The sequence below is a fragment of the Rhodospirillales bacterium genome (genome assembly GCA_023898765.1).
Taxonomy (GTDB): Bacteria; Pseudomonadota; Alphaproteobacteria; order Micavibrionales; family Micavibrionaceae.
The window spans coordinates 628554-686224 of record CP060238.1 but is presented as its reverse complement, the minus strand read 5'-3'; the positions used below and the strand labels follow the sequence as shown (position 1 = coordinate 686224).

At 52.5% G+C, this 57671-nt stretch carries 47 protein-coding genes (2 of these 47 cut by a window edge); 18 read left to right on the top strand and 29 right to left on the bottom strand.

What is annotated here, in order from left to right; all coding sequences use genetic code 11:
* The 12 genes from tuf to rplK form a co-directional block, all read right to left on the bottom strand.
* Nucleotides 1-348 carry the 5' portion of an elongation factor Tu gene (gene tuf, locus H6853_03240; GenBank protein USO04298.1) on the bottom strand. 828 nt of this gene lie to the left of the window's left edge, so only the first 348 of its 1176 coding nucleotides appear in the window; it begins with the start codon at nucleotides 346-348; its stop codon lies off the left edge, out of view.
* A 37-nt stretch (nucleotides 349-385) separates the two neighbouring features.
* The gene (locus tag H6853_03235) at nucleotides 386-598 is read right to left on the bottom strand and encodes a hypothetical protein (GenBank protein USO04297.1); all 213 of its coding nucleotides are present in this window, start codon (nucleotides 596-598) and stop codon (nucleotides 386-388) included.
* 1 nt (nucleotide 599) lies between these two features.
* Nucleotides 600-2717, bottom strand: coding sequence for an elongation factor G (gene fusA, locus H6853_03230; protein USO04296.1), 2118 nt, complete (start codon nucleotides 2715-2717; stop codon nucleotides 600-602).
* Between the two features lie 42 nt (nucleotides 2718-2759).
* Complete coding sequence (gene rpsG, locus H6853_03225; GenBank protein ID USO04295.1) at nucleotides 2760-3296, bottom strand: 30S ribosomal protein S7; 537 nt, start codon at nucleotides 3294-3296, stop codon at nucleotides 2760-2762.
* 50 nt (nucleotides 3297-3346) lie between these two features.
* On the bottom strand, nucleotides 3347-3730 hold the full coding sequence (locus H6853_03220; GenBank protein USO04294.1) for a 30S ribosomal protein S12: 384 nt from the start codon (nucleotides 3728-3730) through the stop codon (nucleotides 3347-3349).
* A gap of 330 nt (nucleotides 3731-4060) precedes the next feature.
* A complete protein-coding gene (rpoC, locus tag H6853_03215; protein USO04293.1) occupies nucleotides 4061-8272 on the bottom strand; it encodes a DNA-directed RNA polymerase subunit beta' in 4212 nt (1403 codons plus the stop codon).
* A 198-nt stretch (nucleotides 8273-8470) separates the two neighbouring features.
* Nucleotides 8471-8803 carry a hypothetical protein gene (locus H6853_03210; protein USO04292.1) on the bottom strand — a complete coding sequence of 111 codons (333 nt, stop codon included), beginning with the start codon at nucleotides 8801-8803 and terminating at the stop codon, nucleotides 8471-8473.
* A gap of 138 nt (nucleotides 8804-8941) precedes the next feature.
* Nucleotides 8942-13216 carry a DNA-directed RNA polymerase subunit beta gene (gene rpoB / locus H6853_03205; protein USO04291.1) on the bottom strand — a complete coding sequence of 1425 codons (4275 nt, stop codon included), beginning with the start codon at nucleotides 13214-13216 and terminating at the stop codon, nucleotides 8942-8944.
* A gap of 223 nt (nucleotides 13217-13439) precedes the next feature.
* Nucleotides 13440-13820, bottom strand: coding sequence for a 50S ribosomal protein L7/L12 (gene rplL / locus H6853_03200; GenBank protein USO04290.1), 381 nt, complete (start codon nucleotides 13818-13820; stop codon nucleotides 13440-13442).
* A gap of 49 nt (nucleotides 13821-13869) precedes the next feature.
* A complete protein-coding gene (gene rplJ / locus H6853_03195) occupies nucleotides 13870-14382 on the bottom strand; it encodes a 50S ribosomal protein L10 (GenBank protein USO04586.1) in 513 nt (170 codons plus the stop codon).
* Between the two features lie 346 nt (nucleotides 14383-14728).
* On the bottom strand, nucleotides 14729-15445 hold the full coding sequence (gene rplA / locus H6853_03190) for a 50S ribosomal protein L1 (protein ID USO04289.1): 717 nt from the start codon (nucleotides 15443-15445) through the stop codon (nucleotides 14729-14731).
* Between the two features lie 4 nt (nucleotides 15446-15449).
* Complete coding sequence (gene rplK, locus H6853_03185) at nucleotides 15450-15884, bottom strand: 50S ribosomal protein L11 (GenBank protein ID USO04288.1); 435 nt, start codon at nucleotides 15882-15884, stop codon at nucleotides 15450-15452.
* Nucleotides 15885-16336: 452 nt separating this feature from the next.
* Between rplK and H6853_03180 the strand changes: the two genes are divergently transcribed.
* Nucleotides 16337-16612: a hypothetical protein gene (locus tag H6853_03180; GenBank protein ID USO04287.1), complete on the top strand. Its 276-nt coding sequence runs from the start codon at nucleotides 16337-16339 to the stop codon at nucleotides 16610-16612.
* 57 nt (nucleotides 16613-16669) lie between these two features.
* Here the strand turns inward: H6853_03180 and nusG are convergent, their stop codons facing one another.
* From nusG to H6853_03150, 6 genes are all read right to left on the bottom strand, one after another.
* Nucleotides 16670-17200 (bottom strand): transcription termination/antitermination protein NusG, encoded by a 531-nt coding sequence (gene nusG, locus H6853_03175; GenBank protein USO04286.1) that lies wholly within the window; start codon nucleotides 17198-17200, stop codon nucleotides 16670-16672.
* Nucleotides 17201-17222: 22 nt separating this feature from the next.
* Entirely contained in the window at nucleotides 17223-17420 is a 198-nt protein-coding gene (gene secE / locus H6853_03170; GenBank protein ID USO04285.1) for a preprotein translocase subunit SecE, read from the bottom strand.
* 142 nt (nucleotides 17421-17562) lie between these two features.
* The gene (gene pdxA, locus H6853_03165; protein USO04284.1) at nucleotides 17563-18543 is read right to left on the bottom strand and encodes a 4-hydroxythreonine-4-phosphate dehydrogenase PdxA; all 981 of its coding nucleotides are present in this window, start codon (nucleotides 18541-18543) and stop codon (nucleotides 17563-17565) included.
* Nucleotides 18544-18552: 9 nt separating this feature from the next.
* Nucleotides 18553-19224, bottom strand: coding sequence for an energy transducer TonB (locus tag H6853_03160; protein ID USO04283.1), 672 nt, complete (start codon nucleotides 19222-19224; stop codon nucleotides 18553-18555).
* Nucleotides 19178-21268 carry a TonB-dependent copper receptor gene (locus H6853_03155; GenBank protein ID USO04282.1) on the bottom strand — a complete coding sequence of 697 codons (2091 nt, stop codon included), beginning with the start codon at nucleotides 21266-21268 and terminating at the stop codon, nucleotides 19178-19180. The genes H6853_03160 and H6853_03155 overlap by 47 nt, the downstream gene beginning before the upstream one ends.
* 50 nt (nucleotides 21269-21318) lie before the next feature.
* Nucleotides 21319-21720: a DUF2946 domain-containing protein gene (locus H6853_03150; protein USO04281.1), complete on the bottom strand. Its 402-nt coding sequence runs from the start codon at nucleotides 21718-21720 to the stop codon at nucleotides 21319-21321.
* Nucleotides 21721-21802: 82 nt separating this feature from the next.
* Here H6853_03150 and H6853_03145 point away from each other — a divergent pair, with 82 nt between their 5' ends.
* The 4 genes from H6853_03145 (at nucleotide 21803) to H6853_03130 (ending at nucleotide 26833) form a co-directional block, all read left to right on the top strand.
* Nucleotides 21803-22705, top strand: coding sequence for a prenyltransferase (locus H6853_03145; protein USO04280.1), 903 nt, complete (start codon nucleotides 21803-21805; stop codon nucleotides 22703-22705).
* 12 nt (nucleotides 22706-22717) lie between these two features.
* Entirely contained in the window at nucleotides 22718-23947 is a 1230-nt protein-coding gene (locus tag H6853_03140) for a sodium:proton antiporter (GenBank protein USO04279.1), read from the top strand.
* 168 nt (nucleotides 23948-24115) lie between these two features.
* Nucleotides 24116-26128: a ribonucleoside triphosphate reductase gene (locus H6853_03135; GenBank protein USO04278.1), complete on the top strand. Its 2013-nt coding sequence runs from the start codon at nucleotides 24116-24118 to the stop codon at nucleotides 26126-26128.
* Nucleotides 26129-26833, top strand: coding sequence for an anaerobic ribonucleoside-triphosphate reductase activating protein (locus H6853_03130; protein ID USO04277.1), 705 nt, complete (start codon nucleotides 26129-26131; stop codon nucleotides 26831-26833).
* Nucleotides 26834-26847: 14 nt separating this feature from the next.
* On the opposite strand, the gene H6853_03125 is transcribed toward H6853_03130, so the two are convergent.
* Nucleotides 26848-27309, bottom strand: coding sequence for a phosphomannose isomerase type II C-terminal cupin domain (locus tag H6853_03125; GenBank protein ID USO04276.1), 462 nt, complete (start codon nucleotides 27307-27309; stop codon nucleotides 26848-26850).
* Between the two features lie 186 nt (nucleotides 27310-27495).
* Here H6853_03125 and H6853_03120 point away from each other — a divergent pair, with 186 nt between their 5' ends.
* Nucleotides 27496-28581, top strand: a complete 1086-nt coding sequence (locus H6853_03120; GenBank protein USO04275.1) for a mannose-1-phosphate guanylyltransferase/mannose-6-phosphate isomerase — start codon at nucleotides 27496-27498, stop codon at nucleotides 28579-28581.
* Nucleotides 28582-28625: 44 nt separating this feature from the next.
* Here the strand turns inward: H6853_03120 and H6853_03115 are convergent, their stop codons facing one another.
* On the bottom strand, nucleotides 28626-31019 hold the full coding sequence (locus H6853_03115; GenBank protein USO04274.1) for a tetratricopeptide repeat protein: 2394 nt from the start codon (nucleotides 31017-31019) through the stop codon (nucleotides 28626-28628).
* 163 nt (nucleotides 31020-31182) lie between these two features.
* Here H6853_03115 and H6853_03110 point away from each other — a divergent pair, with 163 nt between their 5' ends.
* The 5 genes from H6853_03110 (at nucleotide 31183) to H6853_03090 (ending at nucleotide 36388) form a co-directional block, all read left to right on the top strand.
* Nucleotides 31183-31869, top strand: coding sequence for a hypothetical protein (locus tag H6853_03110; GenBank protein ID USO04273.1), 687 nt, complete (start codon nucleotides 31183-31185; stop codon nucleotides 31867-31869).
* A 179-nt stretch (nucleotides 31870-32048) separates the two neighbouring features.
* Entirely contained in the window at nucleotides 32049-32606 is a 558-nt protein-coding gene (locus H6853_03105) for a polysaccharide export protein (GenBank protein USO04272.1), read from the top strand.
* 4 nt (nucleotides 32607-32610) lie between these two features.
* Nucleotides 32611-33786, top strand: coding sequence for an outer membrane beta-barrel protein (locus H6853_03100; GenBank protein ID USO04271.1), 1176 nt, complete (start codon nucleotides 32611-32613; stop codon nucleotides 33784-33786).
* A 47-nt stretch (nucleotides 33787-33833) separates the two neighbouring features.
* Nucleotides 33834-35600, top strand: a complete 1767-nt coding sequence (locus H6853_03095; protein ID USO04270.1) for a hypothetical protein — start codon at nucleotides 33834-33836, stop codon at nucleotides 35598-35600.
* A gap of 29 nt (nucleotides 35601-35629) precedes the next feature.
* Complete coding sequence (locus tag H6853_03090) at nucleotides 35630-36388, top strand: CpsD/CapB family tyrosine-protein kinase (GenBank protein ID USO04269.1); 759 nt, start codon at nucleotides 35630-35632, stop codon at nucleotides 36386-36388.
* A 3-nt stretch (nucleotides 36389-36391) separates the two neighbouring features.
* Here H6853_03090 and H6853_03085 read toward each other — a convergent pair whose 3' ends face one another.
* The 8 genes from H6853_03085 to H6853_03050 all read right to left on the bottom strand — a co-directional run bounded on the left by H6853_03085 (nucleotide 36392) and on the right by H6853_03050 (nucleotide 44094).
* Nucleotides 36392-38110, bottom strand: coding sequence for a DNA repair protein RecN (locus H6853_03085; GenBank protein ID USO04268.1), 1719 nt, complete (start codon nucleotides 38108-38110; stop codon nucleotides 36392-36394).
* Nucleotides 38111-38214: 104 nt separating this feature from the next.
* A complete protein-coding gene (locus H6853_03080) occupies nucleotides 38215-38616 on the bottom strand; it encodes a CBS domain-containing protein (protein ID USO04267.1) in 402 nt (133 codons plus the stop codon).
* The gene (locus tag H6853_03075) at nucleotides 38613-38963 is read right to left on the bottom strand and encodes a P-II family nitrogen regulator (GenBank protein ID USO04266.1); all 351 of its coding nucleotides are present in this window, start codon (nucleotides 38961-38963) and stop codon (nucleotides 38613-38615) included. The genes H6853_03080 and H6853_03075 overlap by 4 nt, the downstream gene beginning before the upstream one ends.
* 27 nt (nucleotides 38964-38990) lie before the next feature.
* Complete coding sequence (locus H6853_03070; protein ID USO04265.1) at nucleotides 38991-39776, bottom strand: DUF1538 domain-containing protein; 786 nt, start codon at nucleotides 39774-39776, stop codon at nucleotides 38991-38993.
* The gene (locus tag H6853_03065) at nucleotides 39777-40490 is read right to left on the bottom strand and encodes a DUF1538 domain-containing protein (GenBank protein USO04264.1); all 714 of its coding nucleotides are present in this window, start codon (nucleotides 40488-40490) and stop codon (nucleotides 39777-39779) included. It abuts the gene before it with no gap.
* The gene (locus H6853_03060) at nucleotides 40471-42126 is read right to left on the bottom strand and encodes a U32 family peptidase C-terminal domain-containing protein (GenBank protein USO04263.1); all 1656 of its coding nucleotides are present in this window, start codon (nucleotides 42124-42126) and stop codon (nucleotides 40471-40473) included. Before H6853_03060 ends, H6853_03065 begins: the two co-directional genes overlap by 20 nt.
* A gap of 1 nt (nucleotide 42127) precedes the next feature.
* Entirely contained in the window at nucleotides 42128-42958 is an 831-nt protein-coding gene (locus H6853_03055; protein USO04262.1) for a class II glutamine amidotransferase, read from the bottom strand.
* A gap of 104 nt (nucleotides 42959-43062) precedes the next feature.
* Nucleotides 43063-44094, bottom strand: coding sequence for a YeiH family putative sulfate export transporter (locus tag H6853_03050; protein ID USO04261.1), 1032 nt, complete (start codon nucleotides 44092-44094; stop codon nucleotides 43063-43065).
* Between the two features lie 54 nt (nucleotides 44095-44148).
* Between H6853_03050 and H6853_03045 the strand changes: the two genes are divergently transcribed.
* Entirely contained in the window at nucleotides 44149-46770 is a 2622-nt protein-coding gene (locus H6853_03045; protein ID USO04260.1) for a cytochrome c biogenesis protein ResB, read from the top strand.
* Nucleotides 46760-47323 carry a TlpA family protein disulfide reductase gene (locus H6853_03040; GenBank protein USO04259.1) on the top strand — a complete coding sequence of 188 codons (564 nt, stop codon included), beginning with the start codon at nucleotides 46760-46762 and terminating at the stop codon, nucleotides 47321-47323. The genes H6853_03045 and H6853_03040 overlap by 11 nt, the downstream gene beginning before the upstream one ends.
* Nucleotides 47324-47330: 7 nt before the next feature.
* Here the strand turns inward: H6853_03040 and H6853_03035 are convergent, their stop codons facing one another.
* Nucleotides 47331-50441, bottom strand: a complete 3111-nt coding sequence (locus H6853_03035; protein ID USO04258.1) for a hypothetical protein — start codon at nucleotides 50439-50441, stop codon at nucleotides 47331-47333.
* A 322-nt stretch (nucleotides 50442-50763) separates the two neighbouring features.
* Between H6853_03035 and H6853_03030 the strand changes: the two genes are divergently transcribed.
* The 5 genes from H6853_03030 to H6853_03010 all read left to right on the top strand — a co-directional run.
* Nucleotides 50764-51333, top strand: a complete 570-nt coding sequence (locus H6853_03030) for a DUF4402 domain-containing protein (GenBank protein ID USO04257.1) — start codon at nucleotides 50764-50766, stop codon at nucleotides 51331-51333.
* 198 nt (nucleotides 51334-51531) lie between these two features.
* Nucleotides 51532-51900 carry a DUF4402 domain-containing protein gene (locus tag H6853_03025; protein USO04256.1) on the top strand — a complete coding sequence of 123 codons (369 nt, stop codon included), beginning with the start codon at nucleotides 51532-51534 and terminating at the stop codon, nucleotides 51898-51900.
* Between the two features lie 38 nt (nucleotides 51901-51938).
* Nucleotides 51939-52787 (top strand): molecular chaperone, encoded by an 849-nt coding sequence (locus H6853_03020; GenBank protein ID USO04255.1) that lies wholly within the window; start codon nucleotides 51939-51941, stop codon nucleotides 52785-52787.
* Nucleotides 52788-52973: 186 nt separating this feature from the next.
* Nucleotides 52974-53981 carry a hypothetical protein gene (locus tag H6853_03015; GenBank protein ID USO04254.1) on the top strand — a complete coding sequence of 336 codons (1008 nt, stop codon included), beginning with the start codon at nucleotides 52974-52976 and terminating at the stop codon, nucleotides 53979-53981.
* A 128-nt stretch (nucleotides 53982-54109) separates the two neighbouring features.
* Nucleotides 54110-57671, top strand: the 5' portion of a protein-coding gene (locus H6853_03010) for an NAD-glutamate dehydrogenase (protein ID USO04253.1). The gene runs 1295 nt beyond the window's last position; only the first 3562 of its 4857 coding nucleotides appear in the window; it begins with the start codon at nucleotides 54110-54112; its stop codon lies off the right edge, out of view.

The window sequence follows — 57671 nt, the reverse complement described above, 5'->3', positions numbered from 1 at the left end:
CAGGATGTGCTCGCGGGTTTGCGGCATCGGGCCGTCCGCGGCGTTCACAACCAGAATACCGCCGTCCATTTGCGCGGCGCCCGTAATCATGTTTTTCACGTAGTCCGCGTGTCCGGGGCAGTCCACATGCGCATAGTGACGTTTTTCCGTTTCGTATTCCACGTGCGCCGTCGAAATCGTAATACCGCGGGCTTTTTCTTCCGGCGCCTTGTCGATCGCGTCCACGCTCTCGCCCGCGCCGTAAAATTTTGCAATCGCCGCCGTCAGCGTCGTTTTTCCATGGTCAACGTGACCGATGGTTCCGATATTGCAGTGCGGTTTGTTCCGCTCAAACTTTTCCTTAGACATTTTTTCTTCTCCTTAGTTTATCTGGTTATCTAGTTACCTAAAATCTTAGCCCTACACCAGGCGCTTTTCTTAAACCTGCAATAGTTTGCATATCCAGTTTCCCAAAACTCGTTATATACGCCCCGCCGAAACCACAAGAAACTTGTGTCCAATGCTGTTTTGGCCGAACCGGATCATCATTCAAAAGACGCCCAACTGTTTCTGTGTCTTTAAAATAACTTGTCAAAATTTCTACAGGTTGCTCAGTCATACTACCCCGCCAGCTTCGCTTTGACTTCTTCCGCCACGGCATTGGGCACAGGTTCGTAATGATCGAACAGCATGGAGTAGTTCGCCCGTCCCTGCGACATGGAGCGCAGCGTATTGATATACCCGAACATATTGGCCAGCGGCACCATCGCGGTCACGACTTTTGCGTTTCCGCGCTCTTCCATCGAAGACACCTGCCCGCGGCGCGAGTTCAAATCGCCGATAATGTCGCCCATATATTCTTCCGGCGTCACGACCTCGACCCGCATCATGGGCTCCAGCAACTGGGGCCCCGCTTTTTGCATCGCCTCTTTGAAAGCGGCGCGCGCGGCAATTTCGAAAGCCATGACACTGGAGTCCACATCGTGGTAAGCCCCGTCAAACAGGTCGATTTCGAAGTCGATCACGGGGAAGCCGGCGATAATGCCTGTTTCCTTGGCCTGATCGATCCCTTTTTGAACGCCGGGAATGTATTCTTTTGGAATGTTCCCGCCGACAACGCTGTTGACGAATACAAAGCCCGCGCCTTTTTCAGCCGGTTTAATCCTGAACTGTATCCGCGCAAACTGACCGGAGCCGCCCGTTTGTTTTTTGTGGGTGTAGTCGACTTCAGCTTCTTTCGTGATGGTTTCACGGTAAGCCACTTGCGGCGCGCCGATATTGGCTTCCACCTTGAATTCGCGCTTCATCCGGTCCACAAGGATATCCAGATGGAGTTCCCCCATCCCCTTGATGATCGTCTGCCCGCTTTCATGATCGACCGCCACACGGAACGAAGGATCTTCGGCCGCCAGACGCTGCAGGGCAATTCCCATTTTCTCCTGGTCCGCCTTACTCTTCGGCTCGACCGCAATCTCGATCACAGGCTCCGGAAACTCCATCCGCTCCAGAACGATGGGATGCGCCGGATCGCAGAGCGTATCGCCCGTTGTGGTGTCTTTCAGGCCCACCAGCGCGACAATATCGCCGGCGCTTGCGGACTTGATCTCTTCCCGGTTGTTGGAGTGCATGAGCAACATCCGCCCGATACGCTCTTTATTGTTTTTTACAGAGTTAACCACGTAAGACCCGGACTCAAGCGTCCCGGAATAGATACGGGCGAATGTCAGGGACCCCACGAACGGGTCGTTCATAATCTTGAAAGCCAGCGCGGAAAATGGCGCCTTGGCATCGGACGGACGGGAATCGTCTTCGTCGCTGTCCACTTTCTTCCCTTTCATCACGCCCACATCCAGCGGGGAGGGGAGATATTCCACAACACAATCCAGCATCGGCTGGACCCCTTTGTTTTTAAAGGCAGATCCGCAGATCGTCGGATAGAAAGCCCCTGCGATCGTTCCCTTGCGAATGCAGGCTTTGAGGGTTTTTTCATCCGGCTCATTGCCTTCAAGATAGGCTTCCATGGCCGCATCGTCCTGCTCGACAGCCGTTTCAATCAGCTTCTCGCGGTATTCCGCCGCTTTATCGGCAAGGTCCGCCGGAATTTCCTCCTCCTGGAAAGAGGCTCCCAGCGTTTCGGCATTCCAGATAATCGCCTTCATTTTGACGAGATCAACCACACCGGCAAAATCGCTTTCAGCCCCGATCGGGAGCTGAATGACAAGGGGAACGGCTCCCAGACGGTCAATGATAGATTTAACGGAAGCGTAAAAATCCGCGCCGATCTTGTCCATTTTATTGACAAAAATTACGCGCGGAACCTTGTATTTGTCTCCCTGACGCCAGACAGTTTCGGTTTGAGGCTCCACGCCGGCATTCCCGTCCAGCACGCAAACGGCCCCATCCAGCACGCGCAGGCTCCGCTCCACCTCGATCGTAAAGTCCACGTGGCCGGGGGTATCGATAATGTTCAGGCGGAAGGTTTCGCCCGGCGCAATTCCGCCCTCGGAACCTTTCCAGAAAGTCGTCGTGGCGGCGGAGGTAATCGTAATCCCGCGCTCCTGCTCCTGCTCCATCCAGTCCATCGTCGCGGCGCCATCATGCACTTCCCCGATTTTGTGGGATTTCCCGGAATAGTAAAGAACGCGCTCGGTGGTTGTCGTTTTACCGGCATCGATATGCGCCATAATCCCGAAATTACGGTAGCGTTCGATAGGGGCGTCTAATGATGGGTTTGTCATTTTTTTCTTTAGGTTTTTCTCTAGGGGTTTTTCTTTAAAATTCTACCAGCGGTAATGCGCGAAGGCTTTGTTGGCTTCGGCCATTTTATGCGTATCGTCCCGCTTTTTAACGGCGTTTCCGCGGTCGTTGGCCGCATCCAGTATTTCGTTCGCGAGGCGCTCTTCCATCGTGTATTCGCTGCGTTTGCGCGCCGCAAGAATCACCCAGCGGATCGCCAGCGCCTGTGCGCGCTCGGAACGGACCTCCATCGGAATCTGGTAGGTTGCGCCCCCCACACGACGGGAACGGACCTCCACTTGCGGACGGATCTGTTTCAGCGCCTTGTGAAAAACACGCAGGCCCTTGCTTGCGCCACCGGCCGTGCCGCCGGAAGCCTTACCCTCTTCCGTGCCTTCATCCCCGGTGTCGACATCCTTGGCCTTGCTGTCCAGAATCTCGAGCGCGCCGTAAACGATACCTTCGGCCACAGATTTCTTTCCGTCCACCATAATGCTGTTCATGAATTTGGACAGGACGACATCACCGAATCTCGGATCGGGTAAAATTTCTCTTTTCTCTGCTCTACGCCTTCTGCTCATTCTTTCTTTTCCTTGTCATTCCGGCAAAAAACCGGGGTCTGTTTCATCCTTTATTTCGGCCGTTTCGCTCCGTAACGGGAACGGGCGCCTTTTCTGTCTTTCACGCCCTGCGTATCCAGCGCGCCGCGGATAATCCGGTAACGCACACCCGGCAAGTCCTTGACCCGGCCTCCCTGGATAAGAACGACCGAGTGTTCCTGAAGGTTGTGGCCTTCGCCGGGAATATAACAAATCACCTCATGCCCCGTCGTCAGGCGGACCTTGGCCACTTTCCGCAGCGCAGAGTTCGGTTTTTTCGGCGTTGTCGTGTAAACACGCGTACACACGCCGCGAACCTGCGGGTTGCTTTCCAGCGCCCGGTTTTTCTTGGATTTCATCGCCTTTTTACCGCCTTTTGCGCGGGGGGCGCGGATCAATTGCTGTATTGTTGGCATAAACTGCCTCTCCTTAAATCGCTTCGTTCATGTTTCGGATGGGGTACGCAGGTAAATCTCTCTTTTCAGGTCCTCATACAAGGGCCTCATTTACCTTTGTGAAAAAGAATATCGAGCCGCGTCTAGAGCGCTTTTTTCCTCGTTTTTTGAGGAAAGAGTGCCCTACAGCCAGCCCATCCGATTCCTAATTTCGGGCGGACTATAAGGCTTAAAAGCCCTTTAAGTCAAGCGGTTGTTTAAAAAAAGATGAACGAAAGTCTAAATGCCTTCTTTTGTGAAAAAAAGGGCGCCAAAAGCGCCCTTTTTCAATACTGAATACCGGCGCTCCGCCTACCCCGCAGCCGCTTCCGGTGCATTTTCGGCCTCATCGGCAATTTCGGCTTCCGGCAGGGCTTCCAGCTTCTCTTCTTCGAGAGCCTCTGCCTGCTGCTGCGCGGCCAGCGCGATTTCGTCGCGGTCGGCGGCCAGTTTGCGGATTTTGTTCACATAAGCCCCCGTTCCGGCCGGGATCAGGCGGCCCACAATCACATTTTCCTTCAGCCCGTCCAGACTGTCCACCTTGCCGTTCACGGCCGCATCCGTCAGAACGCGGGTCGTTTCCTGGAAGGAGGCCGCCGAAATGAAGGAACGGGTCTGCAGGGACGCTTTTGTGATCCCCTGCAGCACAGGCTTGCCTTCCGCAACCTGCTTGCCGTTTTCCATGTAGCGGGCGTTCACGGCTTCAAACTCCTCGCGCTCCACATGCTCGCCGACCAGATACGTCGTATCGCCGGGCGTCAGGACTTCGATTTTCTGCATCATCTGGCGGGAAATCACTTCAATATGTTTGTCGTTGATTTTCACCCCCTGTAGCCGGTACACATCCTGAATTTCATTGACCAGATATTCGGCCAGCGCCTCGACGCCCATGATATCCAGAATATCGTGCGGCACCAGAGCCCCGTCCATAAGCGGGTCCCCTTTGCGGACGAAATCCCCTTCCTGAACGGCCATGGGACGGCCTTTGGGAACGAGCAGTTCGCTTGGCTCCTGATTTTTATCTACCGGATTCACGATAATCCGGCGTTTGGATTTATAATCCTTGCCGAATTCCACCTGGCCGTCCACTTCCGCCAGGATAGCAAAATCTTTCGGGCGGCGGGCTTCGAACAGTTCGGCCACACGCGGCAGCCCCCCCGTGATGTCGCGGGTTTTGGATGTTTCGCGCGGAATACGGGCGATCACGTCCCCGGCTCTCACTTCCTGTCCGTTTTCAACGGACAAAACCGTGTCCACCGACAATTGATAGCTGGCTTCCAGACCGTTCGGCAGTTTGAGCGCCTTGCCGCCCGGCCCCGTCAGAGACAGGCGGGGTTTCAGATCTCCGCCCTTGGGCTGGGAACGCCAGTCAATAATAACGCGGGAAGAAATACCGGTCGTATCGTCTGTTTTTTCGGCAATCGAAACATTTTCAACCAGATCGAGGAATTTAACGATCCCGTCTTTTTCCGTGATGATCGGCATGGTGAAGGGGTCCCAGTCCGCCAGTTTCTGGCCGGGTTTGATCGCGGAGCCGTCTTCAACCAGAAGGCGGGCGCCGTAAGGCACACGGTGAGTTGCACGCTCCTTGCCCTTATTGTCTTTCAGGACCATTTCGGTGTTCCGGCCCATCACAATCGAAACGCCTTCCGAATTCTGGACAACGTTCAGGTTCCGGATTTCAACGGTTCCCTCGATGGTCGATTCATAAGAGGACTGCTCGACGCCGCGCTGCGCCGCCCCCCCGATGTGGAACGTCCGCATCGTCAGCTGTGTGCCCGGCTCTCCGATGGACTGGGCCGCCATCACGCCAACAGCCTCTCCCCGGTTCACCCATGTTCCGCGGGCGAGATCCCGTCCGTAACATTTGACGCACACGCCGCGCTTCGTTTCACATGTCAGGGCCGACCGCACCTGAATCACATCAATGCCGGCGGTTTCGATCGCTTCGGCGATTTCCTCGTCGATCATTTCCCCGGCTTTGACAATGACGTTTCCGGACAGCGGGTCCTTCACGTCATAGGGGGAGGTCCGGCCCAGAATACGCTCGGCCAGCGAGACGACGACATCGGCGCCGTTCATGACGGCCTGCAATGTAATGCCGTTTTCCGTCCCGCAATCGTCTTCGGTAATCACGGCATCCTGCGCCACATCCACAAGGCGGCGGGTCAGGTATCCGGAGTTGGCCGTTTTCAGAGCCGTATCGGCCAGACCTTTCCGCGCGCCGTGCGTGGAGTTAAAGTATTCCAGCACGGACAGCCCTTCCTTGAAGTTGGAAATGATCGGCGTTTCGATGATTTCCCCCGACGGCTTGGCCATCAGGCCCCGCATCCCGGCCAATTGCCGGATTTGCGCCGCCGACCCCCGTGCGCCGGAATGGGCCATCATGTAAACGGAGTTCAGTCCGACCTCGTCGCTGTTCGAGATATGGCTCATCATCGCGTCCGCCACATCGTCCGTGCAGCGGGACCAGATATCGACCACCTTGTTGTATTTTTCGCCCTGGGTAATCAGGCCGTCCATATATTGCTGTTCGTATTCGGCCACTTTTCCCTTGGATTCTGCGACCATTTTCTGTTTTTCCTTTGGAATGATCAGGTCGGATTTCCCGAAGGAAATGCCGGCCGTACAGGCATGGCGGAATCCGAGCTTCATAATCCGGTCGCAGAAAATGACCGTCTCTTTCTGGCCGCAGTGACGGTAAACCGTATCGATCAGATTGGTCAGTTCTTTTTTCGTCAAAACCTTGTTGATTTCATCAAAGGAAATATTCGGGTGACGCGGCAGAAGATCGGACAAAATCATCCGCCCGGCCGTGGAATCTACCAGTTTCATGACCTTGTTTCCTTCCGCATCGACACCGTGGTAACGGCATTTGATTTTGGCGTGCAAAGACAGATGGCCTTCGGTAATCGCATGCTGGATTTCTCCGGAGCCGCGGAACACCATGCCTTCGCCCTTTTCACCGTCCCGCGAAATCGTCAGGTAATACAGCCCCAGAACAATGTCCTGAGAGGGCACAATCACCGGCTTTCCGCTTGCGGGAGACAGGATGTTGTTTGTGGACATCATCAAACAGCGGCTTTCCAGCTGCGATTCAATGGACAGCGGCACGTGCACGGCCATCTGGTCCCCGTCAAAGTCGGCGTTAAACGCCGTGCAGACAAGCGGGTGAAGCTGGATGGCTTTTCCTTCAACCAGGACAGGTTCGAAAGCCTGAATGCCGAGGCGGTGAAGCGTCGGGGCCCGGTTCAGCAGGACAGGGTGTTCGCGGATCACCTCTTCCAGAATATCCCAGACTTCGGGACGCTCTTTTTCCACCATCTTCTTGGCGGCCTTGACCGTGTTGGACATGCCGTAAATTTCAAGCTTGTGATAGATAAACGGCTTGAACAGCTCCAGCGCCATTTTTTTCGGCAGGCCGCATTGATGGAGCTTCAGCTCCGGTCCCACCACAATCACGCTCCGGCCGGAATAATCGACCCGTTTTCCCAAAAGGTTCTGACGGAAACGCCCCTGCTTCCCTTTGAGCATATCCGAAAGGGATTTCAGCGGACGTTTGTTTGCCCCTGTAATCACGCGGCCGCGGCGGCCGTTGTCGAACAGCGCATCCACGGATTCCTGCAGCATCCGTTTTTCGTTCCGCACGATAATGTCGGGCGCGCGCAGCTCGATCAGGCGTTTCAGGCGGTTGTTCCGGTTAATCACGCGGCGGTACAGATCGTTCAGGTCGGACGTGGCAAAGCGGCCCCCGTCCAGCGGCACAAGCGGGCGCAGCTCCGGCGGCAGCACAGGCACGACATCCAGAATCATCCATTCCGGGCGGGTGCCCGAGGCGATAAAGGCTTCCAGAAGCTTCAGGCGCTTGACGAGTTTTTTCCGTTTGGCTTCGGAGCCTGTCTCGCGCAATTCTTCTTCAACCTGCACCAGCTCTTCTTCCAGGTTAACGGCCTGCAAAATCTCCTTGATGGCTTCGGCGCCGATGCCGGCGCGGAAATTTTCTTCGCCGTATTCATCCTGCGCATTCATATATTCTTCTTCGGAAAGAAGCTGCATCGGCTTCATCGGCGTCATGCCCGGCTCGATCACCACATAGGCTTCGAAATACAGGATTTTTTCCAGATTTTTCAGCGTCATATCGACCATCAGGCCGATCCGGGACGGCAGGGATTTCAGGAACCAGATATGCGCGACCGGCGCGGCCAGTTCGATATGGCCCATGCGCTCCCGGCGGACTTTGGTCAGGGTGACTTCCACGCCGCATTTTTCGCAGATGATCCCTTTATATTTCATGCGCTTGTACTTGCCGCACAGACATTCGTAATCTTTCACGGGGCCGAAGATACGGGCGCAGAAAAGGCCGTCGCGCTCGGGCTTGAACGTCCGGTAGTTGATCGTTTCCGGCTTTTTCACTTCGCCGAAGGACCAGCTTAAAATCTGCTCCGGCGAGGCGATCGCGATGCGGATAGAGTCAAAACTTTGCGGCCCTTGCGGCTGGCCAAAGAGGTTCATCAATTCGTTCATTTTTCTACCGTCCTTCTTTCAATGTCATCCCGAGCGAAGCCGAGGGATCTTCTTTTTTTAACCACCAAGGCACCAGGTTCACCAAGACTCTCGTGCCCTTAAATTCCTTTATCCTTTTTCGTCATTCCCGTTCCCTTTTTCGTCATTCCCGCGCAGGCGGGAATCCATTCAATTTTTAACGCGAAGACGCGAAGGTTATTACAATCTACAGCCCTTACTCTCCATCGCTTTACGAACCGCCTCCTTCTCGCCTCTTACATTCGCCAATTCAGAAGCCTCAACTCCATCTCCTTGTCCAAAACCCCTCCAAAATGCCTGCATTTGGCTACTTTTGTATCTCTGTTCCTGAGCAACAACGAGTTGGTTTTCTCTTCTGGCAAGACTGTCTATTTCTACTCCTAATTTTTCACAGTTAAACTGTTCGTATTTGAGTCCTGATGTATAAGAACCTGTAATCTGCGAAGGTTGCGTTGGCATATTCACACACGCATTCAAGAACAGGATAGTCAAAAATATAAATACAGCCCTCATCTTCTTCGTTCCTTCGCGTTCAAAACCTCTGCGCCTCTGCGGTTTAAACCTTTTTCTGGATCCCCGCCGTGCAAGCTCGCTTACGCTCGCGCCGCGGGGATGACGGTTTGGCTAGGCGGCAAGCCGCCAGGCATCCCGTCATTTAGTACCCGACTGCTTCATATCTACATTCAATCCGAGGGCTTTGAGTTCCTTCGTCAGCACGTTGAAGCTCTCCGGCACACCGATTTCGAAATTGTCTTCCCCGCGCACGATGGATTCGTACACTTTCGAACGGCCTGCCACGTCGTCGGATTTCACCGTCAGGATTTCCTGCAGGGTGTAAGCCGCGCCGTATGCCTGAAGCGCCCAGACCTCCATTTCCCCGAAACGTTGTCCCCCGAACTGGGCTTTACCGCCGAGCGGCTGCTGCGTCACCAGGGAGTACGGCCCGATGGACCGCGCATGGATTTTATCGTCCACAAGGTGGTGAAGCTTGAGCATATAGATGTAGCCCACCGTCACGGGCCGGTCGAATTTTTCGCCCGTCCGCCCGTCGATCAGCGTCACCTGCCCCGTCGTATCCAGCCCGGCCTGCGTCAACAGCTCGTCGATATCGGCCTCGCGCGCGCCGTCAAAAACGGGCGTCGCCATCGGCACGCCGCCGCGCAAATTGTTGGCCATCACCATGAGCTGCTTATCGTCCGCAGCGTCGATCTTGGCTTTGAACTCGCTTGCGCCGTAAACGTTTTTGAGCTTGGCCTTCAGTTTCTGCACATCCGCATCGGACGGACTGTCCGAAGCGCCGAAGGAATCGATGATCTCGCCGATCTGTTTGCCCAGACCCGCAGACGCCCATCCCAGGTGCGTTTCAAGAATCTGCCCCACATTCATACGGGAAGGCACGCCCAGCGGGTTCAGCACGATATCCACCGGCGTGCCGTCTTCGGTATACGGCATGTCTTCCACCGGCATGATTTTGGAAACGACCCCTTTGTTCCCGTGGCGGCCCGCCATTTTGTCCCCGGGCTGCATTTTGCGTTTGATCGCGACGAAGACCTTCACCACCTTCATCACGCCCGGCATCATTTCATCGCCGCGCTGCAATTTCTCGACCTTGCTTTCGAACCGCTCCTTCAGATTGTCGACGGCCTCGTCAAAGGCTTTGCCCATGGCTTCGATCTCGCTCATGGTCTGGTCGTCAGACACGGAAACCTGCCGCCACAATCCATGTTTGACGGAATCAAGATCCGCCCCCTTGATCTTGTCGCCTTTTTTCAGGCTGAGCTCTTTCGGACCTTTGACCAGAACCTGCCCCTGCAAAATTTCGTGCAGGCGGCCGAAAAAGCCCTCTTCCAGAATGCGGCGCTCGTCGTCCCTGTCTTTTGCCAGACGTTCGATCTCGGCGCGCTCAATGGCCATCGCCCGGGAGTCCTTGTCCACGCCGCGGCGGTTAAAGACACGCACATCCACGACCGTCCCGACGGCGCCCGGCTTCAGGCGCAGGGAACTGTCCTTCACATCCGCGGCTTTCTCGCCGAAAATCGCCCGCAGGAGTTTTTCTTCCGGCGTCATGGGCGACTCGCCTTTCGGCGTCACTTTCCCGACAAGGATATCGCCCGGTCCCACTTCGGCCCCGACATGGACAATACCGCACTCGTCCAGATGGCGTAGTGCTTCTTCCCCGACATTGGGGATATCGCGGGTGATTTCTTCCGTTCCCAGTTTGGTATCCCGCGCCATGACCTCGAATTCCTCGATATGGATCGAGGTATAGACATCGTCGCGCACGATCCGCTCGGACAGGAGGATGGAATCCTCGAAGTTGTAGCCGTTCCACGGCATGAAGGCGACCAGCACGTTCCGGCCCAGAGCCAGCTCTCCATATTGCGTCGAAGGCCCGTCGGCGATAATGTCGCCGGCCTTGATTTCATCGCCCACCCTGACCAGAGGTTTTTGCAGGATGCAGGTGCTCTGGTTCGAGCGCTGGAATTTTTTCAGCTTGTAAATATCGACAACCGCTTCATCCGCGCTGAGCTCCTCCGTGGCCCGGATCACGATCCGTGTGGCGTCCACCTGCAGGACCTTCCCGGCCCGGCGGGAGGTTACGGCGGCGCCGGAATCGCGCGCCACCGTCGCTTCCATCCCCGTGCCCACCAGCGGCGCGTCGGATTTAAGAAGCGGCACGGCCTGACGCATCATGTTGGATCCCATCAGGGCCCGGTTCGCATCGTCGTTTTCCAGGAAAGGAATAAGAGATGCCGCCACGGACACAATCTGTTTGGGAGACACGTCGATAAATTCGATTTGCGCCGGCGTGGACATATGGTTTTCACCGCCCTGACGGCAGGACACCAGATCGTTCACAAAGGCGCCTTTGTCCGTAAGCTCCGCGTTGGCCTGAGCGATCATGTAACGCGCTTCTTCCATAGCGGACATATAGACCACCTCATCCGTCACTTTCCCGCCAACCACGCGGCGGTACGGGCTTTCAATGAAGCCGTATTTGTTCACGCGCGCAAAGGTGGACAGGGAGTTGATCAGACCGATATTCGGCCCTTCCGGCGTTTCAATGGGGCAAATCCGGCCATAATGGGTCGGGTGCACGTCCCGCACCTCGAAGCCCGCTCTTTCCCTTGTCAGACCGCCCGGTCCAAGCGCGGACAAACGGCGTTTGTGCGTAATTTCAGACAGCGGGTTTGTCTGGTCCATGAACTGCGAAAGCTGGGACGAGCCGAAAAACTCGCGCACGGCCGCCGCTGCCGGTTTTGCGTTAATCAGGTCATGCGGCATATAGGTGTCGATTTCGACAGAGGACATCCGCTCGCGGATGGCACGCTCCATGCGCAGCAAACCGACACGCACCTGGTTTTCCATGAGCTCTCCCACAGAGCGCACGCGGCGGTTTCCAAGGTTGTCAATATCGTCGACTTCGCCCTGACCGTCTTTCAGACCGTGCAGATATTTCAGGATGGCCAGCATATCTTCCTTGCGAAGGGTCCGCAGGTCGTCCGGCGTATCCAGATTCAGGCGGGCATTCATTTTTACACGCCCGACATCGGAAAGATCGTAACGCTCGGGATCGAAAAACAGGCTGGCAAAAAGGGCCTGCGCCGATTCAAATGTCGGCGGTTCTCCCGGACGCATCACCCGGTAAATATCAATCAGCGCTTCTTCCTGCGTATCGCACTTGTCGACCGCCAGCGTGTTGCGGATATGCGGCCCGATATTGACGTGGTCGATCGCCAGAACCGGCAATGCTTTAACGGTGAATTTTTCAAGCTCTGCCAGATCTTCTTCCGTGATTTCATGTCCGGCTTCAAAATAAATCTGGCCGGTTTCGGCATCAAAAATATCTTCGGCCAGATAAGCCCCGATGAGATGATCGTCCTGCACCAGAATGTTTTTCAGGCCGTCTTCCGCAAAGGCGCGCGCTTTCCGCGGGCTCATTTTGGTGCCGGCCTCCGCCACGACCTTTCCGGTTTTGGCGTCCACCAGGTCGCTCGCCAGTTTGACGCTGCGGTAACTTTCCACATTGAACGGCGTCACCCAGCCATTGGCTTCTTTCTTATACTGGATCACATCATAAAAAGTGGAGAGAATTTCTTCGTTCGACATGCCCGTCACTTTCAACGGATCGACCTCTTTCCCTTTTTCATCGCACTCGATGCGGTAGGCAGCAGTTCTTTCGCTGTCCAGCGCCCGCAGCAACGTCGTCACCGGCAGTTTCCGGCGGCGGTCGATGCGCACATACATGAGGTCCTTGGCGTCGAATTCGAAATCCAGCCAGGACCCGCGATAGGGAATGACGCGGGCGGAGAAAAGATACTTCCCGCTCACATGGGTTTTTCCGCCGTCATGGTCGAAAAAGACCCCCGGACTGCGGTGCATCTGGGACACGATCACCCGCTCGGTGCCGTTGACCACAAATGTCCCGTTATCGGTCATCAGCGGCATGTCGAGCATGTAAACGTCCTGCTCTTTAATGTCGCGGATGGAACGCAGGCCCGTGTCCTCGTCAACGTCAAAGACGGACAGGCGCATTGTCACGCGCAAAGGCGCCGCATAGGTCATGCCGCGCTGCTGGCACTCCTCCACGTCATATTTCGGCTGTTCCAGCTCGTATCTTACGAAATCGATTTCGGCCCTGTCGGAGAAATCCTTGATCGGGAAAACTTCGGACAGAACCTTGTGCAGCCCGTGAAAAGCCCGCTCATCCGGCGCTTCTTCATGCTGCAGGAATTGCTCGTAGGAATCGCGCTGGACTTCGATCAGGTTCGGCATCTGGGCCACTTCGCGGATTTTCCCGAAGGAGCGCCGGGGCCGCATCCGGCCTGTGAAGCTGTCCGCGTCATTGGTTGAGCGAACCGGAGGCCGTGCAATAAGTTTGGCTTTTTTTCCCGCTTGTTTTGTGGCTTGTTTTGATTTTGTCATCTTGTCCAACCTTCTCAAAGAGCAAAAAGCACTTTTTGCCGCCTTCCCCCTTTACCCGGGGAAGCGGCTTAAGTCCTTAAGATTTCTACCTTATATACGGCCCGATAACCGTCATCTTCATTCCGAATCTTTCGCGCGTCCGTGGTTTATGGCGTAGCGCTTTTCAAATGTCAAGAGCCCACCCCTGCTTGAAGCAGGGGCAGGCTTTCATAAAACAGGTAACCTATTTCAGCTCGATAGACGCGCCGGCAGCTTCCAGTTTTGCCTTGATCTCTTCGGCTTCTTCTTTCTTGACGCCCTGCTTGAGTTCTTTCGGGGCGCCGTCGACAAGATCCTTGGCTTCTTTGAGGCCCAGTCCGGTAATGCCGCGAACCTCTTTAATGACAGCAATTTTATTGCCGCCGGCAGATGCCAGAACAACCGTGAAGTCTGTTTGTTCTTCAGCGGCTTCTCCGCCGCCGGCAGCGGCAGCAGCCACGGCAACAGGTGCGGCGGCAGCAGCCGTCACGCCCCATTTTTCTTCCAGCGCCTTGGACAGGTCCGCAGCTTCCAGAACGGTCAGTTTGGACAATTCCTCAACAATTTTTTCAATATCGGCAGCCATTTTCTTTCTCCTTTTTTAAAATAGTTAAAATCAGTTAAACCGTTAAAAATTATTCGCTTTTCTCGCCATATGCCTTGGTCACACCCACAAGGTTGCGTGCCGGGGCCTGCATCAGACCGGCCAGTTTTGTCGGCGCGGCCACCAGAAGACCCACGATTTTGGAGCGCAGTTCGTCCAGGCTCGGCAATTTGGCAAGCTGCTCGACAGCCGCACTGTCCAGAACGATATCGCCCATCGCGCCGCCGAGGATAACAAGCTTCTTGTTCTTCTTGGCGAATTCATGCGCCATCTTGGCCGCAGAGACAGGATCGGCAGAGGTCGCCATCGCCGTGGGGCCGGACAGCATGTCCGAGAGATTCTCGTAGCGGGTTCCCTTGGCGGCAATTTTCATCAGCGTGTTTTTCGCCACCCTGAACTGAGCGCCGCCTTCGCGCATCTGGATCCGCAAATCCGTCATCGCGGCGGCATCCAGACCCGTATTATGGGTCAGAACGACAAGTTCGCTGTTCTCGAAACGCTCTTTCAGGTCCGAGATTTCCGTTTCTTTGCGTGCCTTGCTCATTGCCATGGCGAAATTCCTCTAAAATAAAAATCCAAATAAAAAAAACGACCCCCAAGGGGTCGCCCGTCCAAAACATATAAGCAAAAGACTTTCGCGCAGCGTAATAAGCTGCCTTTATATCCATCTTTTACCTATCTGGGCGGGATTTACACTCTCGTAATAAAAGAGCGACCAACCGTCTTGGACAGGAAACGCGCACGTTATAATCGCTAACCAACGTGCGCGTCAAGTGTTATTTAAGCTCTGGAGCAAAGAGTGTTTAGCTTGAATTAGGAACAAGGAGCGAAGCGTAGTAAACCTACGTGAGCGACGCAGTGACGCGAGTCAAGCTAAACAATCAACGCTCCTAGGCCGCTTTGGCCTGTTCGCCGCTCAAATCCGACAGATCCAGCTTGATGCCGGGACCCATCGTGGAAGAAAGCGTCGCTTTGTTCATAAAGGTTCCCTTGGCGCCGGTCGGCTTGGCTTTGTTGATGGCATCGACAAAAGCGACAATATTCTCGGCCAGCTTCTTGTCATCGAAAGAAACCTTTCCGACACCGGCCTGTACAATCCCGGCTTTTTCGGCCCGGAATTCGATTGCGCCGCCCTTGGCGTCCTTGACGGCCTTTTCAATGTCCGGCGTGACCGTTCCCAGTTTCGGGTTCGGCATAAGGCCCTTCGGCCCCAAAACCTTGGCCACCTGCCCGACCATCACCATCATATCCGGCGTGGCGATACAGCGGTCAAAATCGGTTTTCCCGGCTTTGATTTCATCCACCAGATCCTCGGCGCCCACGATATCGGCGCCGGCCTTGCGGGCCTCCTCGGCCTTGGCGTCGCGGGCAAAGACGGCCACGCGCACCGAAGCGCCCGTTCCGTTGGGCAGGGAAACCATGCCCCGCACCTGCTGGTCCGCGTGTTTCGGATCGACGCCAAGATTGAGCGAAATCTCAACCGTTTCGTCAAATTTACGCACTTTGGCGCAGTCTTTGATAATTTTAAGCGCTTCTGCGAGGCTGTAGAATTTGTTGCGATCGACTTTCTGGGCGAAGGCTTTCGTGTTTTTTGCTGTTTTTGTCATTGTTCTAGCCCTCCATCACTTCGATGCCCATGGAACGGGCGGTGCCTTCGATAATGCGCATGGCGCCTTCAATATCCTTGGCGTTCAGGTCCGGCATCTTGTCTTCGGCGATGGCCCTGACCTGGGATGAGCGGATTTGCGCCACGACTTCATGTCCGGGTTTGTTGGCGCCGGATTTAAGCTTGGCCGCTTTTTTGATGTAATAGCTGTTGGGCGCCTTCTTGGTGATAAAATCGAAAGAGCGGTCCGCATAGACCGTGATTTTCACCGGGATCGGCATCCCTTTTTCCGCATCCTTCGTCTTGTCGTTGAAGGCGTTGCAGAATTCCATGATATTGACGCCGTGCTGCCCCAGGGCCGGGCCGACCGGCGGAGACGGGTTTGCGGACGCCGCCGGTATAATCAGGTTGATATAGCCTGAGATTTCTTTTTTTGCCATTTTTTCCTCCGTTAACTTTTTCTGTCATCCTGAAGGAGCGAAGCGACCTGAAGGATCTCTTTTCAAACAAAAGATTCTTCGCTTGCGCTCAGAATGACAAAATTGACAAACGAGGTTTGTGGTAACGGCTCCGCGCATGGTCTTGGCGCGCGGAAAACCTCCCACATTCCTTTACCAGCGCGCAGATATAGGGGGCGCCGCCGGAAAAATCAAGGGTTTTATTCTCTTTCTGGTTTACGCCCCCGCCCGCTGGAACGTCATCCCCGCGCTCCCCCTTGTCATCCTGAGCCGAAGGCGAAGGATCTCAATTTTTCCCGGAGATTCTTCGCGGCGCTCGGAAATGACAGGATGGAACCGGCCTTAGGCGATGAGCGCTCTAAGACTTGAAACAACCATGCCATAATTAGGAAAATATTCCTTTATTTTTCCTCCCGCCTGTGCTATCTTTTCGCATGGCAAACGGATGGACAGAAGAGAGAAAACGAAAGCAGGCCGAGGCGATCCGGCGCTGGAAGCCCTGGGAAAAATCGACGGGGCCGAAAACGCAAAAGGGGAAGGACCGCTCCAGCCTGAACGCGATCAAGCACGGGGACCGAAGCCGCGTGTGGCAGGAATATGCATATGCGCTGACCCTGAACCGGCAATTCGTCCGTCAGATCAAAAAGACCGTTTTAATGGACCGAAAACGCCTGCTCCTGACGAAGGAACTATTGGAAAAAAGGTTGTAACCCAACATGATAAGGCAAATCGGTCCGAAACTGGCAAACGAACTAATGGCAGGCCGTTTAAATCTTCTCGACCTGCCCGTATTCCAGCTCCACCGGCGTGGCGCGGCCGAAGATGGACACGGAAACTTTCAGCTTTCCCTTTTCTTCGTCAACCTCTTCAACAATGCCGTTAAAGGAAGCAAACGGGCCGTCGGCCACTTTGACTTCTTCGCCAATATCGAAGGTAACGGACGGACGCGGACGGTCCACCCCTTCCTGAATCTGCTTCATCAAGGCATCGGCTTCTTTCTGGCTGATCGGAGACGGTTTGTTTCCGGCGCCCAGAAAACCTGTGACTTTCGGCGTGTCTGTAATCATGTGCCAGATATTGTCGTTCATATCGAGCTTGACCAGAACATAACCGGGGAAAAACTTCCGCTCAGCCTGAACGCGTTGTCCGCGTTTGACTTCGACCACTTCCTCCGTCGGGACGATGATCTCTTCCACACAGTCTTCCAGACCTTTCTTGCGGGCCTTTTCATAGATGGCGTCCGCCACCTTGTGTTCAAAGCCCGAATAAACATGCAAAACGTACCAGCGCGCAGCCATAACCTGATTTCCTTCTTTTTCTTTAATTTCCAAACCCCAGAATCAACCGCACCAGAAAGGCGATCACCTGATCCGACAAAAATAAAAACAATGACGCCACAAAAACCATCACGAACACGGCAATCGTGCTTACAGTCGTTTCCTTGCGCGAGGGCCAGGTGACCTTCTGCATTTCGGATTTTACCTGGCGGACAAAGTCCACAGGACCGGTTTTGGACATGTTCTTTAACCTTCTTTTTTCAACCTTCAACTCAGGCTTCCCGCCACAGGTTCGTAGAGCCTTGAGGCCGCTTTCGAATCTGCTGTTATCAGGGAAGTGGGGGTCTTTCTATCTTACTTCCGGAGCAAAATCCAGTAAAATCTTAGATGCCCCGGCTTTGAACCATTTTATCCGCCGTTTTTATAGCGGAAATCAGACTGTCCGGCCTTGCAATGCCGTGCCCGGCGATATTCAGCGCGGTGCCGTGGTCCGGCGAGGTGCGCACGATCGGCAAACCCAGCGTAACGTTCACGCCGCCGTAAAAATCAAGGGTCTTAAGCGGGATAAGCGCCTGATCGTGATACATGCACAGCGCGGCATCATAGGTTTTACGCGCCGCGTCATGGAACATCGTATCCGCCGGATGGGGTCCGCTTATGTCCAGACCTTCCGCTTTCAACCTCTCGATTGCCGGAAGAATAACCTCTATCTCTTCGCGGCCGAACGCGCCTCCTTCCCCGGCGTGAGGGTTCAGCCCCGCCACGGCGAGCCTCGGCGCTCCGATGCCAAAATCCTGTCGAAGGGCCGCCGCGACCATATGCGCCTTGCGCAAAATCATATCTTGTGTCACGGCTGCCGGAACGTCCGAAAGCGCAAGGTGAACGGTGAGGGGCACCACCCGCAAATCCTGCGCCGCCAGCATCATCACCGGATCGTGTTTGATCCCGCACAGCGCGCCCAAAAACTCCGTATGGCCCGGATGCCGGAAACCGCCCTTTTTCAGGATATCCTTGTGGACGGGGTTTGTAACCACGCCGCCTGCGCGGCCCGCCAGCGCAAAAGAAACGGCTGTTTCAATGCTCTCCAGAACCGCCGGTACATTTGCAACGTCAGGCGTTCCAGCCTCCGGCCTGACCGGAAGGCTGATGGGAAAAACGGGCAAAAAGGACTCAAACACATCCACTGCCCGGGCGGGATCGTCGATCGCCTGAACGGGAACCTCCGTCTCCGCCAGCTGCGCCGGATCGCACAAAACAAGGAAAGGCGGCAAACACTCCGCCTCCCGTGCACGCCAGGCCTTTGCGGTCAGTTCCATGCCGACCCCGGCCGGTTCCCCCATCGTCAATGCAAGCGGCTTTGTCATGACAGTGATTTATTTTCCCAGACTATATTGCACAGGAAGCCGAAACGCGAGGTCTTGCGAAGAGAAGGTTTCCGGCGGCTCCGGAAGCGGGCTGGCCCGCTGGAGCGTTACCAGTGCCGCGTGATCCAGAAGATGGTGCCCCGATGTCTTCACGACCCGCACCGTCCCGACCGCCCCCTGCCGGTCTATCTGAAACGCGACGATCGCCTGCCCTTCCAGCCCCCGCCGCCGCGCCACCGCCGGATAATATTTGTATCTTTCAATATGACGCATAAGACGCTCGCGATACGTGTAAGGCAGGATTCCGCCCTTCGCCGTGTCCCTGTAGGGCTGCGCTTGCTGTGCTGCGTTCCGGGAAGAAACAGGTTCCGTCTGAACAGCGTCCGCCTCAGAGAAGATTTCCGGCGGCTCTTCCGCCTTCTTTGCATGCGGACCGGAAAGACTCTCTTTTTGCTCAATAACGGCCGGAACGACATCCGGCATCAAAACAAGCTCGACCTCCAGCGCATCGGTCAGGGCATCCCCGCGGCTGTAAAGAAGCCCTGCGCTTATCGCAACGCTCAGCGCGGCAACGACCGCCCCGTGCAAAAAAACCGAGGCAGCCAGAGGCTTTATATCGAACCGCGCGGCTTTATCAGAACTTTGCCGACACGCGCAGATAGAAGGAACGCCCCGGCTCATTGACCTGAGTCTCCGTTGGATCGAAGGAATTTGAGCGGTTAAGATGGTGTGCATAATCCTTGTCAAATACGTTATCAATTCCAAAATGCAATCTTGCAGCTTCATTTATGTCATAGCTGCCATAGAAGTCCACCGTAACATAGCCCGGCGTTTTTTGCGCATCGCGCAGGGACGTATTGTCATCGATGCGGCTTTGCTTCATGGCAAAATTCGCCCGCCCTCCAAACGACCATTTATCCGGCGCATAACGCAGGCCAAGCTGTCCTTCCAGCGGCGGAATTTGTGCAAGCGCATCACCGTCATCGTCATTCTCGCCATAGGTGTACGTCATGTTTCCCGTCACTTTCCAATCGCGGGCCATGTCGTAATGCGCATCAAGTTCAACGCCGGCCAATGTTGCATCAATGTTGCGGTAAACCGTTTCATTGCCTGCAACCAAAATGCCGTCCTGCCCCCGCGCCCGGTCGCGCATGATAAAATCCCGGACATCGTCGTAATAAACACTGGCATTAAGGTGCCAGAGCGGTTTGTCCAGCATCACCCCGGCATCAAGCTGGCGATGCGCTTCCGGATCGAGCCGGGGATTCCCGACCCATCGGCTCCCGGCAACGCCGCTCCATGCGGCCATGTAGCGTTCGGTCGTATCTGCCGTGCGCACCGAACGGCTTGCGCCGGCAAACAAGGTAGCCTCATCGCTCAAATCAAACTCAAGCCGGGCCAGCCCCCCCAGATTATGCTCGGTCACATCGCCGGCCCGATAACCGTAATGAAGCTGGTAAAGCGTATTGGCGGAGCGCACCCCGTCAAAAAGCTGGTCCGCCGCATCGGCATCCGCCCGCACGTAATCATAGCGCCCTCCAAGCTTAAGCCGCGTTGCCGGCGCCACCGAAACCGTTTTTTCGGCAAACAGACCCGTTTGTGAAATCGTAGCGTCCGGCCAAAGGTAGGATTGCGGCGTCGTGGCATCCGCAGCCACCGCCATGCCGCTGTAACGCTTCGCGTCCCGGCGGTTGTCCTGATGATCCACACCCAGGGTCAAAGGAGAATTTCCCGCCGCAACGTCTACTGAAAATTTCCCGCCGAACGTATCTGAATCGGCTTTTGTTTTCATTTTCATGCCCGTATTCACGCGCAAGGAAAAATTATCCATGAGATGATTCACAAGCGTTTTATAGCCCTCCGCCCGAAAACTTTCTATCAGGCCCTCCCGCCATTCATGTTTGAGTTTCGCGCGATAGGTCACGCTTAAATCTTCCGGCGCGTCCATCCCCGCCCCTTCGAACAAGGCATCCTGAGTCCGCGCCGCCTCCATCCCCAACGTCAAATCCGTGTTCTCATCCATATGCCATGTCGGAGACAACATGACAGATTTCGTCCTGAATCCGCTGCGCACTTCATTGCCATTGCCGTCCTCGTAATTGTTGCCTTTGCCGGCAGAGATAACAGAGCGCAACTGCGCCTCCTCCGTTCCCACCGTCAAATCCCCCAAAGCGCTGCGCACCCAGCCATTGCTGTCCAGCCCCGCATCCAGCAGTGCCGTCCACTGCACACCGTCCCCTTCATAGTTCCGGGGCGTACGCTCAAACAAAATCGTGCCGCCCGAGCCGCCGGGCCCATGCTGCACCGTTTGATATCCATGCAAAACACTCACCTCGTCATAGCTTTCCACATTGGCAAAGGAAGCCGGCGGATCCATCCGGTTGGGACAGCCGCCGTGAATATAAGCCCCGTCCAACAGTATATTAAGCTGGCCCTGCTGCTGCCCCCGGATCACCGGCTCCAGACCGTGGCCACCCATACGCGAAGCGCTTACGCCGGGCAGGTCCGCAAGAAAGCTTCCCCCGTCATGGCGCTGCGGCCCGTCCATATTTTGAGGGCTTACCTTCTGGTTGCCGGGATAATAGCTCACAGGCGGCGCCTGCACCTGCATTTCCGGTAGAGAATTATAAGTGTTATAAACGTCCGTCTGGGCCCATCCTGCCCCCGTCGCCAGAATGGATACGCTCCCGCAGAGCGCACCCAAAAGAAGAGATCTTTTTATCATCGTAAAATTCCTGTCTTAAAAGCTGTGTTATGAATTTATATGTTTGAAATTCAGCTTAAGACAGGCGGCGCACGGCTTTGGATATTGGAAAAAAGATGTCTGGAAACGGCAAAGGAGTCACCTGGAACAGGCAGAGGCAACGCGGAAAAACTTTCCGGACCTGCCAGACTGGCCGCAAACAACCCGTTTGCGCCGAAAGAAGACTGCGCCGCGCAGTAAGGACAAAGATCGAATGAAGGCGTATCCCCTTGCGGCGCTTCTTCCCCGTTATCCGAAAGGGCGATAACCTCGATCCCCTGCGCCGTGCAAATTTCCACGAAAGACTTCGCGTTCAAAACCTTACAGGGAGGAAACAGGGCGCTTAGAACAAAAGCCAGACAGGCCAAAACGGCAACGAATGCGCCAAAACCGCGCCTGTTCCCGAAAATTTTTGTCCTTTGCCTTCTTTTCATGTCAACCAATCTAAAAGCAAAAATGCAACAAGGCAATAAATCCCTTCTTTTGCAAGAAGGCAGAATATTCTAGAATTTTTGTATGAGCGTCACCGCCAAACAAATCTCCGGCATAATCCGGCTGCCCTTTTTAACATTAGCGCCCGTTTGTGTCGCGCCGGGCGCCGCCCTCGCGTGGGAGAAAACCGGAAATATCGATGCGGCGACGGTTTTTCTTGTCCTGCTCGGCGCTGTTTCAGCCTGCATCAGCGTCAACGCTTTAAACGAATATGCCGATTTCAAAAGCGGTCTTGATTTTCAGACCCGGCGCACCCCCTTTAGCGGCGGCAGCGGAACACTGCCGGAAGCTCCCGCTCTGGCATCCCTGGCCCTGAAGATCGGAAGCGGCAGCCTGATGTTAACAGCGGCAATCGGCCTTTATTTTCTGTTCCTTCACGGACCGGCTTTGCTCTGGACCGGGCTTCCGGGACTCATCATCGTCGCCGCCTACAGCCCGTTTATACTGAAAAACTCTTTTCTCACTTTAATCGCACCCGGGCTGGGATTCGGCCCCGCCATGGTCATGGGCACCGAATTTGTTTTGAGCGGCAGCTATTCATGGGGCGGCGCTTTTGCCTCTCTCATCGTGTTTTTTCTGGCCAACAACCTGCTTCTGATGAACCAGTTGCCCGACATTGAGCCGGACCGCCGCATCGGCCGCAAAAACATCCCCATCGCATGGGGGCCTGAAAAAGCCGCATCGATTATCGGCATCTTCTTTATCCTTGCCTATGCATGTCTTGCCGGCGGCATAGGGACGAACAGCCTCCCTGCACCGGCAACAACAGGATTTCTCACGCTGCCGCTTGCCTTCATTATTTTCTACAACCTGCGAAGGTTACACACGAACATCGAAAAACTTGTCCCCTTCATGGGATTGAATATCGCCATGATGGTTTTGACTCCCACCCTCGTAAGCGCCGGAATTTTTATACAAAATATTTAGAAAGAAAATATTATGAGCATTATCACCATCACCAGCATTCTGGTTACGTTCTGCGCCCTGTTTTCCTATCTGAATTACCGCTTCATAAAATTGCCCACGACAATCGGAATCATGGTCATGGCAATGATCCTCTCCGCGATCATCCTGTTCTTGCCAATTCTCGGTATCGATATTCTGCCTTCCGTGCACCGCATCATGGACGGCATCGATTTCTCCGAAACACTTTTACACGGAATGCTCAGCTTTCTGCTGTTTGCCGGCGCGCTTCATGTGAACTGGAAAACATTGCAGAGCCAAAAATATATCATCGGCGCGATGGCCCTTTTCGGTACTGTGCTGTCTACCGCCCTGACCGGACTTGCAGCATATAAGATATTTCCTGTTCTCGGCTTTGACATCCCGTTTATTTACGCGCTTTTATTCGGCGCCCTGATCTCCCCCACAGACCCGATCGCCGTCATGGCCATCCTGAAAAAAGCGGGTGCGCCCAAAACACTGGAAATCAAGGTCGTCGGCGAGTCCCTTTTTAACGACGGAATTGCCGTCGTCCTCTTTTTGACGCTGCTGGGCATAGCGACGCATGGCGAAACCACCGCGTCCCACGTCGCCTTGCTGTTTGTCGAAGAAGCGATCGGCGGGGCCATCCTAGGAGGCGCCCTGGGCTATGTTGCTTTTATCATGCTGCGCAGCGTCGATAATTACCAGGTGGAGATTCTTCTGACACTGGCAATGGTCATGGGCGGATACGAACTGGCCAATGCGCTTCATACCTCCGGCCCGATCGCAATGGTCGTGGCCGGCCTGATTGTCGGCAATGTCGGGCGCGATCGCGCCATGTCGGACCACACAAAACAAAACCTGGATAATTTCTGGGAACTGATCGATGAATTCCTGAACGCCATCCTGTTCCTGCTTCTGGGCTTTAGCCTGCTCATTATCGAATTTAATCAAACCGCCCTGTATACCGGCCTCATCATGATTCCGCTCCTCCTCCTTATCCGCTATCTCTCCGTTCTTCTGCCCGTAAGCTTTCTGAAAAAAATTCGAAACTTCAGCCCCGGCGCAGTCAATATCCTCACATGGGGTGGCCTGCGCGGCGGCATATCGGTCGCCCTCGTGCTCTCCCTCCCCTCTGGCGACCTGCGGGACTTCCTGCTCCTCGTAACCTATTGCATCGTGATGTTTTCCATCATCGTGCAGGGACTCACCATCGGAAAACTGGTCCGTAAATACAATAGCTGACAATAAAGCCGCCGCTTTGTTTAAATTTTGCATTGATTGACAAAAATCAAATCCAGACCACCACATCTGGTGTTAATGTGATTCCCGAGAGCACAACATCTTGTGTTTTTTAAATATTTCCGTTTTGGAGCATCTGTTCACCTTTTCGCCTTTAAAGGAGGTCTTTCTATGTCTGCTGCGCCGTCCCTGTCTGTCGTTTCCCCCCTTAAAAAAGAAGATTTAAAGACGTCAACCTCAAGCCCCGTTACGACTCTTTACGGCGGAACAAACGTCGATTGTTCGGAAACAGTCTCCGAATATGTGGCCAAGGAAGACTGGCGAATCAACGCCAACGCGAATACGGGGTATTCCAACGCGGGACTTGTGAATAATGTCGCCGGGAAAGTGATTGCCAATTTCTGGCTGGATGAAGTTTATTCTTCGGAAGAAGGCAAAGCCCACCGTCAAGGAGACCTGCATATCCATGATCTGGATTGCCTGACCGGATATTGCGCGGGATGGTCCTTGCGGGCGCTTTTGAATGAAGGCTTCAACGGCGTCGGGGGGCGCGTGTCTTCCAAACCGCCGCGTCATTTCCGCGAAGCGCTGGGACAAATGAGCAATTTTCTGGGAATCCTCCAGTCCGAATGGGCCGGCGCACAGGCATTTAGTTCCTTCGATACCTATCTTGCCCCTTACGTATTTCGCGACCAGCTTTCTTTTCGGGAAATCAAAAAAGCCATTCGCCAGTTCGTTTACAATCTGAACGTTCCGGCGCGCTGGGGACAGTCACCTTTTACCAATATCACGCTGGACATCAGCGTTCCCGAAGATTTGCAAAAAAATATTCCGACCCTGAACAACCTTCACCTGTTCAAGGGGATAGAGGACAACACCCTTTTGGATGAAGCCGTGCGGCGCGATTTGGGCATTCGCTCCTTGGAAGACATGACATACGTGCATTTTGCGCCGGAAATGGAACAAATCGCCATCGCCTACTATGAAGTGATGACCGAGGGCGATTCAACGGGCCAGCCTTTTACCTTTCCCATCCCGACCGTGAATATCACCGATGATTTCGACTGGGACGGCAAAGTGGCCCGCGCCATTTTCGACAACACCGCCAAAATGGGCTGCTCCTACTTCCAGAATTTTGTGGGCAGCCAGTATATGAGCAATGAAGCAGGGGAAAAGGTCAAAAACCCGGAAGCCTATTCCCCCGGTGCGGTGCGTTCCATGTGCTGCCGCCTGCAACTGGACCTGCGGGAACTTCAAAAACGCGGCAACGGCCTTTTCGGGTCCGCCGAAATGACGGGGTCGCTCGGCGTGGTGACGATTAACATGGCGCGGCTGGGCTATCGTTTCAAAGGAGATTATGACGGCCTGATCGCAGAACTGGACCGCCTCATGAATATCGCCCAGTCCACCCTGGAGAAAAAACGCGCCTATGTGCAGGAAATGTATAACAGGGGGCTATATCCTTATTCCGCGCGCTATCTGCCTTTTTTGCGTAATCACTTTTCCACCATTGGCGTCAACGGCATGAACGAAATGGTGCGCAATTTCTCCGGCGACACCCGGGATCTCACGACAGAAGAAGGGGTGCAGATGTCGCTGGATATCCTGGATTATATGCGGGAGAAAATGAAAGACTACCAGCAGGAAACGGGGAATCTTTACAATCTGGAAGCCACGCCCGCCGAAGGCACGACGTACCGTTTCGCACGGGAAGACCTGAAACACTATCCGGATATCCTGCAAGCCGGCACGGGAGAGAATATTTACTACACCAACTCATCCCAAATTCCGGTTGGATACACGGACGACCCGTTCGAAGCCCTCGATCTTCAAAACAAACTGCAATGCAAATATACGGGCGGCACGGTTTTGCACCTGTATATGAATGAAAAACTCTCCAGCGCCGAAAGCTGCAAACGGTTCGTGAAGACGGTCATTGAGAATTACCAGCTTCCCTATATCACGGTAACGCCCGTCTTCTCCGTTTGCGACGAACACGGATACCTGAACGGGGAACAGCCGGAATGTCCGCACTGCCACGAAAAAACGAAAGTCTGGACGCGCGTTATGGGCTATTTTCGCCCCGTGGACAGCTTCAATACCGGCAAAAAAGGAGAGCATAAAGACCGCCTTCATTTCACCGAAGAGCGCATCGATACGGGCGATCTTTTTTCGCGGCATTAGATGAAAACGACTCTTCCCATTTACGATCTGACGCCGTTTACGATGCTGGATTTTCCGGACCGAACGGCGGCGATCGTCTGGTTCGCGGGGTGCAACATGCGCTGCGCCTATTGTCACAACCCGCAAATCGTCAGAGGAAAAAGCGGCCGCAAAAGCGCCGAAGACGTTCTCTCTTTTCTTAAAAAACGTCAGGGCCTTCTGGACGGGATCGTCCTGTCAGGCGGAGAAGCGACGCTTTATAAAGACATCATCGGCTTTGCCGAATCTGTGAAACGCATGGGCTTTGCGATCAAGCTCGACACCAACGGGACGCGGCCTGACATCGTGCGGCAAATGCTGGACCGGCAATTGCTGGATTTTATTGCGCTGGATTACAAAGCCCCGCCGTCAAAAACCAAAACCGTGACGGGCGTTAAATTGCATACCCCTTTTGAGCAAACGCTCAGCATGCTGTGCGCGCAAACGAAAGTCCCGTTCGAAGTGCGCACGACCGTTCATACGCACCTGATGGGGGAAGAGGACATTATGGACATTGCCAACGACCTGCACGTCAAAAGATATAAAGGTCCCTACCATGTCCAGAATTACATGAATAACGGCGGCCCGACACTGGGAGATCTTCCGGAACAAAGCCGGATCCTTTCCATTCCGGACATACGGGAAAGCACGCCTGATTCCGTCTCAATTTCTGCCCGGAATTTTTAAGACGTCTTTTAAAATCATTTCCCTTTGCGGAGCTCGTCCAAGATCCGGGTATAAAGAAGAAGGCTTTCTTTCGCTTCCGACTCCGCCGTTCCCGCCGACCGGTCATACGCATCGCGGTAACGGACGATATCATCCTCGCGGCAAATCCCCTCCTGCCGTTCATGGACAACACAAGCCACCTCTCCCAGATTCGCCATACAGTGAATGCTGCGCACGGCAATTTCGATGTCCTGTCCGGCCTCAAGCGTGATCCGCTTGCGATCCCGGATCACCGTGAGCGTTCCCTCTTTTACGCGCCAGTGCTCCCGCCTGAGTTCATGGGACTGCAGGGAAAGGAGTTCTCCCGGATGGACCGTGATTTCTTTTTCACAAAAATCTTCCCCGCTTTCGGTGACACCGACATTTGTAACGACATATTTTCCCCATGGGCGCGTGTCGGAATCACCTGTTTTATAATCTGAAAATTTCAGGTTCATATATCCTCCCCCTTACATATTGTACAAAAAGCCCGGCTTTCAAAAAACCGGAGAGCCACTAATATATAAGGACATATCTTTTTTCTACATAAAACCTGTCATCGGAAAATTTTGTTGTCTTTTTCCACCCGCTTTAGTAGTGAATATATGGAAATTTTCCGATAAATCCTGAGAATGGACCAATCAATGATAGTGCCTGTCATTTTATGCGGCGGATCCGGAACACGTTTATGGCCGGCCAGCAGGGAAGAACATCCCAAACAATTTCTCAAACTGACGGGAAAAAACTCCCTGCTGCAGGAAACCGTGCAAAGAGCGGCAAAAACGGCGAATGTTCCAATGGAGCATCTTGTTGTCGTCACCGTAAAATCGCAGCAGGAAAAAGTGAAAGAACAACTCGCAGAACTGGATCCTTCGGCCCAAAGCACTGTTCTGTGCGAGCCTTGTCCGCGCAACACTGCGGCAGCCATCGCCTTCGCCGCAAAATATGTTGTCCGTGAATTCGGAAAAGATGCTCTCCTGTGGATATTGCCCGCCGACCATCATATAGACGACGAACAAGCGCTATCGCAGGCCTATGCGCTTGGTTTGCAGGCGGCGCAGCAGGGGTATCTGGTGACGTTCGGGATTCAACCCACAAGACCCGAAACAGGCTACGGGTATATCCTGCAAGGCGGGCCGCTCATTGAAAATGCGGTTTATAAAATTCAGGAATTTGTAGAAAAGCCGGACCCGGATACGGCCCGCGCCTATCTTGAAGCAGGAGATTACCTGTGGAACAGCGGCATGTTCCTTTTCAGGGCAGATACGGCTTTATCACAATTCGGGCAGCATGCCCCTGAAATTCTCACCGGGGTTGCCGCCGCCGTCACAGACGAAGATTACACCCAGGCCTCACCGGACCTTTATGCGGCGCTCCCTTCGGAGCCCTTCGATAAAGCCATCATGGAAAAAAGCGCACAAAGCGCCGTTGTTCCGTGCGATCCGAGATGGTCCGACATCGGCTCATGGGAAAGCCTTTGGGAAATAAAAAACAAAGATGAAAACGGCAATGCACTTGAAGGACATGTAGCCTGTCATAACGTTAAAAACTCCCTGATAGAAAGCAAAGACCGCCTCATCGCCTGTGCCGGCATTGAAAATATCATTGTCGTGGATACGGGTGATGCCATCCTGATCGCGGACCGCCGCGACGGAGACTCCATAAAGGCGCTCGTAAATGAGCTCAAAAAATCGGGAGCGCCGGAAGTTTTGAAAAATCCTGAAAGATGATTCTTCCTTCTTCTCTCCTTTTTTAGAAAAAATCGAAAAAGCGTCTATTCCAGCCCTTTTAACAAAGCCATGGCCTCGTCATATCCTGTGAAAGGCTTTCCCGCCTTTACAGATTGAAGAAGCATTTCCCTTGCCTTCTGCTTTTCACCGGATTCCAGCAATAGCGCACCATAGTGATATTGTATTTGCGGCGGTAGCGGATCCAGACGAGCGACAACGCGATCGAAAAGAGGCCGCGCCTGCGCGATGTTTCCCTGACGGAAATAGACCCAACCAAGCGTATCGAGAAAAAACGGATTGTCCGACGTCATAAAACGTTCCGCCATCATCCTCGCTCTCTCCATCGCCGCCCTGTCGTTATTTTGAAAATCCGCAAGAGTCTGGGCCAGATTATTTGCCACAACATCAAGCGATGCATTGCTTGCAAGCAGCGCCTCATAAATCTCTATCGTTTCCGCAATCCGTCCCTGCGAGGATAGGATATCCGCCATCATCATGGAAGCCTTGATATCCGAAGGAACGGCTTTTTCCGCTTCCCGGAGAATCCCGATTGCCTTCCCGTTCTCTCCCCGCGCACGGAAAATTTCGGCAAGGGAAAGAAACGGAGCCTGCGTATGAGGCTCAAGCGCTACCGCCGCATTGAAAGCCTCTTCCGCCGCCGCCGTTTTTCCGCGCATCATAAGAAGTTTGCCCAGGACCGTTGAAACAGCCGCGCTCTTGCTCTCAAGAGAGCCAATATAGTTTATCGTGTCAGGCAGGTTTCCCAGATCTTCGGACAAAACAAGCAAGGCGGACAAGGCATGCTCGGACAAGGGTGCAGAAGGATCGCGCTCTATCACATGCTTGTAAAGGGCGACGGCCGCCTCTTTTTCGCCCCGTCCCGATTGAATCTGCGCGCGCAAAAAAGCGGCCAGAAGCGCTTGCCCTTCTAAAGAATCAAGCTTTTGAATGGCCTGTTCCGCTGCGGCCCAATCCTTCGTTTCAATGGCAAGGCGCGCGCGACTTTCCCATCCGACCGGATAGGCCGGGTCCGCCGTTGTCACAAGAGACAGCAGATTGCGCGCCCGCCCGGCATCTCCCTGAATCACGTAAAGCTGTGCCAGACGAACATGGGTTTGAAGATCGCCCGGGTCAACATCCAGAGATTGCCTGAGGGTATCTATGGCCAGATCCAAATGGCCCTGCCGCAGAAGCGTTTCCGCCAGAACCCTGAAAGCCTTGGTCGCACGCGGATTATTCCGTACGACGGTCCGAAGATCGGAGACAGCCCTTTGATCGTCCCCCTTGAAAAAGGCCAGACTGGCCCGAACAAAAAGAGCGTCCGTGTTATTGATATCCTTCGCCAAAACGGCCTCTATCAATTTGGCGGCTAAAGCGGCATCCCCCTGATTAAGCTGGATACTGGCCAGGGACGTGCTGGCATTCAGGCTGATCCCGTCTTCCACTTGCCCCCCGATAACCTCTTCAAGCGTTGCGACCGCCTGATCTATCAGGTCATGCTTGATATAAAGATCGGCCAGCCAGAGATAGAGGATTTTTTGTTCCGGCGCCGCTTCGATATAGGAACGAATCTCCTGTTCCGCGACGCTCATTCCACGCTCTTCTTCCAGAAACATGGACAATCTGCGCTTGATCTCCGTATTGTCGGGAAAACGGACGACGGCGGCGCGCAGAGCGGCTTCCGCCTCCTTTTTATCCCCCGCTTCGGACAGGATTCTGGCCAAATCAATCCGCAGACGGATGTCCTCCGGACGCAAAAGAAAAATGCGTTCGTAGGTCTGGGCAATTTTTTGCATATCATTCTGTTCGCTATAAACAGCCGCTTTCAGAAGAAACAGGGGCAGTGCCTCCGGGTTGCGGGCAATCCCCTTATCAAGCGTTTCCTGCGCCTCATCCAGCCGACCTTGTGCGACATGAATGCCCGTCAGAACGGAAAAGGCAATCACATTGTCCGGATCGCCCTCAAAGGCCAGACGCACTTCGTCTTTCGCCTCTTCAAAATATTTTTGCTCTAGAAGAAGGGACGCAGACAGGGCATGTGCGCCGGCATTTTTGGGATCAAGAGACAAAATCCGTTCCACACGACGGCGCACCTCATCATATTGCTGTGCCGCCAGAAAATATTGGGCCAGTTTGGAAACAGCCGGCTCAAAATCCGGATCCTGCTGCTCGGCAACCATATAGGCCGCCATCGCCCCCCTCAGATTCCCCTGCGCCTCGTCCACAAGACCCAGGCTGTACAGAACCCTCGGGTCTGTCGGAGAAAAACGGGCCGCATTCTTATATGCCAGCCGCGCCCGCGCGTAATCCTGTTTTTCAAAAAAAGAATCGCCCCGGCTCAGATATTTTTCCTCCTTTTGCTCCGGATTATCGCAAGCAGAAAGAGACCATCCTGAAAAAGCAAGGGTGAAAACAAACAAAACTTTATGAAAAAACATACTTTTTTCCTGCGCAACCAACAAAGAAAGCATGCCTAAAGCTATAGGCCATTCACAGATGATTTGCCAGAATTTTGAGGTGTCGCCCTGACACAGAACCCCTTTTTCGAACTGTAAAAAGAGCTTGAACCCCTGTATTTTTCTGTGTTAGACAAGGATCTGTATGACTATTTCAGACTGTGTGAAATATTTTTGGGGATGTAATATGAAAACTACCACCTTCTTGATGATTGCCGTGATGGCTGTCGCTTTTTCCGTGAACGCTAAATCGGCGGCCGCTGCGGTTGTCGATTTTTCAGGGTCCGTCGTAGAAATGACGCCGGAGCCGCTTGATATCGGTCAGACGGGAACGATCACCGGCGGTGGCGGTGGCGGCAGTTCCGTTCTGAGCATCATCAACGGCATATTGCCTCCCAGCAGCATGGTTTCATTTAGCTACAGTTTTGCAAGCCCGATAACATCAGGACTTCTGGCGGATTTTGGAGCCTACTTCTACAATGACGGCTTCCATGATTATGCAGGCTGGGCGGCAGACGATTCCAGTTCCGGCACTCCTCTGTCTGACGGCACGACAGATGGCACTTTTTCAGGAGCCCTCGCTTTCGCAAGCGCGCAGTTGACGGGCTTAACTTCGGGAACAGCTATTATTAAAAACTTCTCTGCAGGGTCTCTTGACTTCATGGCCGTATTTCTGGGCACTGTCGCCGGAAGCACGGCATTTGACGTTTCTTACGTTGTTTCAGCTGTGCCCGTGCCGGCCGCTTTGCCCATGTTTGGTCTGGGGCTGGCGGCTCTGGCGGGATATCGCGCCAGAAAAAGAGCAAAAAAACAGAAAAAAGCTATCGCCTGACAACAGAGGCGTAAATCAAAGTCCAGAAGGCGCCATTTGCTTGGCGCCTTTTTTATATCTGATTTGCCGTAACCGCTCTTATCGTGTTGCTATTGACGTATAAAATATATAGATTGCCATGGATTGAGAGATATCCCTGACGAAATGGAACTAAAATGAGAGTAATTTCAATATCTTGTATGATTTTTCTGCTGTTTTTAACCGCCGTTTCTTACACAGCGCAAGCCGAAGGAAACGAAGAGGGTTTTACGCTTCAGCCCGGAGATATTTTGCAGGTCACCGTCTGGAAGGAAGAGGGCATGGACCGTGAAGTTCTGGTACTCCCTGACGGCACGATCACATTCCCGCTGATCGGCACGCTCATGGTTCAGGACATGACCCCCTTTTATGTACAATCCGCCATCAGAGACAGGCTCCAAATGTCCATTCCCGATGCCTCCGTCACGGTTTCCGTCAAAGCCCCTCTTGGACATAAGGTAAGCGTCCTGGGCCAGGTCCAGAAACCGGGCGAAGTTATTATGAACACGCGCATGAGTGTTATGGAGGTATTGAGCCAGGTCGGGGGGCTCACCCCCTACGCCGATGAAAGCGATATCATCATCATCCGCAAAACGCCGGAAGGGAAAAAATCTATCAAATACCCCTACAGCAATATCGCACGCGGACGGAAGCTGGACAAAGATATAGACCTTAAGTCGGGAGACGTCATTTTTGTGCCAACCTCAGGAATTTTTTAGTTCTATGAGATACCCTGCTTTTCCCTTTAAGCGCTGCGTCCCTCAAGCAGGAAGTCTGGCGGCCGTTTTGATTTTGCTCCTTTCCGGGCAAGAGGGCTTCGCCGGAAATACAAATATCAAAATGCGTTTCAGCGAAACCGGCGTCTGGAATACGAATCCTGTCATGCTTTCCCGGAATGAAAAGAGCATATACGGCTCTGAAACAACGGCCGCCCTGACCCTGATAGATGAAATGCCCTGTACACGGATAAATGCCAGTGTTTCCGCCACCCGAAACCAGTTCAACCGATCGGACTTCAACTCAACGGATTTTCATGGAAATACCGGGCTTGTATGGCACTCGGCGCGGTGGGAAACGGCCCTGACCGGCAAGATAGATTACGACACCACGCGGACAAGCGAACTGACGACATTGGGCCAGAATATCGGGTCTGTACGGCATATGTCCTATTCTCTTCTTCCGCGGATTTCCTACAATACGTCGCAGCGGAGCAAAATAGAGATTGCGGGATCATGGCTTGAATCCAAGTATGAAGATTCCTTTTTAAGCGATTACAGGACCCTTTCCGTTATCCCTTCTTTTGTCTACAGCATAACGCCGCGCCAGCAGGCGATATTATCCATTCAGGCACAGCGCTACCAGTCTCTGGAAAACACGGACCTTCATATTGACAGTATCGGACCTTCTATCGGCTGGAATGCTTCCCTGACACAAAATCTTTCGGCCGAACTGTCTGCCGGAGCTCTGGGATCGAAGTTCTACGGTTACGCAACCTCCAAGCGGGGAGTCGACTGGAATCCTGTTTTTTCAGGTGTGCTGTCATATAAAAAGGAACAAAATGCGGCGAAGGTTTCAGCCACACGCTACCGGCAGCCTTACTCCAACGGTTCGGAGGCCTCTTTGACAAAATTCTCCGCCGAAGGGACATACAGCTTCAATCCGAAACTTTCACTGACTCTTGACACCAACTATCAGTTGGCCGACCAGCCGCCCCTTTCTACAAACAACCTTGATACGACATGGGGCGGGGGCGGAGCCCTTTCATACAAAATAACGAAGCAGCTGGACATCACGGCGTCTTACAGATACCGGAAAGAAACCCTGTCCGGCAGCCGCGAGGATGCGGAACAAAATATCGTAAGGATCGGACTTTCATACCGGCCTGACTTCGGGAGATAACCTTCCGGACTTTTTAAAAAAACAGAAGAACTTATGGAACAGTAACAATGAACACATTAAACCCTCTTGAATATGTCTCGATTTTGCGCCGCAGGAAGAAAGTTTTCTTTCTGGTCGCCGGCATTATTTTTTCGCTCTCCGTCGTCTACGCCCTTAAATGGTCAAACTATCGTGCCGCCGCGACTGTCGAAGTCGTACAGCCCGAGATTGCGATTGACGTTGCGGAAACATCAGGCGTCAATGCCGAAACAGTAGAGGCAATCGCAGATTTGCGAATCGGACGGCTGCGTCAAAAAGTGCTTTCGACAAGCTCTCTGGTTGACGTCATCGCCAAACTTAATCTGTATCCGGGTGTACGAAAACATACCCCCATTTCCTACGTTGCAAGGCAAATGCAAAAAAAGATAACGATTAAATTGCTCAGCACGCCTCTTGCCAATCCTGCTTCGGCACAAAAAGCTTCGACATCGCAGCTTTCCGCCATTGCCTTTGTCCTCAGCTTTGAATATGGGGATCCCCTTCTCGCACAACAGACCGTAAATGAACTTGTCTCCCGCTTCCTTGACGAGGATTTGAAAGATCGCCGCAACACCGCGAAAAGCACATCCGATTTTCTGGACGGACAGATTGAAATTCTCTCGGAGTCCCTGGCCGAACAGGAAAGAAAAATAGCGGAGTTTCGCGCTGAAAACGGCAACATCCGCCCGGACGCTCTTTCTTTTAACCAACAGGCTGCGGCTTCCTCGACGTCCCGCCTTCAGGCCATTGAAAGCCAGATCATATCGAATATAGGATTGCAGGGCGCCTTACGTTCGCAGCTGGCGCAAACGGACCCCTATTCAACCATTGTTGAAAATGGACAGGCCCTGACCACGCCTTCCACACAACTGCGCGCGCTAAAATCCCAATACGCGACACTGACGGCAAAATACGGGCAGCAGCACCCGGACGTCCTCAAGGTTTCCCGCCAGATTGACGCACTGGAATCCCAGGTCGACCCTGCAAGCTATACCGCCAGAATCAAGGCAAAAATAACCGATATTCAAACAAGATTAGACACAACCCGCGAAACTTATGGTGAAGAGCATCCGGACGTTATATCTCTTCAAAACCAGCTGGAAAAACTTAAAGAGCAGCTTTCCAAGGCAGGCAAAGGCAAGAGCCGTTCTTCTTTCGCCGTCAAGAAGGATGCGGACAACCCTGCTTACCTGCAAATCGCCGCGCAATTACAAGCCGCTCAGGAACAGCAAAAAGCCCTTCTGGCACAAAAAGAAGAAGTAAGACGCGAACAGGAAGAATACCAGCTCGCCATATCGGAAAACCCGGCCATGGAGCGGCAATTTGCAGCGCTGACACGGGATTACGATAACTCCCTCATTCTCTACCGCGAATTAAAGGCCAGAAAACTGGCCTCCAATATGAACGAAGCCATAGAGGAGACTCATAACGGGCGCCGCCTTGCCGTTATCGATGCTCCCGAATTACCACGCACAACGCAGCCGGCCCGCAGCGTCTTTATTCTGGCCGGATTTATTCTGGCTCTTACAGGCGGACTGGCAAGCGTCCTGACCCTTCATATTCTAAGCCGCAGCATTATAGGACCCCAGCATCTGGAAACCCTTGTGGGCGTAGCCCCCCTTGTTACAATCCCCCACCTGAGGACGCTGGATGAGAAAATATCCATCAAGCATCTTCTTTTTAAAATATTGATCGGCGCCCTGATGTTAGCCGTTGCCGGATTCCTGATATTTTCCGTGATGGTGATGCCCTTTGATCTCTTCCGGGGCCTTCTTATGCAGCGCATTGGGTTTTAGGAATATTTTTTGCAGAAAAGAGATATGACATGAGACAATACAAAGACGACATTCAAAAAAAAGCCGCGCATCTGGAAAAAATATTGGCCGGCACTCTGGGGCTCGACACTTCCGCTCTGGAAAAAGAGAAAACCTCGCTTTCGGCGTTTGAAAAAGCCCTCGACCAAAACCGGATTATTGCGCACCGTACCCATAGCCGGGAAGCGGACATTTTTCGTTTTCTGCGGACGCAAATCCTTCAGGCCATGCAGAAATCCGGCCTGAAAACACTGGCGATCACCAGCCCGAATTACAACGACGGAAAAACGACGATTGCCGCCAACCTTGCCGTCAGCATCTCGCAGGACCTGAAACAGACCGTCCTTCTGGCAGACCTGGATTTACGCAAGCCTTCCCTGCACAACTATCTGAAGCTTGAACAGAAATTCGGCCTGACGGACTATCTTAAAGGGAAAGCAAGCGTTCAGGAATGTTTGCTGCGCATGCCCTTTGAACGGCTTTCGATTTTTCCGGCAGGGCAGGCCGTCGACAAATCGTCGGAAACGCTTGGATCCCCCGAGATGAAAAAACTCGCGACAGAGCTTAAAACGCGCTACGCAGACCGCGTCATTATATATGACATGCCGCCTTTGCTGGCACAGGACGATCCTCTCGTCTTCCTGCCGCATGTCGATGCGGTTTTGCTCGTTATAAAAGAAGGCGTCACAACGACGGATGAAATCAAGCGCTGCCTTGATATTCTTTCTTCCGCCAAGGTAATCGGCACCGTATTGAATTCCGTGCGATAACGCTTATTCTTTCCCGGATTTTTGTTGCCGCAATTTGGCAGCCGCCAGCGCTTCGTCTATAAGACTTTTTGCGGCGGCCTTCGATTCAGCCGTCAGCGTATCGCCCGCAAGCATACGTGAAATTTCATCGATACGTTCCTCAGGCGACAAGGTACTGACCGTAGACGTTGTGGTCATACCGTCTGTTTTCTTGCTGACATGCAGATGCTGGTGACCGCGGGAAGCGACTTGTGGGCTGTGTGTGATAACCAGGACCTGCGTGTTATCCGCAAGCTGCGCGATACGTTCCCCCACAGCAGCAGCAGCCGGGCCGCCAATACCGGTATCCACCTCGTCAAAGATAAGCGTCGGCGTGGTCTGAACCTTCTGCAATATAACTTTAAGGGCCAGAACCATACGCGCCATCTCCCCGCCGGATGCTGTTTTGGCGATCGGACTAAAAGGCGTGCCGGGGTTCATCCGCGCTATAAACGTAACCTCATTGAACCCCCGATCGGTCCATTCAATATCCGGCTTTTCTTCCACCAGAACATCAAATTCCGCCTTCATCAGTTTCAGCGGCGGAAGCTCCGCCGTAATCGCTTCACTCAGCGCCTTACCGGCCACAATACGTTTTTCGGTCAGGATATGGGCATGATGCCGATAATCATTCTTCGCCCCTATCAGCAAATCCTGAAGCTCCGCCAGCCGTTCACGCCCATTGCGCATACGCTGATATTTTTCATCCGTTTCCTCGTAAAGATCGGACAACCCTTCAAAGGGGACCTTTGTTTCTCTCGATATTTCATCCAGAATCGCCAATATTTTTTCGCACCGGTAGATGGGATCCGTATCAATCTCATACTCCGGTATAATCCGGTTCATCTCATCGACAGCCTTGCGCGCATTATCAAGAGACGCCGCGAGAAAGCGGGTCAAATCCACCATTTTTTCATTATCAAGATTTTTCTGGCTCGCCAGCGTCCTGTTTGCGGTCGATAAAGATACGACAACACCGTTCCCGGCAATGAGCTGCCCTAAAATTCTCTGGAACGCCTCGGAGGTTTCCTTGGCCCTGAGAAGCACATCATATTCGGCTTTGATTTCCTCATTGAAATCCTTCTTCATGCCGATCTTGTTGAATTTCCGGATAAGGGCCTCGACTTTTCTTCCCGCAAGCCCTTTATGGCGCGCAAGGAATATCTTTTCCTCTTCCAGTTCCTTCGTGTAGCGATGCACATTGTGCAACGCATCGGCGACATTTTTGAACACTTCCGGCGGAAAATCGCCGGACAAGTCGAGCCACTTTAACTGGTTGGCCGGATTCGTCAGGTTCTGGTTGGCAAACTGGCCGTGAATTTCAACCAGAAAGGTTCCAATTTCTTCTAAAAGTTCACGTTCAATCGGCTTGCCGTTAAACCGGATATCTTCCCTTCCGTCCGTCGTGATCGTGCGATGAATCAAAAATTCCGTATCGGACTCTTTGACCAATCCTTGCTCCATAAGAAACTTCCATACAAGCTGATCCCGGGAAGGCGCGAAGAGCGCCTCTATGACAGCCTCGTCCGACCCCTGACGTATGGCTTCCGGTTTGGAAGGCTCTCCAAGGATCAACCCCATCGCGCCAAGAAGAATCGATTTCCCTGCCCCGGTTTCCCCGGTCAGTATTGTGAGCGACGGCTGAAAATTAATTTCTAATTTGTCGATAATAACAAACTGTTGAATACTTAGTTTCTTGAGCATAGAAGAGCGAATGTCCTAGGCAATTTTTGACATAATGTAATTTTTGACCGTTTCCGGATTAAAGAATAATCCCTGTCCACTGTATCATAATTAAAAATCTATCGCTAATTATCCATGTAGTGGATAACCATATCGTACACTGTGACAATCCCCACAGCTTTTCCGTTATCAATAACCAGGGCGCGCCCCTGATTCACCTGTTCCAGCAGGCGGATAGCGTAACGGATATTCATGTCGCCGTGGACCGTCAAAACAGGCTTTCTCATAATTTCATAGACATGCACCCGCTCGGGAGAGAGGTTTTTTTCGATCACTTCGCGGGCAATTCCCTGCACCGTAACAAACCCGTATTCATCGCTTTCATCACGCTTGTTGACGATCAAAGCGCCATAATGTTTTTCTTTCATATGCACAATGGCCTCAGCGATACTGGCCAGCCCGTCAATTGTTTCGATTTCAGGGGTCATAACCTCCCGAACCTGTATATATTTTTTTCTTTCGCTCATATCTGGTCCTCAATTTCCTGTTCGATTGTTTCTACCTGCGTCTTCAACCCGACAGCATCCTCAATATTAAGCTGCACGGCAATGCCCGTACCTGATTCCGTATCGAAATGTCCTTCTTCCGCAATTCCCTCGAGGATATCCCGGCTGAGATGCTGTTCCACGGTAAACAAGACCATGTCGATTTGCCCCTCCAGCGTTAAACCGAAAAATGTCTTGTTCGGCTTCAACCCCTCTCCGTGACCACTGGTAATGACGGTCGCTCCTGTCGCCCCCATTTTACGCGCTTTTTCGACAACTTTTTCCGTATAATCGTCGGAAACAAGCGCAACAATCAGTTTAAAATCCATCCTTCATCTCCATCCTTGCCCGAAAGTTTATCCTTTTTGTCCCTTCTTGTCTTTTCTTCTCTGAAGCCACCATTCGGATATCTGGGCATAGCCCATGACCGTCATCATAGGAAACAGACTCGCCAGCGCAATCAGGCCAAACCCGTCAATCAGGATGCTGCGCCCCGGCACGGTAGACGCAAGGCCCAGCCCCAAGGCCGTGACCAAAGGCACCGTCACGGTCGAAGTCGTCACCCCGCCGGAATCATAAGCCAAAGGGACCAGCCATTTCGGCGTAAAGAAGGTTTGCACAATCACCACTATGTATCCCACGATCATATAGATATGGAGCGGCGTTCCTGTGATAATACGGAAAGCCCCCAGCGCGATCGAAAGAGCGACCCCGATTGCAACAGCCAGACGCAACCCCCTTGAACTCACCGCACCCCCGGACATCTGGTCGGCTTTCATCGCCACCGCAATCAAAGACGGTTCGGCAATGGTCGTCGAAAAACCAATCGCAGCGGCAAAAATATAAACCCAGTAATAATCGCACCAATCAAAATCCGTCTTATGAAACCCGCCACCGATAAAATCCGGTGAGGTCAGCTGGCGGGCCATTACCTCGCCCAAAGGAAAAAGAGCCTGTTCCAGACCGACCAGAAACAAGGCCAGTCCCGCAATAACATAGCCAAATCCAACAGCCGTTTTTTTCAAATTCCGAAGCGGTTTGCGCAGCACGACATACTGGAAAAACAGCAAAAGAATCACAATTGGCGCGACATCGCCGATCGTGCTTAAAAAAGTTGAAAGGATGAATAACAGACTCTCCACCTACATCACCATTCCGTAAACAAGGACAAAGCCGATGGGAAACAGGCTGGCAAAGGCAATCAAACCAAAACCGTCTATCATGGGATTTCGCCCTTTAATAACGGTAGACAGGCCGACCCCCAAAGCCGTGACCAAAGGCACCGTAATGGTTGAAGTCGTCACCCCGCCGGAATCATAGGCAACGCCGATAATTTCGCGCGGGGCAAACTGTGTCAAAACAACAACAATGATGTAGCCTCCTGCAATAACCCAGTGAATAGGCCAGCCCTTGATAATACGCAAAACACCCACCAGCAGAGCCAAACCGACGGATACCGCGACCGTATAACGCAAGCCGAAAGCATATTCTTCCAGCGCTTCTCGCGTGTCTTCAATCATGCCTGCCATCGCGGTTACTCTGGCTGCCTCGGCTGCTACGGCAATCAAAGCAGGCTCGGCGACCGTTGTCCCGAAGCCCAGCGCAAAAGCAAAGACCACCAGCCAGATGACACTACCGCGCCTGGCAAAAGCCTCCGCCAGGCCTTCCCCGACAGGAAAGAGACTCAACTTCAACCCCTGCACAAACAGTGCCAGCCCGAAAACAACGGAAATCAGGCCGGCAAATATCTGTGCCGGGTAAGGAAAGGGTTGCTGTAAAACGACGATCTGGAAAAAACCGATCACGACAATAATCGGGGTCAGATCCCGCAAACTGTCAAGAAGAGAGCGAATCATTCGATATCATATCCTGTTCCAGTTTTTCGCCCTGTTTTTTCTGCGCCAGTATTTTGCGCGCTCTTTCGTAAGCCGGATCATGCCAGAACACCAGACAGCCGTTGCATCCTTTTCCGCAGCATCCCTCCACCCCGAAGCGCGGGGTTTTTTGACGGCGAACGGATTCGCCTTCATCTATCGCCTGCTTGAGCGCTCCCTGCCTGCTTGCATACATCTCCTCGATACCATACCCCAGTTCCAGACGGTGCGTTACCTTGTCAAAACGCAGACGGCTCCACTCCTCTTTGGTAAGCGCTTTTTCCTTCCGCAGGACGGACATCGGCGGAAAATCCTTTTTAAGCTGCGCGATATCTTCATGCTCGAACAACGAAAACGGAATGCGGATATTCTTTTTCAAACCTGCGTTGACCTCTTTCATTTTCTTGCCTGACCCGGCCTCTTCAAACTCGTATATCCGCAGCAAGACAATCCTGCGGCCGCGCGGCGGCAAAAACTCCAGAACATCCCCTTCCGAAAGCTTGTTTTTTACCTGCACAATAAAGGCATCTTCTTCCACCGACTCGACGATACCGGCGAATTCCCATTCGGACAAAGAGCGAGTTTCCTCGTAATTATGCGCGTAATGTGTGAGCCGCCCTTCGTGAAAAGCGAGCGTGTAACCGCGATTGGGCACCGTTTCCAACTCCCGCATATAAGGCACAAAATCCCAGCTTTCCGGATCCGCATAGTAATCGTCCATCGCCTGCCGGTACGCGCGCGCAACCACCGCCACGTAATAAAGGCTCTTGTTCCGGCCTTCGACTTTCAGGGAATCAATCCCCAGTTTGAGATATTCGTCCAGCTTCGGCATCAGGCATAAATCCTTTGAATTGAGAATATAGGATCCCCGCTCGTCCTCTTCAAAAGGAAGAAATTCGCCCGGGCGATAACCTTCTTCCAGAAAAAAGTCGAACAGACCCTGATTTTCTTCGGAAAGCCGGACTTCTTTTGTGGTGCCATCCTTAAGACGCATATGGACCTTGTAATTCCAGCGGCAGCTGTTCGCGCAATTTCCCTGATTGGCCCCCCGCTCCGCCATAAAATTGGACAGCAGGCACCGCCCGGAATACGTCATACACATCGCGCCATGAATAAAAGCTTCCAGTTTGATATCGGGGCATTTCTTCCTGATGTCCTTAAGCTCCGCAAAACTGACCTCCCGCCCCAAGACGCAAAGACTCGCGCCAATATTCTTCCAGAAATCCACCGAAAGAGACGAACATATATTCGCCTGCGTCGACACATGAAGCTCCAGCTCCGGCGCATGCCGCTTTACAAAATCAAAAACTCCCGGGTCTGCAATAATCAGGCCGTCCGGTTTTACTTTTCTGACGGTTTCCAGATATTCCGGCAATTTGGAAATATCCTTGTTGTGCGTAAAGAGATTGAGTGTGAGATAGGCTTTCTTGCCGTGCGCATGCACAAATTCGACGCCCTTCACCACATCTTCCAGCGTAAATTCGGACGCCGTGCGCAACGACATATCGGGCGTGCCCATATAAACGGCATCCGCCCCGTACAGAACCGCCACTTTGAGTTTTTCCAGCGACCCTGCCGGCATCAGAAGCTCGGATTTTTTATTCAAAGAACCGCTCATTTTACGCCATAAAATCTTCCACAAAAACCTGCCCCTTCCGAATGGTCGTAAAAGAGTTTTCGGGAACGACAATCCACTGATCGCTTAAAGGATCCAGAGGCTCAGACACAACAACGACGCTGTTTCGGGGCAAAAGCGCACACTCATGGCTTATATCCCGCGCGCAATCCGGCTCAATTGAATAAAACTGCGTTTTCGGTTTGTCGCCCTTCGCGTAGCGGAAAGTATAAACCGTCTCCCCGTCGCTTAACGCACAGGAAAGATTGAGAAGGATATTTATTTTATTTTCCCGGCACGCCTGTTCCACACGCTCGACCATCCGCTGCAAAGCCGCTTTTGGATTTTCCCGCAATCCGTATGTCAGCGCCAAAAGAAAAAAAGTTTCGCTGTCCGTTGTGCCTTTCAACTCAGGATAAAGCTCCGGGGCAATCTCCATCTGCAAATCCCGCCGGACAGCCGGAAAATCTTTGACCTCGCCATTATGCTGAAACAGCCATTTATCATATTTAAAAGGATGGGAATTGCTGCGCTGAACGGCACCAGCCGTCGTGGCGCGGACATGGGCAAAGAAAATATGCGCCTCAATTTGCGTGCAAATCTCATGCAGGTTTTCATCGTTCCAGGCCGGCCGGACGTCCTTGTAGATTCCCGGAGAAGGCTTATCCGCATACCAGCCAATACCGGCCCCGTCCCCGTTGGTCGTCCAAAGACTGCCGTCAGCCCGGAAATTCATCTTCGTATTCAAGCTTTGCGCAACAAGCGAATGTGAAGGGCTTGTCACAAGCTGCTCCATAAAAATGGGCGCTCCGCTATACGCAATCCATCGACACATCTTAAAAATCCTGCCCTGACTGATTGAAAAAACATCCTCTTCGCCGGGCTATCATAAACAGATTCATGAGGGTTTTACATCCTGCTGTTTAAGAAAAAGGCATCCTAAAAAACGGCCAGGACGCCTTTTGTAACCAGGAAACCGCCGAAAATCAGCCACAAAAAGAGGATGAACGCCAGCAAAACGGGCTTGAACCCAACCTCCCTGAACTTTTTAAGGTTTGTTTCAAGCCCCAGCGCACTCATCGCCATCGTGAGGGCAAATCCGTCCAGCATATTGATGGCCGAAATTGTTTTTTGGGGCAAAAGATCAAAGGAATTAAAGCCGGCCATGCCTATAAACATCACGGCAAACCACGGAATATAGAGCTTCTCAGGACGGGTGGACGCGCCGTCTTCCATATATTTTCGCCGCCACCACACACCCAGAAGCAAAAGAAAAGGCGCAATCAACATCACCCTTATCATTTTGACGATCACGGCCGCATTGGCCGCAGCCTCATCCCCTATGCCATTTCCAGCCGCCACGACATGGGCCACTTCATGAACGGAAGCCCCAATATAAACGCCCATTTCGGCTCCATCCATCGGGATGAATCCTGCCCGGAACATGAAAGGATAAAGAAACATCGCCGTGGTCCCAAACAGCACAACCCCTGCGACCGCCAGTGCACTGTGATGCGCTTTCGCCCGGATAACCGATTCTGTGGCTAAAACCGCCGCAGCGCCGCAAATAGCGCTCCCCGCACAAGTCAGAACGGTCATTTCGCGGTCCAGCTTCAATACGCGCACCCCTATGATATAGCCCAAAAGAAACGTCAGACTCACCATAAGCGCACTGATCAGGATGCCGCTGCCGCCGACGCCCATAATATCCTGAAAGGTCAGCCGGAACCCGTAAAACACAATCGCGGCGCGCAAAATTACCTTGCCGGAAAATTTAATGCCGCCCGTCCAGGATTCAGGAACATGATGGCGCAGCGTATTGGCAAACATAATCCCCAGCACCAGCCCTACAATCAGGGGGCTGATTTGCAAAGCCTGAAAGAATGGAAACCCCGCCATACAGGTTGCCAGCGCAGCAAATCCCGCAACAAAAACCACCCCTTTGGCGATATTACCATATTCCTTGTACATGGAAGCCCTTCTAAAAGATTGATCCTGAATGTTATTCGCTATAAGTCAATAACCATGCAATCGCAAGGACGCTCATTCATTTCAAAAGGACAAAAGGCCATCCTGTGGTTTGCACGCCCGCACCTTCTTTTCTATGCCCTGCCGTGGCTCATGATCCTGCTGATTGCCGGAACGCTGGCGCAGCCGAGCATGGGACTTTTCGCCGCCCAGAAAATGTTCTTCTCCGCATGGATTTTATGGGCGGGCCCCCTCCCCCTGCCGGGCACCTATACAACGCTGGCGGTTATTTTTGCCTCTTTAAGCGTCAAGTTTTTGTTCAAAAGCCCCTGGACATGGGAGAGATCCGGAATCATTCTCTCTCACATGGGTATTTTGCTCTTGTTGATCGGCGGTATGATTACGGCCTTTTCCGCCCGCGACGGCATTATGTCCCTGCCCGAAGGAGAAAGCTCTTCTTTGATGCTCATCCCGTCGCAGGATAAAATGGAGAAGATTACCCTTCCTTTTTCGATTCATCTCGAAGACTTCAAGAAAACGAACCATCCCGGCACCGACAAAGCCAGAAGCTATCATTCGGATGTTATTGTCGAAGACGGAAACCTGCGCTGGCCTGCCAGAATTTCAATGAACGAACCCTTGCGCTACAAAGGCTATACGTTCTACCAGTCTTCCTTTACAGCAGGCCCGGAGGGAGAAAAAACGGTCCTGAGTGTTGTTGAAAATAAAGGACGGGTCTTCCCCTATATCTCCAGCGCCATCATCTTCCTGGGCCTCCTGCTTCATGTTGCGCTCCGGCTGCGCGGAAGCCGGAAATTTCTTCTGCCTTTCCTGATCTGTTTTTGCCTGACGACAGCCGCGCAGGCGCAGGAACGAATGCCTCAGGAACAGTTTGATTATGCCGCGTTTGCCGAAATCCCGGTTTTACATGACGGGCGGGTCAAACCTCTGGACAGCCTTGCACGGATTTACCTGAAAAGCTTTTCAGGCAGGGAAACACTGGAAGGACAAAAGGCCATCGTCTGGCTGACTTACACCCTCTTTGATCCGGCCACGGCCATATCCGTCCCTGTATTTAAAATTTTTCAGCCCCGTTCTCTCGGGCTGCCGGTCAGAAAAACAAAACTCTACAGCTACGGCGAATTGACCGGCGCATTGAAAGAAAAAATTCCACTCATCCAATCCCTGCTGGAAACGGATGAAAAAAACTGGGACGCCGCGCAGAAAAATCTGATTCTGTATCATGAATACTCCATCCTCTATGCGCAGCTTTTACGGAGCCTCTCGGCGCTTTTGCCCTTAAATGTAAAACTGCCGGGCATTTTAGAAAAAGAATGGGGCGTGGACGGTCGAAACCTCCACAGCCTTCGCGATTTTAAAAAATACGAAAAACGGCTCAAAAGCCGCCTGCAGAAAATTATCCGGGCCAAAGGCGAAAATCTTGAACGCTATACGCAAGGCGAAAAAGAAATCGCCCTGTTTGCCTATCAACTTGACCTTCTAGCCGCCGCCGGCACCCAGAATATTTTGCTTAAAATTGTTCCGCCGCAATGGGGCTCCCATGAGGAAGAGTGGTTCTCCCCCTGGACCGTCATACAGGAGGGAAGCGGTTCCCCGCAAGGCGCAGCCTATCTCGAAGACTGGAAAGAGATGGCGATGGCTTATCAGGCCGGAAACAACGAAGGATGGAAAAAAGCGTCACAGGACGCGCAGGAAGCCGCCTTTAAAATGTATGACGCCAGTATGAAGCTCCCTCTGGAAGTTTTCTACAACAAGGCAAACCTTCTCAACATCGCAACGCTGCTTTATCTTCTGGCCTTTCTCCTCGTCATTATCCATTCGGTTTCAGGAAAAACCTTCACCGGGAATCTTTCTTTAGGCGCGCTCGGTCTTGGTGGCATCCTCCATGCAAGCGCCATAATCCTGCGCATTCTTATCCTCTCCCGTGCACCGGTAGGCACTCTTTACGAATCCATTCTTTTTGTTGCGTTGATCTGCGTTATCAGCGCCTTTTTCCTGGAACTCCGGCGCAAAGACGGCAGCGGCCTTCTTACCGGAAGCCTGTGCGGCGCGGGGCTTTTATTTATTGCGCAAGGCTTTACCACAGACGACAGCATGAAAATGCTGGTCGCGGTTCTAAACACCAATTTCTGGCTGACCACGCATGTTTTATGCATCACCATCGGCTATGGCTGGTGTGTCATTGCCGCAACGCTTGCGCATGTTTACCTCCTGCTTCGCGCCACACAACAGAAAATACCGGAAAAACTCGCCGGTCTTTTTGACAGCCTGAAAACCCTGTCTTTGACGGCCCTTCTTTTCACGGCTGTCGGCACGGCGCTCGGCGGTATCTGGGCGGATCAGAGCTGGGGACGTTTCTGGGGATGGGACCCGAAGGAAAACGGCGCGCTTCTCATCGTACTCTGGCTGATCTGGATTTTGCATGGACGTCTGAGCGGTCACATCAAAGCCCTGTCGTTTGTCTCTGGCATTGCTTTTTTAAATGTTGTTGTGGCGCTGGCCTGGTTCGGCGTTAATTTGCTCTCCACAGGACTGCATTCTTACGGCTTCACCCAGGGAATCGCCGCTGCACTTGGCGGATTTTGCCTTGCCGAAACCGTTTTGATTTTCACCCTCTGGTTCATCATCCTCCGGCGCGAGAAAAAAATTGAAACTTAATTTTCTGATTATAACCGCCCTGCTTTTGTCGATTGCAGGATACAGCCTTTATACCGATACCGGGTTTCACGGCCAGACGGTACCGGAAGCGCCGCAAACAACTGGGAACGGTGAGAGAGCTCCGGACTTTTCCTTTACCACTTTGCAGGGAAAATCCCGCACGTTGCACGAGCTTCAGGGAAAAGCGATTGTCCTGAATTTCTGGGCGACATGGTGCAGCCCTTGCGTCATTGAATTTCCACAAATGTTGAACATGGCCCAAAAGCTGCCGGAAGAAGTTATTATCGTCTTTGTGTCAACGGACGATCGAAAAACCGATATAGAACGTTTCCTGAAAAAGATGAACCAAAAACAACTGGCGCAGGATAATGTCCTGATTGCATGGGACCAGGACAAGAAAATCTCTCAGGATCTGTTTCAAACTTTCCGCCTGCCCGAAACAATTCTCATATCTCCGGACCTTGTCATGAAAGACAAAATTATCGGCGCCGATGTCCAGTGGGACGGAAAAGAAATGCTGGAACGGCTTCGAAGCTTATACAAAATGCCCTGAAAATTCTTTAGAGGGAAGCAGCCTGAAACCCTTTAGGCAAAAGTTCGACGCCGCAAGACAATCCCCTTCCGGCCAGGGAACGGCATTTTTGCATACCTTCCTCAACCGTTGCGCCGGGCAGATAAACCCGCAGCGTATATTCTTCTTTTTCCAGGTCCGGCAAGCTTTGTGACGGTTTCACAAGAATTTGCTCTCCTCTGAACAAAGAGGCATATCTTGTTTTCAAACGGTACCAGACCAACGCTTCCATCATCTGCGACTTGTAGCTTCCCAGATTAAGAACCACGGCATTTTCGCCCATCGATGGCAAGACAACATGGGGATGGCGCTGCGCATAGCCTTCATACCCAGATACCATTGTAAAAGAAGCGGAGCCTTTTCCCCCTCCTTTAAGAACATAATCCTTCCCGTAAATCACCGTCCCGTCGTAGCCGATGGTCACTTTTTCGGGTGGCGGGGAAGACACGCCCAGCGCTTCGATATCCTCAGCGGAAAAACTTAAGTAATATTCGCCGGGCGGGACGGCGTCGAACAGATAAAATCCGTCAAACGCACTCTGCGTTGTTTTGGCTTTACGTCCATCCATATCATAAAGGATCAGAGTCATATTCCGCGCACGGCGTTGCCCCCTTTTATCATCCACCCAGACCGTTCCGTCAATTTCGCCGGAAAGATGCACGGGAAAGTCAACCTGCACATTGTGGCCCGAACGCGGACGGACGGATACCCCCGGCGTAGCAGATATCCAATAAGGATCGTTCAGGCTCTCTTCGTTAAGAGTAATATCGGTCGGCCTGAATTCCGTCAGGCCCTGAAGATGGGCAAACCCGTTTTCATCCGTCATCGCATAGCGCCGCGTTTGAAGAGAATCTACCCGGGCATCGGCAATGGGTTCTTCCCCTTCGTTTAGAACGCCATCCCCGTTCTTATCCAGAAAAACACGGGCCGAAACAGACCCGTTTCCGCCCTGACGTCTTTTGGTCATGTCAATATTCCCGCTGCGCGGGTCGCGCGTCAAACCAAAACGCGTGGAGATGAATGCCGCCAGATCGTTGTCGGAATCAAGACTGACCTGCGGCGTGACAATAAAATCCTCCGTTGTCCAGTTCGCTTTAAGCGTTCCCTTCGTAAAGCGGGGATCAAGCCGGTGTTCGATTTCAGCACTGGCATCCACATTTTTTGCGATTCCCCGGGAAAGCTGGAGAAACGTGCTCTCCAGTTTGGAATCGGGGATATATTCGTAATTGGCCCGTGTGCGCCAGCGCATCCCGAGCGCACGGCCGCTGACAGACAGCCCGCTGGTCAGCCTTTCCCCTTCCGCCGCCGCACTCTGGTTTCGGTAGTCCAGCGTATGGTTAAAACGAAGCGGATGAATCTGGGCATTGATATTATGGTTGAAATGGAGCAAATCTTCGCCATTGGCATTTTGATTATACTCCCCTGTAAAACCGTAATTCACGTCCCGGTTATCTATCTCGAAAAGCGGCCCTTCCAGATTAAGCTTCGTGCTGAAAACCGTCGGACTGTCACTCTCCGTATTGGGAGAAAAAGTATCGGTTGCCAGATATGTCCCCAGAGAGGCCCTGTGCTCACCGAACTTCCGCCGGGCGTTGGTTTGCAAACCGACGCCCCCTTCGGCGTCAACACCAAGATTCGTATTAATCAGCGTATCCGCCACATTCGCTGAAAGCCCTGTTAAAAGCTGCGTTTTTTGTTCCTCGCCAAAGGATCGCTGCCGCGCCCCGACAATCCCGACAAGCCCGCCCCCTAAAGCTTTTTCATAGGTGGCACTGACGCTTAAATCCCCTCGTTCCGGCGATCTATTCTTGATATCGCTGTAAGTCTCCGTCTCCTGAAGGCTGACTGAAACATCGTAGTTGCCGCCTTCCCTCAATTCCGCCAAGTCCACAGGCACGCTTTTAAGCTCTTCGCGCACCTCCCCTTGCGGGCCGTAAAAAACAAAACGGAAGTCATTATCCCCTTCAAATAAAGCCACATCCCTGAATTCGTAACGCCCGTCATCCTCAACGGTTACAAACCCGACAAGCTGCGAATCGCGATAGAGTTCAACATCCCACTGCGGCGGCAGGTTTCCAAAAAACTCCGTTGTCGTGAAACTGGTCGAGCGGCCGCTTTCTTTATTTGTCACGCGCGCGCCGAGTTCCTGTCCTCCGCTATTAAAGATCGGCATATTGGTAACCGTCACATCCCCCGCCTCGTACCGCCGCGCCTTTAAAGGACCAAGAAGAACCGGGTCTTCAGAATCTTTGGACAAAGCCGCCCGAATATTACGAAGCCGGTCTTTACTGTCCGCCGTGACAAAAACCTCTCCGGTATGCCCTGCGACGTCTCCTGCCCCCTGAAGGGTCGTCGTTGCAATTTTTGTTGTCTCGGCACTGCCTGCTGCCGTTTTAGGCGGACGGCGATAGCGCCCGACAACGGAAACATCCAAAACAGGGGTTTCGGCCGTCAAATACGGATCTTCCACACGCGGTAATTTGGCCTCGGGAGGTATGCCATCGCCGGGATCTCCGCGGCCCCGCCTTGCCATACGCCCCTCGATCGGCAAAGGCTCGTCCGACGTCATGTCAATCATGAGATATTCCACATCCGGCTTCAGGTGCAAACCAAACCATGCCGCCAAAACATCCAGCGGCACGAGAATATCGTCCGCTTCCTCAATGACGCTTTCCGGAATGTCAAACCCGGCCTGATCCGTTTCGACGCGGCGGGAAGGCCAGTCCAGTGAAAAATTCTTTTCTTCCCGGATATACCAGCCTTTTGCATTTTTACTCTCCGCATCGAATTCAATTGGAAAATAAAGAACATCCAGAAAATCACGAAAAGAGACTAAAAGCTCCCGGCCTTGTTTCACGGCTATTGTGTCCCCTTCCAGCATCGTTTTCTCATTCAGGCGAAATTGAAAGATAAGGGATTCCCCGTCGGCAATACGCACCAGAGGATCTTCAGGGAATTGTTCCTGCTCCAGTTTCTTGAGCTTTTGGCCTATATTTCCTACAAACTGCCGCGCCAGTCCCATTAAAGCGGCACGATCAGGCGTATCTATATGTGCATCATCGCTTTTGGCGCTGGCGCTGACTGGAAAAACCAAAGACATCGCAAGACACATAATAATAAGTGTCAAGGGAAGTCGGAGAATCAAAAAAACGAATCGGGTCAAAAAGCTGTCCATGGACCCGATATTAGGCGAATTTTATCTTATCCACAATGTTATCCACAGAAATATTGTCCATTATATGTCATAACTCCGAAATATTTCATTATATTTAAAATTTTTCGTTTATTTCTCTTAACTTAATAATGCTTTAACGTTTTCCATGTGATATTAATAGTATGCGTTTATAAGTGGATTCCATTGAGAGCCCAGTATCGGCTTGATGTGGGGTCCGAGTCGTCAAACCTAGGGAAGGAGTCTTCACATGACTTTTAAACACTTTAGGTATGTTGCTTTGGGTGCCTGTGCTGCCAGCGCGTTGCTGGCGACGGATGCCAATGCGCAATCACAACAAGTTGTCGGTGCCACCGTCAACCTGACAGTTCAGAATGCGTTTACACTGGTCGAAACAACCCCGATGAACTACGGAACGCTGGCTGCTTTCTGTGACGCCGGTGCGAACAGCACGACGGCCACGTTGAGCACGGCTGGTGTGCTCGCTCTTGGCGCTCCTGCCGCCACGGCCCAGTTTATTGACATCAGTGCCGTTGGACGGACACAGGGCGTCTTTGACGTAACGGGCGCAGCTCCAACAACGTCATTGACCGTTACACTTGCAAACCCGGCCAACGCGACTTGCGCGGCCTGTGGTGGTGGTAACCCGCCTATGACACTCGGTGGTTTGACCGATGATACGCTCGGTACGGGTACAACAGATGCCAACGGCGCGTTGACAATCAATGTCGGCGCGACATTGACTACGCAGTCAACCTGTCTTGCCCAGTACGCAGACGGAGCATACGTAGGCACGTATGATATTACCGTCAGCTACTAAGACCAAAATGTATCCTAAGATTGTTAAAAACCCGCCTTCCGGCGGGTTTTTTCTTTTGGGATGATTTGGGATGATTGTGTGATAAGCTGTCCCATCATGAAATATAGACTACCTTTATACGGCCCTTTATTAATAATCGCGCTTTTGTGCGCGCTTCCTTTTTCGGTAGCTCACAGCGATGTCATACAGATTCAACCTATGGGATTTGGCAGCTTTATTGTCCTTGATAATACAAACGAACATTCCGTCGTCATGAATCCGGAAGGAGAAGTCACGTACCCTGATGAAATCATTCCAACAGATCAAACGCCAACAGCCGCCATATATGAGGTCACAACCCTGCCACCCTACGCACCGATTTCTGTGGATGTTCCGAATACCGTCTTGACGTCCGATGTGCAGGATAACAATTTTACGCTAACAGATTTTGACATTATTGCTCCAAGCAGCGATAAGTTTGGAAAGTCTTTGCTTAAAATCGGCGCCACGCTGCACACATCGGGCAACGATGCTGGATATGGTGAGTACGCGTATAAGGGAACCATGGAAATTACGGTCAATTACTGACGAATACCGACCAAGATATAAAAGGAAAAGGAATAAAAATGATGATTGCCAAACACCCCTTGAATATTCTGACATTCATTTTGCTGATGGCATTTGTCTTTTGCACGAACCCCAAGCCCGTAGAAGCGAGCCTGACAATCAGCCCGTTGCGGGTCGTTCTGGAAGGACGCAGCCGGAGTGCCGAAGTTATGCTTCTTAATTTATCCAAACAGACAAATACATACCGTCTGGGCTGGATTTACAATAAAATGGACGAAACAGGTCATTATACAAGAGTCGCAGAAAGCCTCACACCCGATATGGACGTGGCAAAATACGTTGTCTTTTCGCCGCGCCAGGTTTCTATTCCCCCCGGGGGACGGCAAAAGGTCCGGCTGTCGTTACGCCGCCCGCCAGAACTCGCCGACGGTGAGTACCGGGCACACCTTATTTTCCAAAAACTTCCGGATGAAAATACCAAGGCCAGCGCCCCCGCAGCGCCTGAACGCGGCATGAGTCTGTCGATGGAAGTTCTGGTCGGATTTTCCATCCCCGTCATCGTCCGTACCGGCGAGTATGATGCCGCTGCCGAAATCGTAAATCCGCATTTTATTCCGCTTGACCAGAGCAAAAGCGGAAAGCCCGAAATTGGCATGATTATCAAACGAACCGGAAAACATTCAACATTGGGAAGAGTCACCGTCCATTGGGATGGATCCGATAAACCGGACAAAAGAATCGGTCTCCTTAACAATGTAAGCATTTTCCCGGAAATGAACGAACGTATCGTTAATGTTAGTCTGAATGTCGATGCTATTCCCGGCGGAAATATAACAATCCGTTATACCGCTGAAGGACCTGAGCAGGGAATCATTTATACGGAAAAGACCTTTCCAATCGGTCGGTAATTTTCCGGTTTTCGAGGGCTTTTCAACGGCCTCCTATGGGGGTAACCCTGTGGACAAAACTCTCCTAACCTGTTGAAGAAACGAAAAAACCTAAAAAACACTTGTTGCCAAGCAATTCTTTGGCCCGTATTCTTGGGTGTGGAGTATTTTTACTCTCGAGCTCACTAACGGCAGGATTGTTTCTATATGTCCAGCCCCTGGACGCGACAGCCGCACTTTCGTTGCGGCGCTATGCTGTATAAATATGTGAAGTGGAGCGCTCTTCCGGCGCTCTGCCTTCTTCTGTTGTCCGCGTGTGGCGGGCAAGACAGCAAAGACTCCCGGCCAAAATCCACTGCCGCTGTTGCCGGCACCCTTGATTCCGGCGATGTCCTGGCCCCTCTGCCGCCCGGTACAGATATCCGCCCTCCTGCCACGGGAACAACGGGTCTGCAAAATACAAGCGAGGGCCTGCCTGCCCTTCAACCGCCCCGCGGCGTTAATAGTGTCCAGCTCTTCGAAAAAGAGTTAAGGGACCCCGACGAACGTCTCGACCGCCTTGAAAACGCGGTTCAGGAACTGCGCAACCATTTTGATTCGCTGTCTCCTTCCGTTGTGCGCCTTGTTGCGATTGAAAAAGACATACAAAATTTAATAGGCCAGCTTGAAATACTGGTCGAAGAAGACTCTGGCCAAAACCAGACTCAAAGCCCTCCCCAGATGATGACGGCCCCTTCTGCCGCGCCGCCCCCTCTGGCAAACTCTGAGCCGCTACCGCTGAGGAATGAGCTCCCTCCTGCGGAAGCGCTCGCCAGCCCCCCTGCCGCCCCTTCTACCCTTCCTCCGGAAACAATGTCTCCGCCGGTGGCGCCAAGCGAAGCGGAAGTATTTGGCCTAAGGGTAGGGGAACACCCGGCTAAAACACGAATTGTTTTAGACGTATCCAAAAAGGTTTCTTACGGACTTGACCTGGATACGGAAGAAAAAATTCTTGTTGTCGAATTGCCTGAAACAGGCTGGGGCGCGCCGGAAACGAAAACCTTTGGCAAAGACTCCCCTCTGCTTTCCTCCTATAAAGCCAGCCCCTCAAATGGTGGAAAAGGAACCCTTCTTATCCTGCAATTAAAGAAGGACGCCAGACTCCTGTCTGAAAGCATCATAAAAGCCGAACAAGGAAACGGGGCCCGCATTGTGATCGATCTTGGAAGGCCGTAACGGTCGCATACGGCCCCTTGGAAAACAGAATCTTCCCCTTGCCGCCCCCCTTTTTTCAGCATAGTCTTGGGCAAAATTTTGTTTCTGTTTTTCTAATATAACTTTTGCAACAAAAACGGCTTTTTTCCATGACCAAAACGACTCATCCCTTTGTCCGCGATGCCCTCAAATATCTTCCGGCAAAAACGCCGATAGCCTTAAAAAATTTCGTTAAAGTCCTTTACGCAAAAACGCCGGAAGAAGACCTGGAGCAGATGACCCCGAAAGAACTTTCGGAAGCGGCGCGAATCCACTGGGCCTTATCCGGGGAAATGACCGAAAACAGGCCCGCTATTCGAATCCATACAACGCAAAGCGAGAGCGTTTCCTCCGGCTGCACTCATATAGATATTGTTCAAAAAGATACATCCTTTCTGATTGACTCAATCGTGGCTGAAATTGTCAGGCAAAAGCACCATATCCAGATACTTCTTCACCCTATTTTGCATATTAAAAACAAGGGGAAAAAGAAAACAAGAGACGCCGCGTCCCTGTCTTTTTCAATACAGCCGGAAAAAGATACCGCGGCGCGTTCCCATATCCATATCAAGCTGCGGGATGCCCTCAGCGCAGCCCAATGTGAAGAACTTGAAATGGGCATACGGAGGGTTATCGAAGACGTAAACTACGCCACGCGAGACTGGCAGGATATGCAGAAAATGCTGCGCCGCGCGCGCGACGAAGTTGGCCGCTTTCCATCACATTACGGAAAAAGCCTGATTGCGGAATATCAGGCTTTTATGGACTATCTCTACAACCACAATTTTACCCTGCTGGGATACCGCGAATACAAGTTTAAAGAGACGGACGGAAAAGTGACCAGTTCTGTCATCAAGGGGTCCAGTCTGGGGCTTTTACATGATGATGTTAAGCCTGTTTATGTTTCCGGCGCCCGGCAAAGCCTGACACAAACGCAGCAAAATATGCGCAGAAACCAGCTTCCCTTAACCATTACAAAAATCAACAAACGTTCGACAGTTCACCGCCGGGTCCCGCTGGATGCCATCGCCGTCAAAACCTTCGATAAAAAAGGAAATGTAACGGGTGAGCTTTTATTCATCGGTCTCTTCACCTCCGTAACCTATTCGAGAAGTGTCGAGGATATTCCTTTCCTGCGCATGAAGGTTGAAAATGTCGTTAAACGATCTGCCTTTCTTCCCGGAAGCCATAATGAAAAAGCCCTGCGGCACATTCTTGAAAAATATCCCCGGGACGAGGTCCTGCAAATTCCGGAAGACCGGCTTTGTCGCCATGTTATGAGCATTTTAGGGCTGCAGGAACGGCCCCGTATCGCCCTGTACACCCGTCCCGATCCCTTTGGCCGGTACATTTCCTGCCTTATTTATGTACCGCGGGAAAAATACGAAACACGTCTGCGCTTGAAATTGCAGCATATTCTGGAAGAGGAACTCGGCGGCCACTGCACCAATTATGAAGTCACGCAAGATGACTCCCCCCTCGCGCGCGCTACCTTTTTAATCGATATAAACCACCTGCCCGCCATTCCAAAATACAGCGCGGCACAAATCGAGACCCGGCTGGAAGACGCCGGACGCCTTTGGTCAGAAAAACTTCGCAAGGCGCTTGAAGAAGCATCGGAAGAAGAAAAAGTCATTGCAGGCTTTACACAAAAATACGGTACAGCTTTTCCCGACAGCTACCAGAATCGCTATACACTCGCGCAGGCCGTCTATGATATTGGCAAAATAGAGGCATCCCTGAGCGAGAATAAAATTGAGCTGGATTTGTATTGTCCCGAAAATATTTGTGAACCGGGCCGGATGCGGCTTAAATTTTACAATCCCGGCGCACCCGTTCCCCTGTCAGATATCCTGCCTATTCTTGAAAATATGGGTCTCCGGTCTATTTCGGAACTCCCTTTTGAAATCAAACCTGCGCATATAGATCGCTCCGTCTGGATACATGATTTCATGCTGGAGGCAGAAGACGACAAATCTTTCAAAGGTGTTTTTCATATTAAAAATGTATTCGAAAAAGCGTTGACGAAAATATGGGACGGAAGCATGGAAAATGACGGGCTGAACCGCCTTGTCGTCGGCGCTCAAATGGACTGGAGAGATATCACAATCTTGCGCGCCTACATTCGGTATATGCAACAAATGCGTATTCCTTTTAGTTGCCCTTATATAGAAAACGCCCTGAGCAAAAACCCCCATATTGCGCAAGAAATCGTTCATCTGTTCAAGGCCCTTTTCGATCCGGCCAATGGAAAAAAAGCGCAAACCCTTGCCGCCGCAACCAACACCAAAATAACCAAAGCCCTGGAAGCTGTGGAATCCCTGGATCAGGACAGAATCCTCCGCTGGATGAGCGGTCTTGTGAATGTCACCTTGCGCACGAATTTCTTTCAAACCGACGAAGGTAAACAACCGAAGTCCTATCTGTCTTTCAAACTGGAAAGCGGAAAAATAGAACATCTGCCCCAACCAAAACCCTACCGCGAAATTTTCGTCTATTCCCCGCGTATGGAGGGCATCCATTTGCGCGGAGACAAGATTGCACGCGGGGGCATCCGCTGGTCCGACCGTCACGAAGATTTCCGCACTGAAATTCTGGGCCTCATGAAAGCACAGCAGGTCAAAAATTCCGTTATTGTTCCAATGGGCGCAAAAGGCGGATTCGTTGTTAAAAACCCGCCCAAAAAAGGCGGGCGGCAAGCCTTTATTGAAGAAGGCATCGAATGTTACAAGATTCTTATACGCGGCCTTTTGGACATTACCGACAACAGGACCGGTAATAAAATCATACCTCCCGAAAACGTGGTGCGCCGCGACGAAGACGACCCCTATCTCGTGGTGGCTGCAGATAAAGGAACAGCCACTTTTTCCGATATCGCCAATGGCCTGTCGGAGGAATACGGATTTTGGCTGGGCGATGGCTTTGCCTCCGGCGGCAGTGCCGGATATGACCACAAGAAAATGGGCATCACCGCACGCGGAGCATGGGAATCCGTTAAACGGCATTTCCGAGAACTGAACCACGATACGCAAACGCAAGATTTCAACATCGTCGGCGTTGGAGATATGGGAGGAGACGTTTTCGGAAACGGAATGATTCTGTCCGAACATATCCGCCTTATCGGTTCCTTCAACCACCTGCATATCTTTTGCGACCCAAATCCCGATCCGGCCGCAAGTTTTAAGGAGCGCGTGCGCCTGTTCAACGCCGTGAAAGGATGGGATGAGTATGACACAAAAAAACTCTCCCAAGGGGGGCGTATTTACTCCCGCAGCGATAAGAGCCTGAAACTGACCCCCGAAATCCGTAAAAGTTTCGACCTTGAGTCGGACGATGTTACTCCAAACGCACTCATTCGGGCCATGTTAAAATCCCGCACGGATCTTCTCTGGTTTGGCGGGATCGGCACCTATATCAAAGCCTCTAGGGAAACCAACGAGGAAGTGGGCGACAAGGCGAATGATGCCATCCGGCTAAATGCAAAAGATATCCGCGCCAAGGTCATCGGAGAGGGCGCCAACCTCGGCATGACCCAGCAAGCACGCATTGAATACAGTCAAAATGGCGGACGGCTGAATGCCGATTATATTGATAACTCTGCCGGCGTGGATTGTTCCGACCACGAAGTGAATATCAAAATTCTGACCGGCGAGATAATGCGCATGCCCAGAT

What these genes read in the sequence shown, in the direction of transcription:
- H6853_03235 (USO04297.1), bottom strand. Translation starts at nt 598, where the DNA reads ATGACTGAGCAACCTGTAGAAATTTTGACAAGTTATTTTAAAGACACA.
- fusA (USO04296.1), bottom strand. Translation starts at nt 2,717, where the DNA reads ATGACAAACCCATCATTAGACGCCCCTATCGAACGCTACCGTAATTTC.
- rpsG (USO04295.1), bottom strand. Translation starts at nt 3,296, where the DNA reads ATGAGCAGAAGGCGTAGAGCAGAGAAAAGAGAAATTTTACCCGATCCG.
- H6853_03220 (USO04294.1), bottom strand. Translation starts at nt 3,730, where the DNA reads ATGCCAACAATACAGCAATTGATCCGCGCCCCCCGCGCAAAAGGCGGT.
- rpoC (USO04293.1), bottom strand. Translation starts at nt 8,272, where the DNA reads ATGAACGAATTGATGAACCTCTTTGGCCAGCCGCAAGGGCCGCAAAGT.
- H6853_03210 (USO04292.1), bottom strand. Translation starts at nt 8,803, where the DNA reads ATGAGGGCTGTATTTATATTTTTGACTATCCTGTTCTTGAATGCGTGT.
- rpoB (USO04291.1), bottom strand. Translation starts at nt 13,216, where the DNA reads ATGACAAAATCAAAACAAGCCACAAAACAAGCGGGAAAAAAAGCCAAA.
- rplL (USO04290.1), bottom strand. Translation starts at nt 13,820, where the DNA reads ATGGCTGCCGATATTGAAAAAATTGTTGAGGAATTGTCCAAACTGACC.
- rplJ (USO04586.1), bottom strand. Translation starts at nt 14,382, where the DNA reads ATGAGCAAGGCACGCAAAGAAACGGAAATCTCGGACCTGAAAGAGCGT.
- rplA (USO04289.1), bottom strand. Translation starts at nt 15,445, where the DNA reads ATGACAAAAACAGCAAAAAACACGAAAGCCTTCGCCCAGAAAGTCGAT.
- rplK (USO04288.1), bottom strand. Translation starts at nt 15,884, where the DNA reads ATGGCAAAAAAAGAAATCTCAGGCTATATCAACCTGATTATACCGGCG.
- H6853_03180 (USO04287.1), top strand. Translation starts at nt 16,337, where the DNA reads ATGGCAAACGGATGGACAGAAGAGAGAAAACGAAAGCAGGCCGAGGCG.
- nusG (USO04286.1), bottom strand. Translation starts at nt 17,200, where the DNA reads ATGGCTGCGCGCTGGTACGTTTTGCATGTTTATTCGGGCTTTGAACAC.
- secE (USO04285.1), bottom strand. Translation starts at nt 17,420, where the DNA reads ATGTCCAAAACCGGTCCTGTGGACTTTGTCCGCCAGGTAAAATCCGAA.
- pdxA (USO04284.1), bottom strand. Translation starts at nt 18,543, where the DNA reads ATGACAAAGCCGCTTGCATTGACGATGGGGGAACCGGCCGGGGTCGGC.
- H6853_03160 (USO04283.1), bottom strand. Translation starts at nt 19,224, where the DNA reads ATGAGCCGGGGCGTTCCTTCTATCTGCGCGTGTCGGCAAAGTTCTGAT.
- H6853_03155 (USO04282.1), bottom strand. Translation starts at nt 21,268, where the DNA reads ATGATAAAAAGATCTCTTCTTTTGGGTGCGCTCTGCGGGAGCGTATCC.
- H6853_03150 (USO04281.1), bottom strand. Translation starts at nt 21,720, where the DNA reads ATGAAAAGAAGGCAAAGGACAAAAATTTTCGGGAACAGGCGCGGTTTT.
- H6853_03145 (USO04280.1), top strand. Translation starts at nt 21,803, where the DNA reads ATGAGCGTCACCGCCAAACAAATCTCCGGCATAATCCGGCTGCCCTTT.
- H6853_03140 (USO04279.1), top strand. Translation starts at nt 22,718, where the DNA reads ATGAGCATTATCACCATCACCAGCATTCTGGTTACGTTCTGCGCCCTG.
- H6853_03135 (USO04278.1), top strand. Translation starts at nt 24,116, where the DNA reads ATGTCTGCTGCGCCGTCCCTGTCTGTCGTTTCCCCCCTTAAAAAAGAA.
- H6853_03130 (USO04277.1), top strand. Translation starts at nt 26,129, where the DNA reads ATGAAAACGACTCTTCCCATTTACGATCTGACGCCGTTTACGATGCTG.
- H6853_03125 (USO04276.1), bottom strand. Translation starts at nt 27,309, where the DNA reads ATGAACCTGAAATTTTCAGATTATAAAACAGGTGATTCCGACACGCGC.
- H6853_03120 (USO04275.1), top strand. Translation starts at nt 27,496, where the DNA reads ATGATAGTGCCTGTCATTTTATGCGGCGGATCCGGAACACGTTTATGG.
- H6853_03115 (USO04274.1), bottom strand. Translation starts at nt 31,019, where the DNA reads ATGTTTTTTCATAAAGTTTTGTTTGTTTTCACCCTTGCTTTTTCAGGA.
- H6853_03110 (USO04273.1), top strand. Translation starts at nt 31,183, where the DNA reads ATGACTATTTCAGACTGTGTGAAATATTTTTGGGGATGTAATATGAAA.
- H6853_03105 (USO04272.1), top strand. Translation starts at nt 32,049, where the DNA reads ATGATTTTTCTGCTGTTTTTAACCGCCGTTTCTTACACAGCGCAAGCC.
- H6853_03100 (USO04271.1), top strand. Translation starts at nt 32,611, where the DNA reads ATGAGATACCCTGCTTTTCCCTTTAAGCGCTGCGTCCCTCAAGCAGGA.
- H6853_03095 (USO04270.1), top strand. Translation starts at nt 33,834, where the DNA reads ATGAACACATTAAACCCTCTTGAATATGTCTCGATTTTGCGCCGCAGG.
- H6853_03090 (USO04269.1), top strand. Translation starts at nt 35,630, where the DNA reads ATGAGACAATACAAAGACGACATTCAAAAAAAAGCCGCGCATCTGGAA.
- H6853_03085 (USO04268.1), bottom strand. Translation starts at nt 38,110, where the DNA reads ATGCTCAAGAAACTAAGTATTCAACAGTTTGTTATTATCGACAAATTA.
- H6853_03080 (USO04267.1), bottom strand. Translation starts at nt 38,616, where the DNA reads ATGAGCGAAAGAAAAAAATATATACAGGTTCGGGAGGTTATGACCCCT.
- H6853_03075 (USO04266.1), bottom strand. Translation starts at nt 38,963, where the DNA reads ATGGATTTTAAACTGATTGTTGCGCTTGTTTCCGACGATTATACGGAA.
- H6853_03065 (USO04264.1), bottom strand. Translation starts at nt 40,490, where the DNA reads ATGATTCGCTCTCTTCTTGACAGTTTGCGGGATCTGACCCCGATTATT.
- H6853_03060 (USO04263.1), bottom strand. Translation starts at nt 42,126, where the DNA reads ATGAGCGGTTCTTTGAATAAAAAATCCGAGCTTCTGATGCCGGCAGGG.
- H6853_03055 (USO04262.1), bottom strand. Translation starts at nt 42,958, where the DNA reads ATGTGTCGATGGATTGCGTATAGCGGAGCGCCCATTTTTATGGAGCAG.
- H6853_03050 (USO04261.1), bottom strand. Translation starts at nt 44,094, where the DNA reads ATGTACAAGGAATATGGTAATATCGCCAAAGGGGTGGTTTTTGTTGCG.
- H6853_03045 (USO04260.1), top strand. Translation starts at nt 44,149, where the DNA reads ATGCAATCGCAAGGACGCTCATTCATTTCAAAAGGACAAAAGGCCATC.
- H6853_03035 (USO04258.1), bottom strand. Translation starts at nt 50,441, where the DNA reads ATGTCTTTGGTTTTTCCAGTCAGCGCCAGCGCCAAAAGCGATGATGCA.
- H6853_03030 (USO04257.1), top strand. Translation starts at nt 50,764, where the DNA reads ATGACTTTTAAACACTTTAGGTATGTTGCTTTGGGTGCCTGTGCTGCC.
- H6853_03025 (USO04256.1), top strand. Translation starts at nt 51,532, where the DNA reads ATGGGATTTGGCAGCTTTATTGTCCTTGATAATACAAACGAACATTCC.
- H6853_03020 (USO04255.1), top strand. Translation starts at nt 51,939, where the DNA reads ATGATGATTGCCAAACACCCCTTGAATATTCTGACATTCATTTTGCTG.
- H6853_03015 (USO04254.1), top strand. Translation starts at nt 52,974, where the DNA reads ATGTCCAGCCCCTGGACGCGACAGCCGCACTTTCGTTGCGGCGCTATG.